This is a genomic window from Burkholderia sp. DN3021 (genome assembly GCF_049805555.1).
Taxonomy (GTDB): Bacteria; Pseudomonadota; Gammaproteobacteria; order Burkholderiales; family Burkholderiaceae; genus Burkholderia; species Burkholderia pyrrocinia_C.
Map to the genome: position 1 here is coordinate 56,308 of NZ_JBNCAB010000003.1, position 55,153 is coordinate 111,460.

General features: G+C 67.2%; 57 protein-coding genes and 2 tRNA genes (2 of these 59 running past the window's edge). 33 read left to right on the plus strand and 26 right to left on the minus strand.

Annotated elements, in window-relative coordinates:
• Positions 1 to 861 carry the 5' portion of a M48 family metallopeptidase gene (locus ACPUER_RS02525; protein ID WP_425130280.1) on the minus strand. 399 nt of this gene lie to the left of the window's left edge, so only the first 861 of its 1,260 coding nucleotides appear in the window; its start codon is at positions 859 to 861; its stop codon lies off the left edge, out of view.
• Positions 862 to 978: 117 nt separating this feature from the next.
• Between ACPUER_RS02525 and orn the strand changes: the two genes are divergently transcribed.
• Complete coding sequence (gene orn / locus ACPUER_RS02530; protein ID WP_425130281.1) at positions 979 to 1,599, plus strand: oligoribonuclease; 621 nt, start codon at positions 979 to 981, stop codon at positions 1,597 to 1,599.
• A gap of 34 nt (positions 1,600 to 1,633) precedes the next feature.
• Here orn and mog read toward each other — a convergent pair whose 3' ends face one another.
• Together mog and yjgA are read right to left on the minus strand one after the other, a co-directional pair.
• Complete coding sequence (mog, locus tag ACPUER_RS02535; RefSeq protein ID WP_425130282.1) at positions 1,634 to 2,245, minus strand: molybdopterin adenylyltransferase; 612 nt, start codon at positions 2,243 to 2,245, stop codon at positions 1,634 to 1,636.
• The gene (gene yjgA / locus ACPUER_RS02540; RefSeq protein ID WP_425130283.1) at positions 2,226 to 2,831 is read right to left on the minus strand and encodes a ribosome biogenesis factor YjgA; all 606 of its coding nucleotides are present in this window, start codon (positions 2,829 to 2,831) and stop codon (positions 2,226 to 2,228) included. The genes mog and yjgA overlap by 20 nt, the downstream gene beginning before the upstream one ends.
• A gap of 127 nt (positions 2,832 to 2,958) precedes the next feature.
• Between yjgA and pmbA the strand changes: the two genes are divergently transcribed.
• The gene (pmbA, locus tag ACPUER_RS02545; RefSeq protein ID WP_072436035.1) at positions 2,959 to 4,329 is read left to right on the plus strand and encodes a metalloprotease PmbA; all 1,371 of its coding nucleotides are present in this window, start codon (positions 2,959 to 2,961) and stop codon (positions 4,327 to 4,329) included.
• An 83-nt stretch (positions 4,330 to 4,412) separates the two neighbouring features.
• Here pmbA and ACPUER_RS02550 read toward each other — a convergent pair whose 3' ends face one another.
• Both ACPUER_RS02550 and ACPUER_RS02555 read right to left on the minus strand, forming a co-directional pair.
• Entirely contained in the window at positions 4,413 to 4,913 is a 501-nt protein-coding gene (locus ACPUER_RS02550; RefSeq protein ID WP_111017552.1) for a dihydrofolate reductase, read from the minus strand.
• A gap of 272 nt (positions 4,914 to 5,185) precedes the next feature.
• A complete protein-coding gene (locus tag ACPUER_RS02555; protein WP_310137029.1) occupies positions 5,186 to 5,512 on the minus strand; it encodes a hypothetical protein in 327 nt (108 codons plus the stop codon).
• 499 nt (positions 5,513 to 6,011) lie between these two features.
• Here ACPUER_RS02555 and ACPUER_RS02560 point away from each other — a divergent pair, with 499 nt between their 5' ends.
• Together ACPUER_RS02560 and ACPUER_RS02565 are read left to right on the plus strand one after the other, a co-directional pair.
• Entirely contained in the window at positions 6,012 to 7,409 is a 1,398-nt protein-coding gene (locus tag ACPUER_RS02560; protein ID WP_072436032.1) for a sigma-54 dependent transcriptional regulator, read from the plus strand.
• A 41-nt stretch (positions 7,410 to 7,450) separates the two neighbouring features.
• Positions 7,451 to 8,422, plus strand: a complete 972-nt coding sequence (locus ACPUER_RS02565) for a thymidylate synthase (protein WP_072436420.1) — start codon at positions 7,451 to 7,453, stop codon at positions 8,420 to 8,422.
• A 74-nt stretch (positions 8,423 to 8,496) separates the two neighbouring features.
• Here the strand turns inward: ACPUER_RS02565 and ACPUER_RS02570 are convergent, their stop codons facing one another.
• On the minus strand, positions 8,497 to 11,079 hold the full coding sequence (locus ACPUER_RS02570; RefSeq protein ID WP_425130284.1) for a DUF6600 domain-containing protein: 2,583 nt from the start codon (positions 11,077 to 11,079) through the stop codon (positions 8,497 to 8,499).
• 162 nt (positions 11,080 to 11,241) lie between these two features.
• On the minus strand, positions 11,242 to 11,949 hold the full coding sequence (locus ACPUER_RS02575) for an ArsR/SmtB family transcription factor (RefSeq protein ID WP_072436030.1): 708 nt from the start codon (positions 11,947 to 11,949) through the stop codon (positions 11,242 to 11,244).
• 199 nt (positions 11,950 to 12,148) lie between these two features.
• Here ACPUER_RS02575 and ACPUER_RS02580 point away from each other — a divergent pair, with 199 nt between their 5' ends.
• Together ACPUER_RS02580 and ACPUER_RS02585 are read left to right on the plus strand one after the other, a co-directional pair.
• Positions 12,149 to 12,289, plus strand: a complete 141-nt coding sequence (locus tag ACPUER_RS02580) for a hypothetical protein (RefSeq protein ID WP_425130285.1) — start codon at positions 12,149 to 12,151, stop codon at positions 12,287 to 12,289.
• 130 nt (positions 12,290 to 12,419) lie between these two features.
• Complete coding sequence (locus ACPUER_RS02585) at positions 12,420 to 12,932, plus strand: acyl-CoA thioesterase (RefSeq protein WP_072436029.1); 513 nt, start codon at positions 12,420 to 12,422, stop codon at positions 12,930 to 12,932.
• 46 nt (positions 12,933 to 12,978) lie between these two features.
• Here ACPUER_RS02585 and fumC read toward each other — a convergent pair whose 3' ends face one another.
• The 3 genes from fumC to ACPUER_RS02600 form a co-directional block, all read right to left on the minus strand.
• Positions 12,979 to 14,373, minus strand: a complete 1,395-nt coding sequence (gene fumC / locus ACPUER_RS02590; protein ID WP_425130286.1) for a class II fumarate hydratase — start codon at positions 14,371 to 14,373, stop codon at positions 12,979 to 12,981.
• Between the two features lie 150 nt (positions 14,374 to 14,523).
• Positions 14,524 to 15,912: a multidrug efflux MATE transporter NorM gene (gene norM, locus ACPUER_RS02595; protein WP_175963731.1), complete on the minus strand. Its 1,389-nt coding sequence runs from the start codon at positions 15,910 to 15,912 to the stop codon at positions 14,524 to 14,526.
• A gap of 132 nt (positions 15,913 to 16,044) precedes the next feature.
• Positions 16,045 to 16,263 (minus strand): RNA-binding S4 domain-containing protein, encoded by a 219-nt coding sequence (locus tag ACPUER_RS02600; protein ID WP_006486208.1) that lies wholly within the window; start codon positions 16,261 to 16,263, stop codon positions 16,045 to 16,047.
• Between the two features lie 270 nt (positions 16,264 to 16,533).
• Here ACPUER_RS02600 and ACPUER_RS02605 point away from each other — a divergent pair, with 270 nt between their 5' ends.
• A complete protein-coding gene (locus tag ACPUER_RS02605) occupies positions 16,534 to 16,935 on the plus strand; it encodes a hypothetical protein (protein ID WP_425130287.1) in 402 nt (133 codons plus the stop codon).
• 131 nt (positions 16,936 to 17,066) lie between these two features.
• On the opposite strand, the gene ACPUER_RS02610 is transcribed toward ACPUER_RS02605, so the two are convergent.
• The 8 genes from ACPUER_RS02610 to fdxA form a co-directional block, all read right to left on the minus strand.
• Positions 17,067 to 17,843 (minus strand): DUF4088 family protein, encoded by a 777-nt coding sequence (locus ACPUER_RS02610; RefSeq protein ID WP_175963733.1) that lies wholly within the window; start codon positions 17,841 to 17,843, stop codon positions 17,067 to 17,069.
• A gap of 161 nt (positions 17,844 to 18,004) precedes the next feature.
• Positions 18,005 to 18,343, minus strand: a complete 339-nt coding sequence (locus ACPUER_RS02615) for an AzlD domain-containing protein (RefSeq protein ID WP_034183072.1) — start codon at positions 18,341 to 18,343, stop codon at positions 18,005 to 18,007.
• The gene (locus tag ACPUER_RS02620; protein WP_425130288.1) at positions 18,340 to 19,107 is read right to left on the minus strand and encodes an AzlC family ABC transporter permease; all 768 of its coding nucleotides are present in this window, start codon (positions 19,105 to 19,107) and stop codon (positions 18,340 to 18,342) included. The genes ACPUER_RS02615 and ACPUER_RS02620 overlap by 4 nt, the downstream gene beginning before the upstream one ends.
• Positions 19,108 to 19,231: 124 nt before the next feature.
• A complete protein-coding gene (locus tag ACPUER_RS02625; protein WP_425130289.1) occupies positions 19,232 to 20,146 on the minus strand; it encodes an AraC family transcriptional regulator in 915 nt (304 codons plus the stop codon).
• Between the two features lie 62 nt (positions 20,147 to 20,208).
• Positions 20,209 to 20,688 (minus strand): CreA family protein, encoded by a 480-nt coding sequence (locus tag ACPUER_RS02630; RefSeq protein ID WP_425130290.1) that lies wholly within the window; start codon positions 20,686 to 20,688, stop codon positions 20,209 to 20,211.
• 120 nt (positions 20,689 to 20,808) lie between these two features.
• A tRNA-Asn gene (locus ACPUER_RS02635) sits at positions 20,809 to 20,884 on the minus strand.
• A 71-nt stretch (positions 20,885 to 20,955) separates the two neighbouring features.
• Positions 20,956 to 21,031, minus strand: a tRNA-Asn gene (locus tag ACPUER_RS02640).
• 96 nt (positions 21,032 to 21,127) lie between these two features.
• Positions 21,128 to 21,451 carry a ferredoxin FdxA gene (fdxA, locus tag ACPUER_RS02645; RefSeq protein ID WP_310137022.1) on the minus strand — a complete coding sequence of 108 codons (324 nt, stop codon included), beginning with the start codon at positions 21,449 to 21,451 and terminating at the stop codon, positions 21,128 to 21,130.
• A gap of 291 nt (positions 21,452 to 21,742) precedes the next feature.
• On the opposite strand from fdxA, the gene pncB reads away from it, so the two are divergent.
• The 5 genes from pncB (at position 21,743) to rmuC (ending at position 27,715) form a co-directional block, all read left to right on the plus strand.
• Positions 21,743 to 22,942, plus strand: a complete 1,200-nt coding sequence (pncB, locus tag ACPUER_RS02650) for a nicotinate phosphoribosyltransferase (RefSeq protein WP_425130291.1) — start codon at positions 21,743 to 21,745, stop codon at positions 22,940 to 22,942.
• Between the two features lie 87 nt (positions 22,943 to 23,029).
• On the plus strand, positions 23,030 to 23,692 hold the full coding sequence (locus tag ACPUER_RS02655) for a LutC/YkgG family protein (protein WP_111017539.1): 663 nt from the start codon (positions 23,030 to 23,032) through the stop codon (positions 23,690 to 23,692).
• Between the two features lie 43 nt (positions 23,693 to 23,735).
• Positions 23,736 to 25,166 (plus strand): sodium:proton antiporter, encoded by a 1,431-nt coding sequence (locus tag ACPUER_RS02660; protein ID WP_131947309.1) that lies wholly within the window; start codon positions 23,736 to 23,738, stop codon positions 25,164 to 25,166.
• Between the two features lie 81 nt (positions 25,167 to 25,247).
• Complete coding sequence (locus ACPUER_RS02665; protein ID WP_425130292.1) at positions 25,248 to 26,237, plus strand: 2-hydroxyacid dehydrogenase; 990 nt, start codon at positions 25,248 to 25,250, stop codon at positions 26,235 to 26,237.
• A complete protein-coding gene (gene rmuC / locus ACPUER_RS02670; protein ID WP_425130293.1) occupies positions 26,234 to 27,715 on the plus strand; it encodes a DNA recombination protein RmuC in 1,482 nt (493 codons plus the stop codon). The genes ACPUER_RS02665 and rmuC overlap by 4 nt, the downstream gene beginning before the upstream one ends.
• A gap of 108 nt (positions 27,716 to 27,823) precedes the next feature.
• Here the strand turns inward: rmuC and ACPUER_RS02675 are convergent, their stop codons facing one another.
• The 6 genes from ACPUER_RS02675 to ACPUER_RS02700 form a co-directional block, all read right to left on the minus strand.
• Complete coding sequence (locus ACPUER_RS02675) at positions 27,824 to 28,309, minus strand: GNAT family N-acetyltransferase (protein ID WP_175962291.1); 486 nt, start codon at positions 28,307 to 28,309, stop codon at positions 27,824 to 27,826.
• Positions 28,306 to 28,581 (minus strand): hypothetical protein, encoded by a 276-nt coding sequence (locus ACPUER_RS02680; protein WP_006476519.1) that lies wholly within the window; start codon positions 28,579 to 28,581, stop codon positions 28,306 to 28,308. Before ACPUER_RS02680 ends, ACPUER_RS02675 begins: the two co-directional genes overlap by 4 nt.
• Positions 28,582 to 28,620: 39 nt before the next feature.
• A complete protein-coding gene (gene glp / locus ACPUER_RS02685) occupies positions 28,621 to 29,919 on the minus strand; it encodes a gephyrin-like molybdotransferase Glp (RefSeq protein WP_175962292.1) in 1,299 nt (432 codons plus the stop codon).
• Positions 29,920 to 30,031: 112 nt separating this feature from the next.
• Positions 30,032 to 30,649, minus strand: coding sequence for a molybdenum cofactor guanylyltransferase MobA (gene mobA / locus ACPUER_RS02690; RefSeq protein WP_425130294.1), 618 nt, complete (start codon positions 30,647 to 30,649; stop codon positions 30,032 to 30,034).
• A 28-nt stretch (positions 30,650 to 30,677) separates the two neighbouring features.
• A complete protein-coding gene (gene moaA, locus ACPUER_RS02695; protein ID WP_425130295.1) occupies positions 30,678 to 31,790 on the minus strand; it encodes a GTP 3',8-cyclase MoaA in 1,113 nt (370 codons plus the stop codon).
• 131 nt (positions 31,791 to 31,921) lie between these two features.
• On the minus strand, positions 31,922 to 35,071 hold the full coding sequence (locus ACPUER_RS02700; protein WP_425130296.1) for an Rne/Rng family ribonuclease: 3,150 nt from the start codon (positions 35,069 to 35,071) through the stop codon (positions 31,922 to 31,924).
• 724 nt (positions 35,072 to 35,795) lie between these two features.
• On the opposite strand from ACPUER_RS02700, the gene ACPUER_RS02705 reads away from it, so the two are divergent.
• Genes ACPUER_RS02705 through ACPUER_RS02720 form a run of 4 tightly spaced genes read left to right on the plus strand, consistent with a single transcriptional unit; the run spans position 35,796 to position 38,868 of the window.
• Positions 35,796 to 36,800 carry an RluA family pseudouridine synthase gene (locus ACPUER_RS02705; protein WP_310137016.1) on the plus strand — a complete coding sequence of 335 codons (1,005 nt, stop codon included), beginning with the start codon at positions 35,796 to 35,798 and terminating at the stop codon, positions 36,798 to 36,800.
• A 5-nt stretch (positions 36,801 to 36,805) separates the two neighbouring features.
• Positions 36,806 to 37,465 carry an HAD-IA family hydrolase gene (locus tag ACPUER_RS02710; RefSeq protein ID WP_072436010.1) on the plus strand — a complete coding sequence of 220 codons (660 nt, stop codon included), beginning with the start codon at positions 36,806 to 36,808 and terminating at the stop codon, positions 37,463 to 37,465.
• Complete coding sequence (locus ACPUER_RS02715; RefSeq protein WP_175962298.1) at positions 37,462 to 37,863, plus strand: Rieske (2Fe-2S) protein; 402 nt, start codon at positions 37,462 to 37,464, stop codon at positions 37,861 to 37,863. Before ACPUER_RS02710 ends, ACPUER_RS02715 begins: the two co-directional genes overlap by 4 nt.
• A gap of 12 nt (positions 37,864 to 37,875) precedes the next feature.
• Positions 37,876 to 38,868, plus strand: coding sequence for a S49 family peptidase (locus tag ACPUER_RS02720; protein ID WP_175962299.1), 993 nt, complete (start codon positions 37,876 to 37,878; stop codon positions 38,866 to 38,868).
• Positions 38,869 to 38,912: 44 nt separating this feature from the next.
• On the opposite strand, the gene ACPUER_RS02725 is transcribed toward ACPUER_RS02720, so the two are convergent.
• Together ACPUER_RS02725 and ACPUER_RS02730 are read right to left on the minus strand one after the other, a co-directional pair.
• On the minus strand, positions 38,913 to 39,635 hold the full coding sequence (locus ACPUER_RS02725) for an SAM-dependent methyltransferase (RefSeq protein WP_034183089.1): 723 nt from the start codon (positions 39,633 to 39,635) through the stop codon (positions 38,913 to 38,915).
• On the minus strand, positions 39,632 to 40,264 hold the full coding sequence (locus ACPUER_RS02730) for a Maf-like protein (protein WP_425130297.1): 633 nt from the start codon (positions 40,262 to 40,264) through the stop codon (positions 39,632 to 39,634). Before ACPUER_RS02730 ends, ACPUER_RS02725 begins: the two co-directional genes overlap by 4 nt.
• Positions 40,265 to 40,475: 211 nt before the next feature.
• Here ACPUER_RS02730 and ACPUER_RS02735 point away from each other — a divergent pair, with 211 nt between their 5' ends.
• From ACPUER_RS02735 to rnc, 17 genes are all read left to right on the plus strand, one after another.
• Entirely contained in the window at positions 40,476 to 41,111 is a 636-nt protein-coding gene (locus ACPUER_RS02735) for a DUF177 domain-containing protein (protein WP_310137012.1), read from the plus strand.
• A 98-nt stretch (positions 41,112 to 41,209) separates the two neighbouring features.
• Positions 41,210 to 41,389 (plus strand): 50S ribosomal protein L32, encoded by a 180-nt coding sequence (gene rpmF, locus ACPUER_RS02740; protein ID WP_006759765.1) that lies wholly within the window; start codon positions 41,210 to 41,212, stop codon positions 41,387 to 41,389.
• 129 nt (positions 41,390 to 41,518) lie between these two features.
• Positions 41,519 to 42,625 carry a phosphate acyltransferase PlsX gene (gene plsX, locus ACPUER_RS02745; protein WP_425130298.1) on the plus strand — a complete coding sequence of 369 codons (1,107 nt, stop codon included), beginning with the start codon at positions 41,519 to 41,521 and terminating at the stop codon, positions 42,623 to 42,625.
• Positions 42,626 to 43,615, plus strand: coding sequence for a beta-ketoacyl-ACP synthase III (locus ACPUER_RS02750; RefSeq protein WP_175962302.1), 990 nt, complete (start codon positions 42,626 to 42,628; stop codon positions 43,613 to 43,615).
• Between the two features lie 83 nt (positions 43,616 to 43,698).
• Entirely contained in the window at positions 43,699 to 44,631 is a 933-nt protein-coding gene (fabD, locus tag ACPUER_RS02755) for an ACP S-malonyltransferase (protein ID WP_425130299.1), read from the plus strand.
• 36 nt (positions 44,632 to 44,667) lie between these two features.
• On the plus strand, positions 44,668 to 45,417 hold the full coding sequence (fabG, locus tag ACPUER_RS02760; RefSeq protein ID WP_072436003.1) for a 3-oxoacyl-ACP reductase FabG: 750 nt from the start codon (positions 44,668 to 44,670) through the stop codon (positions 45,415 to 45,417).
• Between the two features lie 144 nt (positions 45,418 to 45,561).
• Positions 45,562 to 45,801 carry an acyl carrier protein gene (gene acpP, locus ACPUER_RS02765; RefSeq protein ID WP_004197638.1) on the plus strand — a complete coding sequence of 80 codons (240 nt, stop codon included), beginning with the start codon at positions 45,562 to 45,564 and terminating at the stop codon, positions 45,799 to 45,801.
• Between the two features lie 164 nt (positions 45,802 to 45,965).
• A complete protein-coding gene (fabF, locus tag ACPUER_RS02770; RefSeq protein WP_425130300.1) occupies positions 45,966 to 47,198 on the plus strand; it encodes a beta-ketoacyl-ACP synthase II in 1,233 nt (410 codons plus the stop codon).
• Between the two features lie 12 nt (positions 47,199 to 47,210).
• A complete protein-coding gene (locus ACPUER_RS02775; RefSeq protein WP_425130301.1) occupies positions 47,211 to 47,675 on the plus strand; it encodes a hypothetical protein in 465 nt (154 codons plus the stop codon).
• A gap of 91 nt (positions 47,676 to 47,766) precedes the next feature.
• The gene (rpoE, locus tag ACPUER_RS02780; RefSeq protein ID WP_034183098.1) at positions 47,767 to 48,366 is read left to right on the plus strand and encodes an RNA polymerase sigma factor RpoE; all 600 of its coding nucleotides are present in this window, start codon (positions 47,767 to 47,769) and stop codon (positions 48,364 to 48,366) included.
• A gap of 86 nt (positions 48,367 to 48,452) precedes the next feature.
• Complete coding sequence (locus tag ACPUER_RS02785; RefSeq protein WP_425130302.1) at positions 48,453 to 49,070, plus strand: sigma-E factor negative regulatory protein; 618 nt, start codon at positions 48,453 to 48,455, stop codon at positions 49,068 to 49,070.
• 5 nt (positions 49,071 to 49,075) lie between these two features.
• Positions 49,076 to 50,128: a MucB/RseB C-terminal domain-containing protein gene (locus tag ACPUER_RS02790; RefSeq protein ID WP_072435999.1), complete on the plus strand. Its 1,053-nt coding sequence runs from the start codon at positions 49,076 to 49,078 to the stop codon at positions 50,126 to 50,128.
• Between the two features lie 16 nt (positions 50,129 to 50,144).
• Positions 50,145 to 51,629, plus strand: a complete 1,485-nt coding sequence (locus tag ACPUER_RS02795; RefSeq protein ID WP_425130303.1) for a DegQ family serine endoprotease — start codon at positions 50,145 to 50,147, stop codon at positions 51,627 to 51,629.
• 7 nt (positions 51,630 to 51,636) lie between these two features.
• A complete protein-coding gene (locus tag ACPUER_RS02800) occupies positions 51,637 to 51,873 on the plus strand; it encodes a glutaredoxin family protein (protein ID WP_034183102.1) in 237 nt (78 codons plus the stop codon).
• A 199-nt stretch (positions 51,874 to 52,072) separates the two neighbouring features.
• Positions 52,073 to 53,866: a translation elongation factor 4 gene (gene lepA, locus ACPUER_RS02805; protein WP_072435996.1), complete on the plus strand. Its 1,794-nt coding sequence runs from the start codon at positions 52,073 to 52,075 to the stop codon at positions 53,864 to 53,866.
• Positions 53,867 to 53,882: 16 nt separating this feature from the next.
• Positions 53,883 to 54,776 carry a signal peptidase I gene (gene lepB, locus ACPUER_RS02810; protein WP_425130304.1) on the plus strand — a complete coding sequence of 298 codons (894 nt, stop codon included), beginning with the start codon at positions 53,883 to 53,885 and terminating at the stop codon, positions 54,774 to 54,776.
• Positions 54,777 to 54,929: 153 nt separating this feature from the next.
• Positions 54,930 to 55,153: the 5' portion of a ribonuclease III gene (gene rnc / locus ACPUER_RS02815; protein WP_425130305.1), read on the plus strand. The gene runs 970 nt beyond the window's last position; 224 of the gene's 1,194 nt are visible here — the first part of the coding sequence; the start codon lies at positions 54,930 to 54,932; its stop codon lies beyond the right edge, outside the window.

Here is a 55,153-nt window from a genome sequence, read left to right on the forward strand (position 1 = left end):
GCGGCGCTTGAAATGGCCGAGTTCGTGCGCGAGCACGGCTTCGATTTCCTGGCCGGACAGGCGCGCGAGCAGCGTGTCGAAGAACACGATGCGCTTCGACGCACCGAAGCCCGTGAAATACGCATTGCCGTGCGCGGAGCGGCGGCTGCCGTCCATCACGAACAGGCCCTTCGCCGCGAAGCCGCAGCGCTTCATCAGCGATTCGATGCGCGAGCGCAGCGCGTCATCGTTCAGCGGCTCGAATTTGTTGAAGACCGGCGCGATGAAGGTCGGGAAGATCAACTGCACGAACATCAGGTAGACGACCAGCACGACCCATGCCCACAGCCACCACAGGCTGCCGGCCTGGTTCATCAGCCACAGCACGGCGAACAGCAGCGGCAGGCCGAGCGCGGCGCCGATCAGCGTGTTCTTCAGCATGTCGGTGAAGAACAGCCGCTTCGTCATCCGGTTGAAGCCGAAACGCTGCTCGATCCCGAACTGGCGGTAATACTCGAACGGGATGTCGATCACGCTCGTGATCACGAGCACCGCGGCGACGAGCGCAACCTGCTGCCCGTAACCGCGGCCGAGCCAGCCGGTCAGCAGCGTGTCGAGCGCGCCGACGCCGCCGAGCAGCGTGAGGCCGACCAGCACGGCCGCGCTGACGACGATCTCGAGCATCGTCAGCCGGGTGCGCTCGACCGTATAGTCGGCCGCGCGCTGGTGGGCGGTCAGCGGGATGGTTGCGCTGAACTGCGCCGGTACGCCGTTGCGGTGCGCGGCGACGAAGCGGATCTGCCGCGACGCGAGCCACAGCTTGGTGACGACCATCGCGAGCACGGCGAGCGCGAACAGCAGGGTGAACGAAAAGGGTGACATCGAAGGCGCCAAAGGGTTCTATGCGAGAATTATATGTTCTTGCGGACCGGGCCCGCTGATGCGTTGCCGGCCGCCCGGGCGGCGTCGCGCGCCGTCCGCCATTTTCCAGGATGACTCATGACCGATACCGCCGCTTCCGCCAGCCAGCCCACGCTCGTGCGCAACGAGTTGAACCTCGTCTGGCTCGACATGGAGATGACGGGCCTCGACCCGGATAACGACCGCATCATCGAGATCGCGGTCGTCGTGACCAATTCCACGCTCGACGTTGCCGTCGAAGGCCCCGTGTTCGCGATCCACCAGAGCGACGAAACGCTCGCGAAGATGGACGACTGGAACAAGTCGACGCACGGCCGCTCGGGCCTGATCGACCGCGTGCGCGCGTCGACCGTGACCGAGGCGGAAGCCGCCGCGCAACTGCAGGCGTTCCTCGCGCAGTACGTGTCGCCCGGCAAGTCGCCGATGTGCGGCAACTCGATCTGCCAGGACCGCCGTTTCATGGCGCGCTGGATGCCCGAATTCGAGAAATTCTTCCACTACCGCAATCTCGACGTCAGCACGCTGAAGGAGCTGTGCCGCCGCTGGCAGCCCGCGATCTACAAGGGCTTCCAGAAACGCGCGATGCACACGGCGCTCGCTGACATCCACGAGTCGATCGACGAGCTGAAGTACTACCGCGAGCATTTCCTGATTCCGGCCGCGCCGGCGTCGGCAGGAGAGTCCGCGCCGGCCGCCTGAGCGGGCCGGCACGCGCTCAGCGCTCGACAAACGCTCAGCGCCGCGCGCTTTTCGGCCGGAACGCCGCGACCACCGCGGCGTCGGTCTCGATGTACGGGCCGCCGATCAGGTCGATGCAGTAGGGCACCGCTGCGAAGATGCCGGGCACGGTCGACTTGCCGTCGGCGTCGCGCAGCCCTTCGAGCGTTTCCCGGATCGACTTCGGCTGGCCGGGCAGGTTGATGATCAGCGCCGCATGGTCGGCCGTCTCGCGAATCACCGCGACCTGCCGCGACAGGATCGCGGTCGGCACGAAATTCAGGCTGATCTGCCGCATCTGTTCGCCGAATCCCGGCATTTCCTTCGTCGCCACGGCCAGCGTGGCCTCGGGCGTCACGTCGCGGCGCGCGGGGCCCGTGCCGCCCGTCGTCAGCACGAGGTCGCAGCCGGCGACGTCGACGAGCTCGGCGAGGGTCGCGGAGATCGTCGGCGCGTCGTCCTGGATCAGCCGGGTTTCGGCGCGCCACGGCGAGACCAGCGCGCCCGCGAGCCACTCCTGTAGCGCCGGAATGCCCTTGTCTTCGTAGATACCCGTGCTGGCACGGTCGCTGATCGATACGAGACCGACGACGAGCTCGTCCGGGTGGTTACGCTTCGTCGTCGTCATGGTCGTCTCCGGTGTCGTCGGCCGCTTCGTCGTCCTCGTTGGGCGTGCCGCTCGCGGTCTTGATCCACTGGAACAGTTCGCGGAAATAGCGCGGCGGCTTGCCTTGCTGCGCTTCCTTGCGCGCGTTGCGGATCAGCGTGCGGCCTTCCTGGATGTCGGCGTCGGGGTGCCGGCGCAGGAATTCGGTCAGTGCGTCGTCGCTGGCGAGCAACTGTTCGCGCGTGCGCTCGATCCAATGCAGGCGGGCCGTCGCGGCCTTGTTCACGCCGCGCTGCGCGTCGAGCGCGGTGCGCAGCGCGGCCGTCTCGTCGTCGGCCAGCGAGCGCATCACGCGGCCGACGTACTGGAGCTGGCGGCGCTTGCCTTCGTGATCGGTGATCCGGCGCGCCTCGCGAACGGCGTCCGCGAGGGCTTCCGGCATCGGCATGCGCTTGAGCGCGTCCTTCGGCAGGTCGACGAGCGCCTGGCCGAGCACCTGCAACTCGTGCATCTCGCGCTTGAGTTGGGATTTGCTGGGGCGATCGTAGCCGTTGTCGTCGTCTTCGACGGCATGCTCGATCGGCTGAATTCGGGTTTTGCGTGTCATGGGCGGCATTGTATCGCGGCGCGGACACCCCAAGCTTGTCTGTGTCCGTCCCCGGACCTTGCTATGATCGCGGGATACGCAACATTTTGAACATGCGGGCGCCCGCCCGCCACCGGATACCAAGACGATGGCAGCCAATCTCGACGTACAAGCGCGCTATTTCCCGCACACGCAGGACCAGCTCAAAGAAATCGCGTCGGACATCCTTCGCCATGCGAAGGCACTCGGCGCGACGGACGCCGCGACCGAAATCTCCGAGGGCGACGGCCTATCGGTGTCGGTGCGCCGCGGCGAAGTCGAAACGATCGAGCACAACCGCGACAAGATGGTCGGCGTGACCGTGTTCATCGGCAAGAAGCGCGGCAACGCGAGCACGTCCGATTTTTCACCGGCCGCGATCAAGGATACCGTCGCCGCCGCCTACAACATCGCACGTTTCACGGCCGAGGACGAAGCGGCCGGCCTCGCCGAGGCCGAGCTGCTCGAAACCGACCCGCGCGACCTCGATCTCTATCATCCGTGGGCGCTGACTGCCGACGAGGCCGTCGAACTTGCCCGCCGCGCGGAAGACGCCGCATTCGCGGTCAGCCCGCAGATCCGCAATTCGGAAGGCGCGAGCGTGTCGGCGCAGCATTCGCAGTTCGTGCTCGCGACGTCGCGCGGCTTCCTGTCCGGCTATCCGTACTCGCGCCACTACATCGCCTGCGCGCCGATCGCGGGCAGCGGCCGTCAAATGCAGCGCGACGACTGGTATTCGTCGAAGCGCAGCGCGATCGATCTCGCGGCACCCGAGGCGGTGGGCCGTTATGCGGCCGAGCGTGCGCTCGCGCGGATGGGCGCGCGCCGTCTCGACACCCGCAAGGTGCCCGTGCTGTTCGAGGCGCCGCTCGCGGCCGGCCTGCTCGGCGCATTCGTACAGGCCGTGAGCGGCGGCGCGCTGTACCGCAAGACGTCGTTCCTCGTCGACAGCCTCGGCAAGCCGGTGTTTGCGCCGCACATCCAGGTCGTCGAGGATCCGCACGTGCCGCGCGCGATGGGCAGCGCGCCGTTCGACGAGGAAGGCGTACGTACGCGCGCGCGCAGCGTCGTCAAGGACGGCGTCGTCGAAGGCTACTTCCTGTCGACCTATTCGGCACGCAAGCTCGGCACGCAGACCACCGGCAACGCGGGCGGCTCGCACAACCTCGCGCTGCGCAGCTCGAACACGCAGCCGGGCGACGATTTCGACGCGATGCTGAAGAAGCTCGGTACGGGCCTGCTGCTGACCGAGCTGATGGGGCAGGGCGTGAACTATGTGACGGGCGACTATTCGCGCGGCGCGGCAGGTTTCTGGGTTGAGAACGGCGTGATCCAGTATCCGGTCGAGGAAATCACCGTCGCGAGCACGCTGCAGGAGATGTTCCGGCATATCGTCGCGATCGGCGCGGATTCGATCGTCCGCGGTACGAAGGAAACGGGCTCGGTGCTGATCGAGCAGATGACGATCGCAGGGCAGTAAGCCGCCCGCGGCGCAGGCCGCCACGAAACGAAAAAGCCCGACCGGCGCGAGCCGGTCGGGCTTTGCTCATTGTGCGTGACGCGTCAGACGCGCTTGCGTTCGTAGACGACGAACGCATAACCGAACGTGTTCGGCGCGGCGGCCTGGTGTGCATCGCGCGAAACTTCCTGCCAGTGCGCGGCGTCGGGCGCAGGGAACGATGCATCGCCGTCGAAGTCGGCATCGATCTCGGTGACGATCAGTTTATCCGCGAGCACGAGGCCTTCCGCGTAGAGTTGCGCACCGCCGATCAGGAATGCTTCGGGCACGCCGTCGCGCGCGACGAGGGCCAGCGCGTCGGCGAGCGACGTGACCGTGTCGCAGCCATCGAAGCGGCGCGTTGCGTCGCGCGTGACGACGATGTTGCGGCGGCCCGGCAGCGGCCGGCCGATCGACTCGTGGGTCTTGCGGCCCATCACGATCGGCGCGCCCATCGTCGTACGCTTGAAGAACGCGAGATCCTCGGGAAGTTTCCAGGGCAACTGGTTGTCGCGGCCGATGATGCCGTTGCGGGCACGCGCGACGATCAGGGTCAACGTCGTCATGAAGGTCGGAGAAGAGGAAAGCCGGAATGGCGCCGATTCTACCGGAACGGCGGTGCCTGCCGGATTCCTCGCACGTGCATCGGCTTTCCGGTGTTGCGCGCCGCGATGCGCGATGCAATGCGGCGCGGCGACGGACTGAGTAAAAAGAGTGCCCGCCGGGGGACGGAGCACAAAAAACGTTTCGTGTCGCGGGGCGGTGAGGGGCGCGCGATCGATGCTGTCCGGCAGATTCGAATAGATATGGAATCCTCATCGAATGGATTGGCGCATGCTCACTGGTGCGTGGTGCCTTGTGCGTTTTTTTCCATCGCGTGCTGCACGTCGCGTGGCTGCGGTACCGGGAGCGGTGTCGGCAACAGGGGCGGAGGCGGGATCTCGTCCCACAGCGTCACTGAAGCCTTGCCGGCCGGCAGCGGTTGCGGTGCCGACACGGTCACGATGCCGAACCCGTTGCCGGGCTGCATGCCTGGCGCGTTTTCGGCGAGCAGCATCGCGCGATCCAGCTTCACGTTTTCATCCGCGTGCGCCGGCGCGGGCGGGCCGGCGGCCGAGAGCGAAATCGCCATCGGCACGAAGGAAAGTAACAGATGTTTTCGCATGGTCGCTGTCTCCGATGTATTCCTATGCAGCGAAATACATGCCATCGCGCCGGGACCCTTGTCACGACTGCGATTCGCGCACACGCGTTGACAATGGCGGCGAAAAACGCCTGAAAGTGTTTCAGGCCTGAAACGAGGGGGCTTGGGAATACTGCGGATTCAATCGATACGCTACAAGGATGAAAATCGACGCGTGTGTCGATGCAAGAGCGCTGCGCTGTGCAGGTGCTATGTGCAGATGATTGACATGCGTCGACTTCCCGAGCGATTTGACCGCATCGCCCGAGGCGCTGAAATCGGATTGTCGCATTCAGTGCCTATAACTAAGCTGTGTTGATCAAAAAAAACGGACGCGAGATAAGCGCCATCATGCGAGGCTTTGTCGTTGCCGCGCATCGGCATGGCGAATCGAGCCATCTTGGGCTGACCCGATTCGATCCTTTCGCACGCGACTTGGCGTGCGCGGCAATCGTTAGATGGTTGATGAACGGGGTGGGCTATGGGAGCCGATCAGCGGCACGTGATCTATTACTCGCGCGAACCGAACGATGCGTTGCGCGGCCATTTCGACGAATGCGGTTGGCGCGTCGATCTCGCGGAGACCGTGCGCGACGTACGGCGCGTCGTGCAGCACGGCGTTGCAACGGCCGGCCTGCTCGATTTCTCGCCGGGCTTCAAGCCCTCGGACCTGCGCGAACTCGAATCCTGCCTGAGCATCCAGCACATCGGCTGGATCGCGGCGACGCGGCGCGGCCAGTTGCAGGACGCCACGCTGCGCCATCTCATTCGCGACTATTGCTTCGACTACGTGACGATGCCGTACGAGATGTCGCGGATCGTCGAGACCGTCGGTCATGCGCATGGCATGGTCGCGCTGACCGAGCCCGTTGCGCCGCTTGCCGGTGCGGGCCGCAGCGAAGGCGAGATGGTCGGCACCTGCGATGCGATGCTCGGACTCTTCAGGACAATCCGTCGCGTCGCGGCGACCGATGCGCCGGTGTTCATCTCCGGCGAATCGGGCACGGGCAAGGAATTGACGGCGGTCGCGATTCACGAGCGCTCGTCGCGTGCGCAGGCGCCGTTCATCGCGATCAATTGCGGTGCGATCCCGTCGACGCTGCTGCAGGCCGAGCTGTTCGGCTATGAGCGCGGCGCGTTCACCGGTGCGAACCAGCGCAAGATCGGCCGCGTCGAGGCCGCCAACAGCGGCACGCTGTTTCTCGACGAGATCGGCGACCTGCCGCTCGAAAGCCAGGCGAGCCTGTTGCGCTTCCTGCAGGAAGGCAAGATCGAGCGGCTCGGTGCGCACGTGTCGGTGCCGGTCGATGTGCGGGTGATCTGCGCGACGCACGTGGACATGGAAGCGGCGCTGCGCGAAGGGCGGTTCCGCGAGGACCTGTTCCATCGCCTGTGCGTGCTGAAGATCGAGGAGCCGCCGCTGCGCGCGCGGGGCAAGGACATCGAGGTGATCGCGCGCCACATGCTCGAGCGTTTCAAGGGCGATGCGCATCGCCGCCTGCGCGGCTTTTCCCCTGATGCGGTGGCCTCGCTGTACGGCTATTCGTGGCCGGGCAACGTGCGTGAGCTGATCAATCGCGTGCGCCGCGCGATCGTGATGTCGGAGGGCCGGATGATCACCGCGGCCGATCTCGAGCTGAACGACTACGCGACGCTCGCGCCCGTGTCGCTGCTGGAGGCGCGCGAGGCGGCCGAACGGCAGGCGATCGAGCAGGCGCTGCTGCGCCATCGCGGCCGTTTCGCGGATGCCGCGCGCGAACTCGGCGTGTCGCGCGTCACGCTCTACCGGCTGATGTGCGCGCACGGAATGCGCGATCGCGGCGACGCGCTGGCGGGGTTTCCTGCGTCGTTGCCGGAGTTTCCGCATCACGCTTGCTAAAATTGGCGGGTACGGCCGCCCTCGCGGCCGAAGGAACCCGCATGAAACAGTATCTCGACCTCGTTCGTACCATTCTCGATACCGGCACCTGGCAGGAGAACCGCACGGGGATCCGCACCATCAGCATGCCGGGCGCGATGCTGCGCTTCGACCTGCAGCAAGGCTTCCCGGCCGTCACGACCAAGAAGCTCGCGTTCAAGTCCGCGGTCGGCGAACTGGTCGGCTTCCTGCGCGCGTCGCGCAGCGCGGCCGATTTCCGCGCGCTCGGCTGCAAGGTGTGGGACGCGAATGCGAACGAGAACGCGCAGTGGCTCGCGAACCCGTACCGCCAGGGCGTCGACGATCTCGGCGACGTGTACGGCGTGCAATGGCGCCAGTGGCCGGGCTACAAGGTGCTCGATGCGGGCGCCGATGCGCAGATCGCCGACGCGACGCGTCGCGGCTTCCGGATCGTCACGCGTTTCGACGAAGACGGCGCACCGAAGGTGCTGCTGTACAAGGCGATCGACCAGTTGCGCCAGTGCCTGGACACGATCATGGAGAATCCGGCCGACCGTCGTATCCTGTTTCACGCGTGGAATCCGGCCGTGCTCGACCAGATCGCGCTGCCCGCATGCCATCTGCTGTACCAGTTCCTGCCGAATGCGACGAAGCGCGAGATCTCGCTGTGCCTGTACATCCGCAGCAACGACGTCGGGCTCGGCACGCCGTTCAACCTGACGGAAGGGGCCGCACTGCTGTCGCTCGTCGGCCGGCTGACGGGCTATACGCCGCGCTGGTTCACGTATTTCATCGGCGACGCGCACATCTACGAGAACCAGCTCGACATGCTGCAGCAGCAGCTCACACGCGAGCCGTACGAAAGCCCGCGGCTCGAGATCGCCGAGCGCGTGCCTGAATACGCGAAGACGGGCGTCTACGCGCCCGAGTGGCTCGAGCAGATCGAGCCGTCCGATTTCTCGCTCGTCGGCTATCGCCACCATGAGCCGCTGACCGCGCCGATGGCGGTCTGATCGCGCGGCCCCCGCAGAAAGAAGGCCTGACCGGCATCAGCCGGTCGGGCCTTTTTGCTTCACGTTTGAGGCACTTACTGGCGGTGCCGCTCTTCGTGACCGCCTTGCGGCGGCGGGTTGCTCGGGCGCGGCGCCTCGACGTGCGGTGCCGGTTGCGGCCGCGGTTCCATCCGGGGCGCAGGCATCGACGGGCGCGGTTCCACGTGCGGTGCGGGCATCGACGGGCGCGATTCCACATGCGGTGCGGGCATTGACGGCCGTGGCTCCATGCGCGGCGCCTGCGGCTGAGGGCGCGGCATTTCATGTGCGGCGGGGGCCGGCGGACGGTACTCGTTCACGCGCGGCGGCGCGACTTCGCGGCGTGGCGCCGGTTGCGGGAATTCGGGGCGCGGTTGCGGCGCGGGGGCGGCCCGTTCCGGTTGCGGCTGCCCATGCTGGGCCGGCGTCGGGAATTCGGGGCGCGGACGCGGCTGCGGGATTTGCGCCGTATTGTCGAACCTCGGCTGCGGCAGCGCGCGCGGCGCTTCGTTCCGGCCGCCGGGCTGCGCGCCCTGCGGAGCCGGCGCGCCGTCCGGATGCGGCACCGGCACCGCGCTGCGCACGGGCGGCAGCGCATTCTGTCCTGCCGCGTGCAGCGCGGCCGGCGGGGTGGGGCGCTGACGCTCCATCGGCGTGTGCGGCTGCATCCACGCCGGTGACGGCGCTTCGGCTGCGTGTGCGTTGCCGTTGCCCGACGGGAAATTGCCGGCCACCGGCGGGTGCGGGACACCGTTTCCGGGCCCGAACGCCTGGCGCGGCGCCGGGTTGCCCGGTGCCTGCGGCATGCCGCCGTTGGCGAAGCGCGGCGCATTGGGGTTCTCGCCGTTCGCCGGCCGCGCGATCGTCGGCGCGCCCGGCACCGGTGCGCCCGGCCGTCCGGCCTGCGCGGCTGGCGGCTGGCCTTCGCGCGGCGCGCGTGAAGGTTGCACGACGGGGCCGTGCGGATTCACGAGCTGCACGTTGTGCATTGCCCATGCGCCGCCGTTCGGGTTGCCCGGAACGCGAACCGGGCGAGCCGAGTAGTCGGCCGGCACGTTCGTCTTCACGACGGGGGCGCCGGCGCCCGGTACGCGTGCGCCTTGCTGTGCAAGGTGGGCGGCGGCCTGGTCGCGATACGCGGCCGGCACGGCAGGATTGCGCGTCGCGACGTACGGGTGCTGCGCGATCGCCTCCGGCGGACGGTAGCCGGCATTGCGCAGCCCGCCGGTAAAGCTCTGGCGCACCGGCGCGATACCGGGCGTACCCGGTGTCACGTGCGCATTGCGCCATTGCTGCGGATCGACATGCTGCGAGAAGTGCGCAACAGGTTGACCGTGCACGAACGCGGAGGCCGGCACGGCCGTGATCGCGTGCGGCGCGTGGAAGTTCACGTACGTCTTGTTGATGTTGGTGATATTGGTGATGTTCGTCACGTTCACGGTCTTGTTCACGTTGACGTTGTTCACCACGATGTTGCGGTTCACGCGATCGTAGTAGTGCGGGCTCCAGCCGCCCCAGCCGGGGTGCCACGGCTCACCCGGGCCGAGCGCGAACCATGCGCAGCCGGCCGCGGCGACGCCACCGACGGTGAGCGCGACGCTCCAGTCGGGACCGCCGCCGCCACCGACGAACGCGACGAGCGCCGGCGCATAGACGGGCGGCTGGCTGACGACCATCGGGCCGGGCACCCATGCCCAGCTATCGTCCACGTACGCCCAGCGGCCGTAGTGATACGGAGCGAAGCCCCACGGTGCATCGTCGACCCACGTCCAGCCCCACGGTGCCTGCCAGATCCAGTGGCCGTCGTGATACGGCGCCCAGTCGGCCGGCGTGTCGTTCGGCACCCATACCGAGCCGTAATTCGGGGTTTCGCGCCACGTGCCGTTCGCGTCGAGATCCTGGTAGCCGGGAACGTCGCGGGACACATAGCGGGCCGATACCGAGCGCTCCTCGGCCGCGTCGCGGCTGGCGGCCCACTGGTCGAGCGCATCGGGGCCCGGCGCGGGCGATTGCTGCGCAACCTGCAGGTCGGTGCCCGTGAACACGACCTGCTGTCCGGGTGACAGCGGGTATTGTCCGTTGCTGCCGTAGACGGTCGCGCTGCCGCTGCGCACCGTGACCGTCGTGCTCGCTCCGTTCGGCGCGACATCGACGCGGTAGTCGCCGGGGCCCGTGATGCCGAGCGCGAGGTTCGGCGTGTCGATTTCGTACGATCCGCCGGCCGGCAGCTGGCGCACGTGCGTCGATACGGTGCCGAGGCCGACCTTCAGTTGCGTCGTCGTGTCGTCGAGGTTCAGCACCGACAGGCTCGTCGAATTGCCGAGCCGCACTGCGGTCGAGCCGATGTGCAGTTCCGAGCGCGCGCCGGCATCGTTCCAGAGCTGGTCGCCGGTCGTCAGCGGCCGGTTCACGGCGGCATACGACCATGTATCGGTGCCGGCCGGTTCGGTCGTCACGGCGCCCGACAGGTAATTGAGCCGCGCGACGCGGCCCGGCGGATCGCCGCCCGGTTGCCGGGCCGCGGCCGCATACGGCGGGGCATCGGCCGATTGTGCGAATGCGGGGGGCAGCGTCGCAAGCGCGACGAACGCGAGCAGCGTATAGCGGGCGGATCGCTTGAGCGTGAACAGGGGGGCCATGGTGAGCGTCTTCGTCGTTATCGCGGCGCGTCGATTCGTGCCGTTGAGTTCACAATATCCGCTCGGTCTGTTTCAGTGCTCGGTGTTTTGTAAGCCGGATGGCACGCCATGTAACAAAACCTGTCCATCGCGAGCCGTTGTCGTGCAGCTGCAATGCTGGCGTCAAGCGGACGTAAGCCACCCGTCGAAAACCTGCTGTCCGGGCACGGTGACGCGCAGCACGCGCGGTCGTGCGGAGCGCTCGATCCAGCCGTGCGCACAGAAGCTCTCGAGCAGTGCGGCGCCGAGCGCGCCGCCGAGATGCGAGCGCCGCTCGCTCCAGTCGAGACAGCCGCACGCGAAGCGGCGCCGGCGCGCGCGCTGCTGGGCGACGTCGATGCCCCATTGCGCGAGCGCCCGGGTGCCGAGTTCGGTGGTCTCGATCTCATCGCCGTTGGCGAGCAGCCAGCCGCGCGCGGTGAGCCCGTCGAAGATGCGCACTGCGAGTTCGCCGGCCATGTGGTCGTAGCAGGTGCGTGCGTAGCGCAGTTCGGCCGGCACCGTGCGCGACGGCGGCGGAACCGGGCGGTGCGGCGCGGCCGCGCGGGCGACGTTCGCGAGCGCCTCGAGCGATGCCGCGATGTCGGACGATGCGATCCGGTAATAGCGGTGCCGGCCGCGCACTTCGAGCGCGAGCAGGCCGCCTTCGGTCAGCCGCGCGAGATGCGCGCTTGCCGCGGACGGCGACAGCCCCGCGATCATCGTCAGTTCGCCGGCCGGTCGGGCGCTGCCGTCCATCAGCACCCACAGCATCGCGGCGCGCCCCGGGTCGGCGATCAGCGCGCCGATGCGGCTCAGGCCCGGAAAGTGGTGGTCGTCGTGATCGGTCATCGTCGTGTCTCGTCAGGCGGGATGACTTGCAGTGTAGTGGGTGCGGGCATTCGATGTTTCGGATCCGGCTGAAATGTCGAATAGCGGTACCGGCGCGGGCACCGACCCTGCGGAAGACCGGACTGCGGCCCCGTGCGGGGCACGCGTAGAATGGCCGGACGCGGCGGCAGCGGGCCGCCGCACGTGACACGATGCAATGATGAAGACGATTTTCTGCCTGTTGGCGGCCGTGCTCGTCTGCTCGGCCTGTGCGCAGGGCGGCGCGGGCGCTGCCGGCGAGCGGGGCGGCAGCCTCGAGATGTACGGGACGATCGACCAGGGCATCACGATACGCCGCTGACGGGCGCCGATCCGCGTACGTGTCAGGCGCGTCGGCGCCGCCGCGCCACATGGGGCGCCCCGCGGCGCGTTGCCGCAGTGCAACGTATAATGGCCCGATTACAGCGCCCCTGCCGCCCGGAGCCAACAAGATGCCCCAACCGTCCCCCGTACCGGCCGCTCTCGACCGCACCGAAACCGTATTCCGCTTCCTCGCCGAGCCGTCGTCCGTGAACTTCGGCGGCAAGGTGCATGGCGGCGCGCTGATGAAGTGGATCGACGAGGTCGCGTATGCATGCGCGGCCGTTTGGTCGAGCCGCTATTGCGTGACGGTCAGTGTCGGCAACATCCGTTTCCAGCGCCCGATCCTGGTCGGCAATCTCGTCGAGCTGAAGGCGCGCGTCGTCGCGACGGGGCGCACCAGCATGCACATCCATGTATCCGTGCACGCCGGCGATCCGAAGGGCGGCGTGTTGCGCCAGACGACCGATTGCCTGGTCGTGTTCGTCGCGGTCGACGAGAACGGCAACCCGGTGCCGGTGCCGCCGTTCGTGCCCGAGACCGACGAACAGAAGGTGCTCGCGAAATATGCGGCCGACGTGCGGGCCGCGCTCGACAAGATCGTCGAGTTGAAGCCGGAAGAGGTCGCGAAGGGCACGGTCTGACCGGCACGGGCGCCGCGCCCTTCGGGCCGTGCCCGTCGTCCTGCCGTTACCGAGAGCCGATCATCTGCTCGGGTCGCACCCACGCATCGAATTCCGCCTCGGTCAGATAGCCGAGCGCGAGCGCGGCGGTCTTCAGCGTCGTGCCTTCCTTGTGCGCCTTCTTCGCGATCTGCGCGGACTTGTCGTAGCCGATATGCGGATTGAGCGCCGTCACGAGCATCAGCGATTCGTTCAGCAGCAGGTCGATGCGCGCGCGATTCGGCTCGATGCCCACCGCGCAGTGGTCGTTGAAGCTCTGCGCGCCGTCGGCGAGCAGCCGCACCGATTGCAGTACGTTGTGCGCGATCATCGGCCGGAACACGTTCAGTTCGAAATTGCCGCTCGCGCCGCCGACGTTGACCGCGACGTCGTTGCCGAACACCTGGCAGCACAGCATCGTCACGGCCTCCGACTGTGTCGGGTTCACCTTGCCAGGCATGATCGAGCTGCCCGGCTCGTTCTCCGGAATCGACAGCTCGCCGAGCCCGCAGCGCGGCCCGCTCGCGAGCCAGCGGACGTCGTTCGCGATCTTCATCAGGCCGGCCGCGACGGTCTTCAGCGCGCCGTGCGCGAACACCAGCGCGTCGGCCGCCGCCATCACCTCGAACTTGCTCGGCGCCGTCACGAACGGCAGCTTCGCCAGGCGGCCGATTTCGTCGGCGACGCGCACCGCGAACTCCGGATGCGCGTTCAGCCCCGTGCCGACCGCGGTGCCGCCGAGCGCGAGTTCGTACAGGTGCGGCAGCGCCGATTCGACGTGACGGATGCTCTGGTCGAGCTGCGCGACATAGCCGGAAAACTCCTGGCCGAGCGTAAGCGGTGTCGCGTCCTGCAGGTGCGTGCGGCCGATCTTCACGATGTCGCCGAACGCCTTCGATTTCGCGTCGAGCGTCGTGCGCAGCGCGCGCAGCGCCGGCAGCAGGTGATTGACGATCGCGTACGCGGCCGCGACGTGCATCGCGGTCGGGAACACGTCGTTCGACGACTGGCCGCGGTTCACGTCGTCGTTCGGATGAACCTTGCGCGCTTCGCCGCGCGCGCCGCCCATCAGCTCGCTCGCGCGGTTCGCGATCACCTCGTTGAGGTTCATGTTGGTCTGCGTGCCGGAGCCCGTCTGCCAGACCGCGAGCGGGAATTCGCGCGGATGCTTGCCGGCGATGATCTCGTCGGCCGCGTCGATGATTGCGCGCGCCTTGTCGTCGGCCAGCACGCCGAGCGACTGGTTCACGGCCGCCGCGGCACGCTTGACGATCGCCAGCGCGTGGATCAGCTCGGGCGACTGCTTCTCCGTCGAGATCCGGAAATTCTGCAGCGAGCGCTCGGTCTGCGCGCCCCAGAGCCGGTCGGCCGGCACGGCGATCTCGCCGAACGTGTCGCGTTCCATCCGAACTGCTTCGTTCATGATGCACTCCTCTTGGAAAGGGGAAAGGCCGCGCAATGCGCGGCGCCGGGCGTATCGTGAGGCAGTCGCGCCGCTCGCGCGGCGTCTTCGGGACTTCGGGCCTTCAGCCGACAAGCATAGCGTCGGCCGCGATTTCGTGTCGTGTCGCGCTCAATGCCGCGCCGCGATGAGCGACGCGGTCTTCAGATGAAAGCGCCATGCCATCAGCGCCGCGACGCTCGCGAGGCCGGCCGCGAGCCCCCACCACAGGCCGCGCGCGCCGAGGCCCGCATGGAACGCGAACCAGTAGCCGGTCGGGAAGCCGATGCCCCAGTAGCCGAAGGTCGCGGCGAGCATCGGGATGCGCGTGTCCTTCAAGCCGCGCAGCGCGCCCGACGCGACGGTCTGCATCCCGTCGACGATCTGGAACACCGCGGCGATGCCGAGCAGCGATGCCGCGAGCGACACCGTGGCCGCATTGGCCGGGTCGTCGAGATGAAGATACAGGCCGACGATCGTGTGCGGCGCGACGATCATCACGACGCCCGACAGCGACATGAACGCGACGCCGAGCGCGAGTGCGACGAAGCCCGCATGCCGCGCGGCGACGGGCGAGCCCGCGCCGACCCAGTAGCCGACCCGGACGTTGGCGGCCTGGCCGATCGCGAGCGGCACCATGAACGATACCGACGCGACGTTCAGCGCGATCTGGTGCGCGGCGAGCGACGTCGCGCCGAGTACGCCGACCGTGAGGCCGGTGCCGAGGAACAGCGTCGATTCGACCCCGTACGTGATCGCAACGGGCCAGCCGATGCCGATCAGCTCGCCCATCACGGGCAGCTTCGGGCGCGCCGCGGTCACGAAATGGCGGAAGCGCTGCCGGCCGTGCAGCAGCCAGATCAGCGCGAGCGCGGTGAGCCAGATCGTGATCGTCGTCGCGACCGCCGACCCGAGAAAGCCGAGGCGCGGCAGCCCGAATGCGCCGTGGATCAGCCCGTAGTTCAGCACGCCGTTGACGCCGACGCCGCCGATCGACACCCACAGCAGCCGCCGCGCGGCGCCGATCGCCGGCAGGAACGCGCGCATCAGCCCGACGCCGATCAGGCTGCCGAGCGCCGCGAAGCGCAGGATGCCCGTGTATTCGCCGACGTGATGCGCGAGCAGCGGCGGCTCGTGGAACATCAGCAGGATCGGTTCGGCCAGCGACAGCGCGACGATTGCCGGAATCGCGAGCAGCACGGACAGCGCGAACCCGGTCCAGTAGATGTGCGGCACGCGGTCCTCGGCCTGGGCGCCGCGCGCATGTGCGACGCTCACGCTGACCGACGACAGCACGCCTTGCAGAATGGTGACGATGACGAAGAAGAAGTTCGCGCCGAGACCGCCGGCCGCGAGCGAATCGGGGCCGAGCGAACCGAGCAGCACCGTGTCGGTGACGCTCATCGCCATTTGTGAAAGTTGCGCGATCGCGAGCGGTGCGGCGAGGCGCGCGGTATCGGCAGCGTGACTGGACAGCGACGGCGGCGCGGAGGCCGTCCGCGTGAGACCGGAGTGCGACATGGAATGGGCGCTCGCGCGGGTGCGGGCCCGCGCTGTCTGTATTTATTTTGAGAGACGGCTAGCTTACGGCTTTATTCGTACCGTGTCGAACGCGCGCGCCGATGGCCATGTCGCGGACAGGGGGAACAGGCCCTAAGCCTCGCGCACCGCGATGCGCGTGTCGCCGAGCAGCACGACCTGGCCCGCGCGGATCTTGCAGGTCTTGCGAAGCTCGACCGCGCCGTCGACTTTCACCGCACCGGACGCGACGATCAGCTTCGCGGTACCGCCGCTGTCCGCGAGGCCGGTGATCTTCAGAAGGTTGTGCAGCTCGACGTATTCGCCGGTCAGCGTGAAATCCAGGTTGGGCATGACGAAGAAGGTGCGCAATGCGCGGAAGGAATCGCCTCGCATCATACGGCACCGCGGGCCGGCGCGCGAGCGCGGGCGGTCGCGGCACGCAGATGTTAAGGACTGTGAGCGATTCGTCAGCAAATGAAACGGTGGGTAACAGTCTGAGAGATTCGAGAACCTGCCGTGCGGGCCGCGGGTCTTTTGTCGTACCTGCTGCGTGTTGCGGCGGGGGACGCGACGGACCGCATCGCTGCGGTTCGCGCCCACAACTTCTTGAGGAGGATTGTCATGTCCAAGATTCGTACGATGCTGATCGGTGCCGCGCTGACGGCGTTCGCCACTTCGGCCGCGTTTGCCCAGACGGGCACGGCGGCGCAGGGCGCGGCAGGTGCCGGCGTGCAGGCGCAGACCCCGGCAGCGGGTGTCGGCGCGGGCGTGCAGGGCAGCGCCGGCGCGAACGCGTCGGGCAATGCGGTCGGCGGCGCAACCGATGCGGTCGGCGCGGCAGCCGACGGCGCGAAGGATACGGCGTCGTCGGCCGTCCACTCGGCCAAGAAGCACGCGAAGCACGCCGCGAAGTCGGCCAAGAGCCATGTTGGCTCGGCCAAGGCGAAGGCCGGCGAAGCGACCGAAGGCGGTGCATCGGTCGGCGCGGAGGGCGGTGCATCGGCCCAGGGCGCCACGCAGTAAGCGGTGCCTGGCGCCGCGCGACGCTCGCCCTGGACGGCGCGTCGCGACGGCGGCCGTCCGGCGGCCCGGTTCGCTTCGCGCGAACCGGGCCGTTTTCATGTGTTTATGCTTTCAGCAGCGCGGGCGTGCGGTCACGGCCGACGCTGTCCCTGGCCTTGTCCCTGCGCGGGGCGCGCGGCAGCCGGCGTGAATACGCTGCGCAGCCACGCAGCGAGCCGCGCGAAGACGTCGTACGGCTCTTCGACGAAGATCTCCGGTTTCAGCAGCCGCAGGTATTCCATGATCTGCTGCGCTTCCTGTTTCTGGAACGAGCCATGTGCGAGCCCGAGCCGCAGCAATCCGCGCAGTTCGCCGAGCTTGTCGCGCGCGGTGCTGCCGACGCTCATCTCGCATGCGAGCTTGGCCTCGTAAATCCGTTGCCGCAGCGATTCCGCGAGCCGCCATGCGGGCGTTTGCATCAGTTCTTCGAGCGCCTGGATGTCCTGAGCCGCGCCCTTGATCTGCGACGCGAGCGGGTCGATCTGCGCCGGGTCGCCCTGCGCCTCGGCGACGATCGCCTTCGCCCAGTCGCGGCATGCCCTCGCGAGTTCGTCGGGTGTCCATTCGGAGCGCGACGCGAAGCCGAAGCCGAATTCGCCGGCCTGCCGCATCAGGATCGCGACGACGTCCGGAAATTCCTTGTCTAGCGTGCGCTTTGCCCACGCGTACTGGCCGCCCTGCAGCATGCGCTGCACCGCGTGCTCGGTCAGCGGAACCATGTTGTCGAGCAGCTTCGCGCGCAGGAAATCCTCGAACGACGGTGTCGCGAACTGCGGGTCGAGTTTCAGCGACACGCGGACGAACGCGTCGTAGTCCTTGCGCAGGGACTCGAGCGTGTCGTCCTTGAGGGAAAGGGTGATCTGGCCCATGAATCGTCTCGATGGCGGCCCGCGCAGGCCGGCGGTCGGCACGGCGCACCGGTGCGGGCGCAGCGTCGACTGACCGGTGCGCGCCGAGGCCGGTGGCGGGTTTTCATTTCCTATATCGGCGCGCCGCGCGGAAACTTGAGCGCGCGTGGTGGAGTGTCCGCTCAGGCGGGCAGCCAGTGCGGCAGCACGATCCCTTGCCAGAAAAAGAACACCGCGAGGCCCGCCGCGATCGTCACGAGCGGGCGGCGGGTCGCCGCCGACACGAGCACGGCGGCGAGCGCGCCGACGAGCTGCGGATTGCGCCAGGTCAGTTCGGCCGTGCCGCCATGCGGCGAGACGGTCATCGGCACGATGATCGCGGTCAGCACGGTGACGGGCACGAAGCCGAGCGCGGTCCGCACGAGCGGCGGGAAGGTCAGCCGCTCGCCGAACAGGAACAGCGTCGTGCGGATTGCGTAGGTGATGACGGCCATCCCGAGGATCAGCAGCGCGTAGCTCACGATGCGGCCTCCGTGCGTGACCGCGCGCGCGAGCGCTCGTGCCGCAGTGTCAGCGCGACGCCGATCGCGACGCCGGCGGCAACCGCGCCGAGCAGCCCGAGCTTGTACGGCCAGCCCTGCCAGAAGTACGCGAGCGTGCCGGCCGTCGCGGCCGCCGCGAAATAGCGCAGCGTGCCGAGCTGCGGGACGACGATCGCGATGAAGGTCGCCGCCATCGCGAAATCGAGGCCGAGCGACTGCAGGCCCGGGAATGCCGCGCCGAAGCCGATGCCCGCGAGCGTCCAGACCTGCCAGTTCAGGTACATCGCGAGCCCGGAGCCGAAAAAGTAGTGCGGGCCGATCGTACCGGGCGGGAAGTGCCGGTAGTGCGCATAGGCGACCGCGAACACCTCGTCGGTCATCAGCGCGCCGAGCGTGGCGCGCCAGCGCAGCGGCAGGTGCGCGACATAGGGCGCGAGCGTCGCGCTGTACAGCAGGTGGCGCAGGTTCACGATCAGCGTCGTCGCGAGTACGACGACGAAGCTCGCGCTGCCCGCGATCAGGCCGAGCGCGATGAACTGCGCGGAGCCCGCGAACACGGCGAGCGACATCAGCACGCCGTGCCATGCGGCAAGCGGGCCGCCGCCGACGAGCGTGCCGAAAATCACGCCGAACGGCGCCGCGCCGATCGTCATCGGGATCGTGTCGCGCGCGCCGTCGAGCCATTCGTTGAGCGGGCGGCGACGGGGCGATGCGGGTGTCGGGTTCAAAGCGTGCTCCTCCATGCGCTGGAGGATAGCGGGCCGGTGGTTTTCGGGCTTGTATGTTCTTGCGGTCGCGGGCGGGGTGGCTGCCCGGGCGTTTGTCGGCGCAGCGGCAAGCGAGCGGCCGGATGCGGGAAGCCGCGCGTCAGCTCGCCTGCCAGCGCCCGGGCGGCACGCCGAACATCCGTTTGAAATGCCGCGTGAAGTGGCTCTGGTCGACGAAGCCGCTGGCCGCCGCGACGTCGGCGACGGGCACGCCCGCCCGCAGCGGCGCCAGCGCGCGCTGCAAGCGCAGCTGGTTGCGCCAGGCATGCGGCGGCATGCCGGTCGTACGCGTGAACAGGCGCGCCGCGTGGAACGGCGACAGGCCGGCCGCCTGCGCGACTTCGTCGAGCGTCACCGTGCACGTGAGATCGGCGGCGAGCCGCTCGCGCATCGCATCGACGCGCGGCTCGTCCGCCGCGAGCGGCGCCGGTCGCGGCTGCGCGTCGGCATGGCGCACGATCAGCGTCGACAGCGCGTCGAGCATGGCCGTTTCGGCGGCGAGCGGATCATAGATGCGCGGTGCGCCGGAGGCTGGATCGCCGGCCGCCGGATCGTCGGCCGGCTGCCCGTGCGCATGGGAGGACAGCGCGCGCTCGCTGCCGGCTTCCATCATCCGGTGCGCCAGCGCGAGCCGGGCCGCGAGGTCGGCGTCGCGAATCACGTCGGGGGCAAACCACGGCGCGTCCTGCGGGCGGCCGGCGATCGCGCTCGTGAGTTCGCGGATGAATTCGACCGGCATGTAGCTGACGCGATAGCACCAGCCTTCGTCGGCCGCGCGCGAGCCCGTATGCACTTCGCCGGGATTGATCACGGGCACGGTGCCCGTTTCGGCGACATGGCCGCTGCCGCGATAGGTGAAGCGTTCCGCGCCTTCGAGAATCACGGGGATCGTGTACGCGTCGTGCCAGTGGGGCGCGAACGTGTGGTCGCGATAGGTGGCCGTGACCAGATCTGCCTCCGGCAGCAGCGGCGTGCGCCAGTAGCGTGCGGAGTCTGGAAGGCGGGTGGCGGACATGATCGGGCGCGGGGGCGGTCGAACCGACAGTGTATCGCTCGCGCGCCCGTCAGGTGCGGGCCTTACTTGACCGGAATCGTCGTGCCGGCCGGCATCGGCACCGCGGTGACGGCGTTCTTCGGGCTGCCGCTGACGATGCGGTCGCTGTAGGTCAGGTAGACGAGCGTGTTGCGCTTCTTGTCGACCACGCGCACGACGTGCAGCGTCTTGAAGATGAACGACATGCGTTCGCTGAACACGTCGGTCTGCTGCTTGAGCGGTTCCTTGAAGCTGATCGTGCCGACCTGCCGGCACGCGATCGACGCCTCGCTCGGATCCTCGGCGACGCCGAGCGTGCCCTTGATGCCGCCCGTGCGGGCGCGCGACACGTAGCAGGTCACGCCGTTCACGACCGGATCGTCGTACGCCTCGACGACGACGCGGTCGGAGCCCGTTACGCGGAAATGGGTGTTGACGCTGCCGACTTCCTCCGCGTGCGCGAGCGGCGCGGCGGCGAAAACGGAGAGCAGGAGGGCAGCGGGTGTGGCAAGGCGGTGCTTCATCGACGGAACCGGATGCGAATGCGGGACAGAGACTCTAGCATGCGCGGGACCGGGCCACGAAAACGCGAAAGGGCGGCCGGAAAAACAAAAGGCCCGTCGAATGACGGGCCTTTCGCTGTCTGGCTCCCCGACCTGGGCTCGAACCAGGGACCTACGGATTAACAGTCCGGCGCTCTACCGACTGAGCTATCGGGGAATAAATCGGTACATCTGCGTGTTCGGTTACCAGCAAAAAGCCCGTCCACTTTCAACGGGCCTTTGCGTTTTTGGCTCCCCGACCTGGGCTCGAACCAGGGACCTACGGATTAACAGTCCGGCGCTCTACCGACTGAGCTATCGGGGAACAAACAGCAGAGAAACGAGATTATATGGAGTGTCGGCTAACCCGTCAACCCCTTTGGCGTGCGCCGCACAAAAAATTTCTGCGGCCGCCGCGCGATCAGCGCTCGAGCAGGTGCAGCTTGTCTTGCACGTCCTTCCACTCGTCCGCGTCGGCCGGTGCCGGCTTGGTCTTCGTGATCGACGGCCAGCCCTTTGCCAGCTCGGCATTCAGCTGGGTGAACTGCTGCTGGTCGCCCGGAACGTCTTCTTCGGCATAGATCGCATTGGTCGGGCACTCGGCAACGCACACGGCGCAGTCGATGCACTCGTCCGGATCGATGGCGAGAAAGTTGGGACCTTCACGGAAGCAATCCACCGGGCACACATCCACGCAATCCGTGTATTTGCACTTGATGCAGCCTTCGGTCACAACGTGAGTCATTAAAACGCTCCTGCTTGGCGGTATATATGGGGTGGCGTTGGCGCCAAAAGCGGCATTGTAACTGAAGCGCAAAACCCGCATGGCGTGGTCGCCTTTCTAGCTTATATCGTTTCGTGATTAGTTTATGGGGGCCGCCGCGGGGCGCGCAACGGGGAAGCCGTATACGGCGCGACGGGGCAGCGCGGCAGGCGGTTTCGCGATGGTCGGGCCCGCATTCGAGTAACATGGCCGACAGACCGGGCGGCGCGCGGTGCGCCGGGACCCTGTCACGATATTGGCGGTGCCGCAATCATGATCATCACTTCGCTGCTCGACACGGATCTCTACAAGTTCACGATGATGCAGGTCGTCCTGCATCACTTCCCGGCCGCAAACGTCGAATACCGTTTCAAGTGCCGCACGCAAGGCGTCGATCTCGTGCCGTACATCGACGAGATCCGCGACGAGGTGCGCGGCCTGTGCTCGCTGCGTTTTTCCGATGTCGAACTCGACTACCTGCGACGGATGCGCTTCATCAAGAGCGATTTCGTCGACTTCCTCGCGCTGTTCCACCTGAACGAAAAGTACATCTCGATCACGCCTTCGCCGAAGGGCAACGGCGAGATCGACATCGTGATCGAGGGGCCGTGGCTGCATACGATCCTGTTCGAGATCCCGGTGCTCGCGATCGTCAACGAAGTCTATTTCCGCAACACGCAGCGCGAGCCCGACTATCGCGAAGGCCGCGAGCGGCTGCGCGAGAAGATCAAGCTGCTCGGCGCGAAGCCCGAGTTCGCCGACTGCAAGATCGCCGACTACGGCACGCGCCGGCGCTTCTCGAAGGTCTGGCACGAGGAAGTCGCGCTCACGCTGCGCGACGGCCTCGGCCCGCAGTTCGCGGGCACGAGCAACGTGCTGTACGCGATGAAGCACGACATCACGCCGCTCGGCACGATGGCTCACGAGTACCTGCAGGCGTGCCAGGCGCTCGGCCCGAGGCTGCGCGACTCGCAGATCTACGGCTTCGAGATGTGGGCGAAGGAATACCGCGGCGACCTCGGGATCGCGCTGTCGGACGTCTACGGGATGGATGCGTTCCTGAACGACTTCGATATGTACTTCTGCAAGCTGTTCGACGGCGCGCGCCACGATTCGGGCGATCCGTTCGACTGGGGCGAGCGGATGCTGCGCCATTACGAGGCGAGCCGGTGCGACCCGCGCACGAAGGTGCTCGTGTTCTCGGACGCGCTCGACATCCCGAAGGTCATGCAGTTGTACGAACGGTTCCGCGGCCGCTGCAAGCTCGCGTTCGGCGTCGGCACGAACCTCACCAACGACCTCGGCTACGTGCCGCTGCAGATCGTGATCAAGATGGTGCGCTGCAATGGCCAGCCGGTCGCGAAGCTGTCGGATTCGCCGGGCAAGAGCATGTGCGACGACAAAGCCTATCTCGCCTACCTGCGCCAGGTGTTCGGCATCGCGCAGCCGGTCGAGGAAGACGCGTCGAAGTGAGCGTCGGCCGTTCGGTCGAAGGTGCGTGGCGGCAGGGGCGGCCGGTATAATCCGACGTATTGCACGCCAACGTCACGAGGACCGTTCATGGACACTTCTGCTGCCCGTCGCCAGATCCTCGCGCGCATTCGCGCGGCGCAGGGGCGCGCGGCCGAGCCCGATGCAGCGGAGCGCGACGGCGTCGCCGATTATCTCGCCCGCCATCCGCAGGGCCCGCGCCCGCCGATGCCGGCCGATCTCGTTGCCGCATTCGTCGACGAAGCGGCACGCCTGTCGACGACGGTCGACGAAGTCGCGGCGCTCGCCGACGCACCGGCCGCCGCTGCCCGCTATCTTTCCGCTCACGGCCTGCCGACGCAGGCCGTCGCATGGCGCACGCTGGCCGATCTCGACTGGGCCGGCGCAGGCCTGTCGGTCGAGTGCCGCAAGCCGCGCGACGGCGATCTCGTCGGCCTCACGGGCTGCTTTTGCGCGACCGCCGAAACGGGTTCGCTGGTGCTGCTGTCCGGTCCCGATACCTATGCATCGGCCGGCCTGCTGCCGGAGACGCACATCGCGATCGTGCCCGCGTCGCGGATCGTCGCCGGTCATGAAGACGCGTTCGCGCTGATCCGTGCGGAGCGCGGCGAGTTGCCGCGCGCGGTCAATTTCGTGTCGGGCCCGTCGCGCACGGGCGACATCGAGCAGACCATCGTACTGGGCGCGCACGGCCCGTACCGCGTGCATGCGATCGTCGTCCGGGGCGCATGACGCGCCCGCCGCATCCACTGCCACTCGAACAAGGAAGTTCTGCATGAAACGACATGCCGCCTGGGCGGGCATGGCGTCGGGGGTCGCGCTTGGCGCCGTTCCCGCGCTTGCATCGGCCGCAACGCTCGACGGTGCCACACTGTCCGCGCTCTGGGGCATCCCGTTTGCCGGGATCCTGCTGTCCATCGCACTGTTCCCGCTCGTTGCCCCGGTATTCTGGCATCACCACTTCGGCAAGATTGCGGCGGGGTGGGCGGTCGTGTTCCTGATCCCGTTCGCGTTCGCGTTCGGCGCGGGCACCGCGTTCGGCACGCTCGTGCATGCGCTGCTCGAGGAATACATTCCGTTCATCGTGCTGCTCACCGCGCTCTATACGGTGGCAGGCGGCATCTGCGTGAACGGCAACCTGCACGGATCGCCGAAGCTGAACACCGCGATCCTCGCGCTCGGCACGCTGCTCGCGAGCGTGATGGGCACGACCGGCGCCGCGATGCTGCTGATCCGGCCGCTGCTGCGCGCGAACGACAACCGCAAGCATGTCGTGCACGTCGTGATTTTCTTCATCTTCCTCGTCGCGAACGCGGGCGGCTCGCTGTCGCCGCTCGGCGATCCGCCGTTGTTCCTCGGTTTCCTGAACGGCGTGAGCTTCTTCTGGACGACGACCCATCTCGCGCTGCCGATGCTGTTCATCTGCGTCGTGCTGCTGGCGCTGTTCTTCGTGCTCGACACGTATTTCTACCGGAAGGGCGGCGAGGAGCGGCCGGCCGCGCTCGACCCGACGCCCGACGGCGCGGCGCTGTCGATCGACGGCAAGATCAACTTCGTGCTGCTCGCGGCCGTGGTCGCGCTCGTGCTGATGAGCGGCATCTGGAAGCCGGACATCGCGTTCGACGTGTGGGGCACGCACGTCGCGTTGCAGAACCTCGCGCGCGACGTCGCGCTCGTGGTCGTGACGCTCGCGTCGCTCGCGCTGACGCCGCGTTCCGCACGTGAAGGAAACGCGTTCAACTGGGCGCCGATCGAGGAGGTCGCGAAGCTGTTCGCGGGAATCTTCGTGACGATCGCGCCGGTGATCGTGATTCTGCGCGCGGGCGCGGACGGCGCGTTCGCACAGATCGTCCATCTCGTCACGGGGCCGGACGGCAAGCCGATCGACGCGATGTATTTCTGGGCGACGGGCCTGCTTTCGTCGTTCCTCGACAATGCGCCGACCTATCTGGTGTTCTTCAACCTCGCGGGCGGCGATGCGCAGACGCTGATGACGACGGGCGCGTCGACGCTCGCCGCGATCTCCGCGGGCGCGGTGTTCATGGGCGCGAACAGCTATATCGGCAACGCGCCGAATTTCATGGTGAAGGCGATCGCGGAGTCGCGCGGCGTGAAGATGCCGAGCTTCTTCGCGTACCTCGGCTGGGCGCTCGTTATCCTGGTGCCCGTGTTCCTGCTGACGTCGCTGATTTTCTTCCCGGCGTAACCTGACAACTTTCAACCAAGCGCGGGCAGTCCCGGCGGCGCGACGCGCGCCGCGATCGGCCCGCGGCATACGGAGATGGCGATGCAGAAGATTCTGGTCGCGCGTCCGATCTTTCCGGACGTGATCGAACGCCTCAAGCAGTATTTCGAAGTCGACTGGAACGACGGCGACGTGCTCGCACCCGACGCGCTCACCGCGCGTCTGGCCGACAAGGACGGCGCGCTGACGGCCGGCGATCCAGTCGGCGCGGCGGCGCTCGCGGCGGCGCCGCGCCTGCGCGTCGTGTCGAACATGGCGGTCGGCTACAACAACTTCGACATGGCCGCGTTCAATGCGGCGAACGTGCTCGGCACCAACACGCCGGACGTGCTGAACGAGTCGACCGCCGATTTCGGCTGGGCGCTGATGATGGCCGCCGCGCGCCGGATCGCCGAATCCGAACACTGGCTGCGCGCCGGTCACTGGCAGAAGTGGGCGTACGACGGTTTTCTCGGCACCGACATTTACGGCTCGACGCTCGGCGTCATCGGGATGGGCCGAATCGGCCAGGCGCTCGCGCGCCGCGCGCGCGGTTTCGGGATGCAGGTGATCTATCACAACCGGTCGCGGGTCGCCCCCGAGATCGAGGCCGAGCTGAACGCCGAATACGTGTCGAAGGATGCGCTGCTCGCGCGCGCCGATCACGTCGTGCTCGTGCTGCCGTACACGAAGGAAAACCATCACACGATCGGCGCGGCCGAACTCGCGAAGATGAAGCCCACCGCGACGCTGACCAACATCGCGCGCGGGGGGATCGTCGACGACGCGGCGCTGGCCGCCGCGCTGCGCGACGGGACGATCGCCGCGGCCGGCCTCGACGTGTACGAAGGCGAACCGGCCGTGCATCCGACGCTGCTCGAGGTGCCGAACGTCGTGCTGACGCCGCATATCGCGAGCGCGACCGAAAAGACGCGCCGTGCGATGGCGAACCTTGCCGCCGACAACCTGATCGCCGCACTGGGCGAGGGGCCGCGCGCGGGGCAGCCGCCGAATCCGATCAACCCTGACGTGATCGGGAAGCCGCGCGCATGACGATGACGTTGTTGCTTGCGGCGGTCGTCGTGCTGGCCGTCGCGCTCGCGGTGGCGATCGTCGCGATCGTGCGCGGCGGCGGCCGCCACGACGATGCGGCGGTGCTCGGCGACCAGATCGAGGGTGCCGCGCATGCGCAGGCGCGCGCGGTCGAGCGGCTCGAACGCGAATTGCGCGGCGAGATCGTCGAGAACGCGCGCGGTTCGCGCACCGAGCTGGCCGGCAGTTTCTCGCAGCTTCAGCAGACGCTCGCCGCGCAATTGACGAGCGTGGCGACCGTGCAGAACAACCAGATCGAGGGTTTCGCTCAGCAGCTCGGCAAGCTCGTCGCCGGCAATGCACAGCAGTTCGACGCGATGCGCGAGAGCGTGCAGCGTCAGGCGCAGCAGGCGCGCGAGGAGCAGACGGCCGCGCTCAGGCTGTTCGGCGATACGTTGAACCGGCAGCTCACGCAACTGACCGAAGCGAACGATCGCCGGATCGGCGAAGTGCGCGCGACGCTCGAACAGCGGCTGAAGGAAATCGAGACGAACAACGCGGCGAAGCTCGAGGAGATGCGCCGCACCGTTGACGAGAAACTGCACGCGACGCTCGAACAGCGGCTCGGCGAATCGTTCAAGCTCGTGTCGGACCGGCTCGAGCAGGTCCATCGCGGGCTCGGCGAGATGCAGACGCTCGCGGCGGGCGTCGGCGATCTGAAAAAGGTGCTGACCAACGTGAAGACGCGCGGCACCTGGGGCGAGGTGCAGCTCGAGGCGCTGCTCGAACAGATGCTGACGCCCGATCAGTACGCGAAGAACGTCGCGACGGTGCCGAAAAGTACCGAGCGCGTCGAATTCGCGATCCGGCTGCCGGGCCGCGATGCGGGCACGCGCGATGCACCGCCGGTGTGGCTGCCGATCGACGCGAAATTTCCGCGCGAAGACTACGAGCGGCTGATCGACGCGCAGGAGCGCGCCGATGCGGCGGCGGTCGAGGAAGCCGCACGTGCGCTCGAAGCGCGCGTGCGGCTGGAGGCGCGCACGATCGCCGAGAAGTACGTCGCGCCGCCGCACACGACCGATTTCGCGCTGCTGTTCCTGCCGACCGAAGGGCTTTATGCGGAGATCCTGCGCCGCCCGGGGCTGACCGACCTGCTGCAGCGCGACTACCGCGTGACGGTCGCGGGGCCGACGACGCTCACCGCGTTGCTGAACAGCCTGCAGATGGGGTTCCGTACGCTCGCGATCGAGCAGCGCTCGAGCGAGGTCTGGCAGGTGCTCGGCGCGGTGAAGACGGAGTTCGGCAAGTTCGGCGACGTGCTCGCGCGCACGAAGGCGCAGCTCGAAACGGTCACGCGCTCGATCGAGTCCGCCGAGCAGCGTACGCGCGTGATGAGCCGCAAGCTGAAGCAGGTCGAGGCATTGCCGGGCGATACGGCGGCTGGCTTGCTCGGTTCGGACGGCGCGGACGGCGGCGCCGATGCCGACGACGCTTGACGGGTTCAGCCGCTCGAGTGCGGGTGGATCGCGATGAAAACGGGCGCCGTCGGCGCCCGTTTCCTTTTGTAGCAGGGTAGTTCGGCCGCGGCTCGCGCGGGCCGACGCTCAGCGGCCTGCGAGCGTATCCAGCGCGTCGCCCGTTACGCGAACGATGCGCCATTCGGGCAGCACGGTCGCGCCCATCTTTTCGTAGAAATCGATCGCGGGCTGGTTCCAGTCGAGGACCGACCATTCGAAACGCCCGCAACGACGCTCGACGGCCAGTGCCGCGAGGTGGCGCAGCATCGCGGTGCCGAGGCCGGTGCCGCGCTGCGACGGCTGCACGTACAGATCCTCGAGATAGAGGCCGCGACGACCGAGGAACGTCGAATAGTTGTGAAAGAACAGCGCATACGCGACGATCGCGCCGTTGCGCTCGGCCACGAGCGCTTCGGCGGCAGGCCGCTCGCCGAACAGCGCTTCGGCGAGATCCGCTTCGGTCGCGACGAACAGGTGCGTGAGCTTCTCGAATTCGGCCAGCTCGCGCATCAGCGCGAGGATCGCGCCGGCGTCGCGCGCTTCGGCCGCGCGGATCAGCGGCGCGTCGCTCACGCTTCCTCCGGCGGATCGGACAAAACGATCTCGATGCCGCCGAAGCGCGATGCGACCCAGTTGTATGCGTGGCATGCGATCCACAGCAGCACGAAGCCGAGGATGGCGTTCAGCAGCAGCGCGCTCAGGATCGTGCTCAACTCGACCATCCCGTAACGGATGTACGCGACGAGAATGCCGAGCAGCACGATCGGCACGCTGAACGTCAGGTAGACGAGGATCAGCGCCTTCGCGGTCTGCCCCGCGGCGATCGACGAAATTTGTTTCTTCATGTGCGGATTGCCCCCGTAGAGATATATCGATAGTGGAATTCAGATCAGGCCGTCGAGCGGCAGGATGTCGACCGGAGTGCCCGCGTCGACTGCCGCGGTATCGTGGCCCAGGACGATGAAACAGTTGGCGGCCGCGAGGCCGCTCAGCGACGCGGAACTCTGCGAACCGGCCGGCGCGACGTGCCAGCGGCCGTCGGCGGCGCGCGTCGCGATGCCGCGCAGGTATTCGGTTCGGCCTGGACGCGTCTTCAGCGCATGCATGCTGAGCGCCGTATACATCGCCGGCGGCGGCGTCTGCGCGCCGGCCAGCGTCAGCAGCGCGGGGCGCACGATCGCGTAGAACGTCACGGCGGACGCGACCGGATTGCCGGGCAGCCCGAAGAACAGCGCGTGACCGGCGCCACCGGGCGCACGTGCGAGCGTGCCGCACGCGAGCGGCCGGCCGGGCCGCAGCGCGAGGCTCGCGAACGTGACGTCGCCGAGCCGTGCCATCACGTCGCGCGTGAAGTCGGCTTCACCGACCGATACGCCGCCCGACGTGATCACCGCATCGGCCTGCGCGGCGACGGCGTCGCGCAACGCGGCTTCGAGCGCGGCCGGGTCGTCGCGGACAATCCCGAGATCGATCGCGTCGACGTGCAGCCTTTCGAGCATCGCGATCAGCATCCCGCGATTGCTGTCATACAGCGCGCCGCGACCGAGCGGTTCGCCGGGCTCGCGCAGTTCGTCGCCGGTCGAGAACACGGCGACGCGCACGCGCCGGCGCACCGTGACGTCGGTGAAGCCGAATGACGCGAGCAGGCCGAGATCGGACGGCCGCAGGATGCGGCCCGCGGCGAGCGCGCAGGCGCCGCGCGCGAGATCCTCGCCGGCCTTGCGGCAGTTCGCGCTGCGCGCGACGTCGTGCGCGGCGAAGCGGATCGTGTCGCCGTCGACACGCACGCGTTCCTGCGGAATCACCGTATCGCATCCGGCCGGCATCGGCGCGCCCGTCATGATGCGCACGCATGAACCGGCCGCCACGGCGCCGTCGAACGGATGGCCCGCGAACGCGGTGCCGGCGACCGTCAGCGCGACGTCCCCCTGCGGCGCCGCGTGCGCGCCGGCGCTGCCGTCGAACGCATAACCGTCCATCGCCGAGTTGTCGTACGCGGGAATGTCGAACGGTGCGTTCACGTCGGCCGCAAGCACGCGGTCGAGCGCGTCGCGCAGCGTCACCGTGTCGCACGCGTCGACAGGCACCGCGAAGCGGCACGCGAGCGCCTGCGCGTCGGCAAGCGACAGCGGGGCATCGGAATCGGGTGCGGTTCGGGAGGCGGGCGAGGAGTGCGTGATCATCAGTCGGACTGCGCCGCGAGGCGTATCGGGTTCGTGGCCAGTGGCGCGAGGAGGGTGCCTGGGCGCGGGTTTCGCGTGCGGTGGACGCCGGGCGGGAACGGCGCGGGCGCCGTCAGCGACGAGCCAGCGCGGCGAGTTCCTGCCAGGAGTTGGCATTGTAAAACGCACGCTCGTCGCGAAACTCGACTTCGACCGTCTTGTGGCGTGCGTACCACGCACGCACCTTGCGGTCGCCGGCTGCAAGCCGCGCGGCGAGATCGTCGGCCAGCGCCGTGCGCAGCAGCGCGAACGTCGGCTGTGGCGAGCGCGCCTGCTGCGCATCGACAGTGACCGCCATCGCGATGTCGGCCTGCTGCGCGTCGAGCGCCGCATGCAGCCGCGCGACCAGGTCGGCGGGCAGAAACGGCGTATCGCACGGCGAACACGCGACGAGCGGCGCGCGCGCGGCCCGCATGCCGGCGAGCAGGCCCGCGAGCGGGCCGGGGAAATCGGGTGTTTCGTCCGCGACGACGCGCGCGTCGAACGGCGTACCGAGCTCCGCATAACGATCGGCGTGGCGATTCGCGCTGATCAGCGTCTCGTCGACCTGCGGCGAGAGCCGGCGCAGCACGTGCAGCGCGAGCGGCGTACCGTCGAGCAGTTGCAGGCCCTTGTCGACGCCGTCCATGCGCGTGGCGCGCCCGCCTGCGAGCAGCAGGCCGGCGATCGAGGGAGAGGCGGAAACGGGCATCGTGCGAAGGCGGAAAGGGCGGCGTGCGTCAGCCGCCGATATACGACATTTCGACGCGCTTGCCGGCGCCGTCGGGCGCGGGTTCGGCCGACGCGCTGCCGCGCAGTTGCGAATAGCGGTCGGTGCGCGCCTGCCAGATGCGGGCGATCGCGGTCGCGATCTCGGCATCGCTTGCGCCGCCGCGCACGAGCGCGCGCAGGTCGTGGCCCGTCGACGCGAACAGGCACAGGTACAGCTTGCCTTCAGTCGACAGCCGCGCGCGCGTACAGTCGCCGCAGAAGGCCTGCGTGACGCTCGAGATCACGCCGATCTCGCCGCTGCCGTCCGCATAACCCCAGCGTTGCGCGGTTTCGGCCGCCGTGTGCGCGTCGAGCGGCACGAGCGGGAAATGTTCGGCGATCCGCGCAACGACGTCCGCCGACGGCAGTACCTCGGTCATGTTCCAGCCGTTCGACGTGCCGACGTCCATGTATTCGATGAAGCGCAGGATCACGCCGGTGCCGCGGAAACGCTCGGCCATCGGCAGGATCTCGCCGTCGTTGGTACCGCGCTTCACGACCATGTTGACCTTGACCGGCGCGAGGCCGACGGCCTGGGCCGCGAAAATGCCGTCGAGCACGTCGGCGCTCGCGAACTCGGCGTCGTTCATGCGCTTGAACAGCGTATCGTCGAGCGCGTCGAGGCTGACCGTCACGCGTGTGAGCCCGGCGTCCTTCAGCGCGCGCGCCTTGCGCGCGAGCAGCGAGCCGTTGGTCGTCAGCGTCAGGTCGAGCGGGCGGCCGTCATGCGTTGTCAGGCGCGCGAGGCGCTCGATCAGGAATTCGAGATTCTTGCGCAGCAGCGGCTCGCCGCCCGTGATGCGGATTTTCTCGACGCCGTGTGCGACAAAGAGTCGCGCCACGCGTTCGATTTCCTCGTGCGTGAGCAGCGCGCTGTGCGGCAGGAACGGGTAGTCCTTGTCGAAGACCGCGCGCGGCATGCAGTACACGCAGCGGAAATTGCAGCGGTCCGTCACCGAAATGCGCAGGTCGCGCAGCGGCCTGGCGAACGTGTCGGCCAGCGTGCCGTCGGGGGCATGCGCGACGCCGGAGACGTCCGGCACCCCGCTGACGTCGGCGAGAGGAATGATGCGTCGGGACATGTTGAAAGAAGTGCGAGCCAGACTTGTATTTTAGCCGCAAGCGGCCGCCCGGTCCGGTGGGCGGAAACCCGCAGCATGGACGTGAAAAAGCCCGCCGGAGGCGGGCTTTTCCTGGTCGGGCGATGCGCCGGTCAGTGGTGCGTCGTTTCGACCTGCTGCATCGGGGCCGTATCGACCGGCGGCAGCGCCTTGCGTTCGCGCGGCACGCGCGCCGGACGCGGGAGGCGCGATGCGGCTTCCTGGGCAGCGGCGAACTTGTCGGCGTCCGTGTTCACCCAGACGAGACCGGCCTGCTCCAGCACGACATCCAGGCTCGCCGAAGCGGGCGCGGCTGCCGGTTGCGCGGGGGCAGGAGTCGGTGCAGGTGCTGCAACGGCCTCGACCGGTGCCGCTTCGACATGCGCCGGCTCGACAGCCACCGGAGCGGCTTCGGTCGTCACGACCGGTGCGGCCGGCTCGACGGGCGCGGACTGCGGCGCCTCGACAGCGGCCGGCGCCGCTGCCGGTACCGCAGGCACTTCGAACGCGTCGGTCGGCGAAACCGCGACCGGAGCCGGACCGGCTTCCATGTCGACGGCCGGTGCGACCGGTGCCGGTTCTGCTGCTGCCTCGACGGCGACCGCGGGCTCGACCGGAGCGGCCGGAGCCGCTTCGACGCGTGCCGGTGCCGGCTGAGCTTCGACAGCGGCCGGCGCAGCATGCTGCTCGACCGCTGCTTCGACGACGACGGCGCCTGCCACGGCCGCGACGACTGCCGGTGCGGCCGTGTGGGCCGGTTCGGCAGCGGCCGGTGCTTCCGGCGTCACGGTTTGCGCTGAGGCTTCGCCATTCGGGCCTTGCTCGGCCTGGTCGACGACTGCGCCGTCTTCGTCGCGCTCGCGACGACCGCCGCGACGGCCGCGACGGCGGCGGCGACGTTCCTCGCCGTCACGCGCGCCGGCTTCCGCATCGGCTGCCAGCTCTGCGCCTGGCAGGGCTTCTGCAACGGCCCTGTCGGTTTCCGGTTCCGGATGGTTTTCGCCACGGGTGACGGTCTCGAGCGTGGCCGCATGCTGGGTCGGCTTGCGGCGTTCGCCGCGCTCGCGACGCTCGCCGCGTTCCTGGCGCTCGCCACGACCTGCTGCGTCGACGCCTTCCGGCTGCTCGGCACGCTCGCGCGGTTCGCGGTTCTCGCGCGGTTCACGCGGCTCACGGCTTTCACGCGGCTCGCGCGGTTCGCGACCTTCGCGCTGGCCACGGCCCTCGCGACCTTCGCGGCCCTCACGACCTTCGCGGATTTCGCGACCTTCACGCGGCTCGCGACCCTCGCGCGGCTCACGGCCTTCACGCGGTTCGCGCGCTTCCTTGCCTTCGCGCTCCAGGCGTTGCGGCTGACCACGGCCTGCTGCTGCCTGGTCGCGCCCGCCTTGCGCCTGCTGGGCGCCGCCGCGACGGTTGCGGTTGCGATCGCCGCCGCGCTGCTCGGTCTTCTCGGTACGCTCGCGAGCCGGGCGGGCCGCCGGTTCCTTCGCCGGTGCCGGAGCAACCGGTGCGGGCGCCGGAGTCGGCGACATGCCGAACAGGCCCTTCAGCCAGCCGATGAAACCGCCGCTTGCCGCGGCGACAGGTGCTGGGGCCGGAACGGGCTCGACCGGGCGCTGCGGCGCCGGGCTCGGGGCCGGGCGCTCGGGCGTGATGCCTTTGACCGCGGCTTCCTGCTTCGGCTTCACTTCTGCCGTGCGCTTGCTGTAGCCGGTTTCCGACTCGAGTTCGCGGGCAGCTTCCTCGGCCATCTTCCAGGACGCGCGCGGATCGTCGAGGCGCGCGTCGTCGTGGCGCAGGCGCTCGAGCTTGTAGTGCGGCGTATCGAGGTGCTTGTTCGGGATCAGCACGATGCCGACCTTGAAGCGCGACTCGATCTTGTTGATTTCCTGACGCTTTTCGTTGAGCAGGAAGGCGGTCACCTCGACCGGCACCTGGCAGTGGATCGCCGCGGTGTTCTCCTTCATCGCTTCTTCCTGAATGATCCGCAGGACCTGCAGCGCGGACGATTCGGTATCGCGGATGTGGCCGGTGCCGTTACAGCGCGGGCAGGTCACGTGGCTGCCTTCCGACAGGGCCGGACGCAGGCGCTGGCGCGACAGCTCCATCAGGCCGAAGCGGGAGATCTTGCCCATCTGCACGCGTGCACGGTCATGCTTGAGCGCGTCTTTCAGGCGCTGCTCGACTTCGCGCTGGCTCTTCGCCGATTCCATGTCGATGAAATCGATCACGATCAGGCCGCCGAGGTCGCGCAGGCGGAGCTGGCGGGCGACTTCGTCGGCCGCTTCGAGGTTCGTGCGGGTCGCCGTTTCCTCGATGTCCGCGCCCTTGGTCGCGCGCGCCGAGTTCACGTCGATCGCGACGAGCGCTTCGGTATGGTCGATCACGATCGCGCCGCCGGACGGCAGCGGCACCGTGCGCGAGTAGGCCGTTTCGATCTGGTGCTCGATCTGGAAGCGGGAGAACAGCGGCACGTCGTCGTGGTAGCGCTTCACCTTCGACACGTTGTCCGGCATCACGATATCCATGAACGCACGGGCCTGATCGTGGATCTCGGTCGTGTCGATCAGGATTTCGCCGATATCGGGCTGGAAATAGTCCCGGATCGCGCGGATCACGAGGCTCGATTCCAGGTAGATCAGCATCGGCTGGCCGGAGTTGCCGCTTTGCGACGCCGCTTCGATCGCGCGCCACAGTTGCAGCAGGTAGTTCAGGTCCCACTGCAGTTCCTCGGCGCTGCGGCCGATGCCCGCGGTGCGGGCGATCATGCTCATGCCGTCCGGAATCTGCAGTTGCGACATCGTTTCGCGCAGTTCCTGGCGCTCGTCGCCCTCGATCCGGCGCGATACACCGCCGCCGCGCGGATTGTTCGGCATCAGCACCAGGTAGCGGCCGGCGAGCGAGATGAAGGTCGTGAGGGCGGCGCCCTTGTTGCCACGCTCTTCCTTCTCGACCTGGACGATCAGCTCCTGGCCTTCGCGCAGGGCATCCTGGATGCGCGCGGAGCGCATGTCGATGCCTTCCTTGAAGTACTGGCGGGCGACTTCCTTGAACGGCAGGAAGCCGTGGCGATCTTCGCCGTAGTTGACGAAGCACGCTTCGAGCGACGGCTCGATGCGGGTGACGACACCTTTGTAGATATTGCCTTTGCGCTGTTCGCGCCCGGCTGTCTCGATGTCGATGTCGATGAGCTTTTGCCCATCGACGATGGCGACGCGCAGCTCCTCCTGCTGCGTCGCATTGAACAGCATGCGTTTCATGAACGACTCCAGGCGGCTCCGCAGCCGACGCCTCGCGGTTGTCAGTCGCGAGGGCGGGAACGACGGCAGGCCGCACCTTGTTGTGTTGTCACAAGCACGCTGGAGCGGGAACGATGGCGGGGAGAATTGCCTGAAGAGGCGCTTGGGCCCGAAAGACGGGGCCGGCGGCCGTAGGGCACCTGCGAATACGGCTTCAAAGCACGGCGTTCACACACCGCACGCTGCACAAAAGCGCGCTAAGCCTGAGTCCGGGCATTGCCACGGGCGCGCGCAATGCGTCGCGCGCGCCGACGGGCGGCAGATGCTGCGGCTTGGGCCGCAGCGGGGAGTATCGAATCCAGCCCGACTTTCCCGCTTGGGGTGTACTTCCCTGGTTTGACGTCGCCAAGCCCCGCACGCTTCGCGGGGCCAAATCGGGCGCAACGCCGTAATTTTCGCAACCGGCAGCCTGCGGACGCACTTCGCGCCGTCGGGCTGCCGATCAAATTCTTTTCAACCAACTTTCCGTTACCGCGGCGCCTTGCCGACCGAATCCGCCTGTGGGCGCGATCCTTGCCGACGGGCGGCGCCGTGCGTGCAACTTGCTGCATCTCTTTGATTAGGGGCGAGCAGCGGACCCCCGGCGCAAGTAAAATAATGGTTTCCGCTTGCACCTTGCCCGACTCGGTCGGGGCCGGCCGGTCAGGCCACCCTCAACGTCAGGCTGGGCAAAATTATATTCAGTATGAATGAGTTAGGCAAAATATCCCAGAATTCGGTCGCAAGCGGCCAGGTATCGATGATCGAGATCGATGAAAACTCGGCCGGTCAGCGGATCGACAACTTCCTGTTGCGCGTCTGTAAAGGCGTGCCGAAAAGCCATATTTACCGGATCCTCCGCAGCGGCGAAGTGCGCGTGAACAAGGGCCGGATCGATGCGCAGTACCGTCTCGCTCTCGGCGACGTCGTCCGCGTGCCGCCCGTGCGCGTGGCGGCGGCGGACCTCGCGCGCGCCGACACGCCCATCGTGCCGCCCGCGAATTTCGACGTGCTGTACGAGGATGACGCGATGCTCGTCATCGACAAGCCGGCCGGGGTCGCCGTGCACGGCGGCAGCGGCGTCGCGTTCGGCGTGATCGAGCAGATGCGCCAGGCGCACCCGCGCGCGAAATTCCTCGAACTCGTGCACCGGCTCGACCGCGAGACGTCCGGGATCCTGATGCTCGCGAAGAAACGCACGGCGCTCGTGGGCCTGCACGAACAGATCCGCGAGAACCGGATGGACAAACGTTACTTCGCATGCGTCCACGGCGAATGGCAGTCCGACTGGGGGCGCCGCCGCGCGGTAAAGGTGCCGCTGTTCAAGTATTCGACCCCGGAAGGGGAGCGCCGCGTGCGCGTGCAGGACGACGGGCTGCCGTCGCATACGGTATTCAACCTCGTCGACCGCTGGCCCGACTATGCGCTCGTCGAAGCGGAACTCAAAACGGGTCGGACCCATCAGATCCGCGTGCACCTCGCGCATCTCGGCCTGCCGATCGCCGGCGACGCCAAGTATGGCGATTTCACACTGAACAAGGCGCTGGCGCGCGCGAATGCGCAGCCGTCGTTGAAACGGATGTTCCTGCACGCGCACCGGCTGCGGCTCAACCATCCGCTGACCGGCGAGGCGCTGCAGTTCGATGCGCCGCTGCCGGACGAATGCCGGCGCTTCCTCGACCAACTCAGCGCACTGCGCGATACCGCCTGAACCGCATGGCTCGACAGCAATTTGACCTGATCGTCTTCGACTGGGACGGCACGCTGATGGATTCGACTGCGCACATCGCGCACAGCATCCAGGCCGCATGCCGCGATCTCGGCCTGCCCACGCCATCCGACGAGGCGTCGCGCTACGTGATCGGCCTCGGCCTGCGCGATGCGCTGCAGGTTACCGCTCCGACCCTCGATCCGTCCGACTATCCGCGGCTGGCCGAGCGCTACCGTTATCACTATCTGCTCGACGACCAGCGCATCGAGCTGTTCGCCGGCGTGCGCGAGCTGCTCGCCGAGTTGCGCGATACGGGTTACCTGCTCGCCGTGGCGACCGGCAAGGGTCGGGTCGGGCTGAACCGCGTGCTTGACCAGTCGAAGCTGACGAGCCTGTTCGACGCGACGCGCTGCGCGGACGAGACGTTCTCGAAGCCGCATCCGGCGATGCTGCACGAGTTGTCCCGGGAATTGGGGCAGGACCTCGCGCGCACCGTGATGATCGGCGACACGACGCACGACCTGCAGATGGCCGCGAGCGCCGGAGCGGCCGGCGTCGGTGTCGCATACGGCGCGCACACGGCCGACGCGCTGGCTGCGCTCGCGCCGCGCTTCGTCGCGCCGGACGTCGACGCGCTGGCTGCGTGGCTGCGGGAGCACGCATGAGCGCGGCGCCGGACGCCGTGCGCGTGTGCGCATCGGACACGCTGGCCGACGGCGGCGCCGGCGTGCGCGTCGACGCGACGCTGCGCGGCGAGCAGGCCGTCGTGTTCTTCGTGCGCTACGACGGTCGCGCATACGGTTACCTGAATCGCTGCGCACACGTACCGATGGAGCTCGACTGGTCCGAAGGGCAGTTCTTCGAGTCGTCGGGCCTGTACCTGATGTGCGCGACGCACGGCGCGATCTACGCGCCGGATACCGGCAAGTGCGTCGGCGGCCCGTGCCGCGGCGCCCGCCTGCGGCCGGTCGAGGTCGACGAACGCGACACGCCCGACGGGCGTGCGGTATTCTGGGTGCCCGACGCCGACCTGCGTCCCGCCGCTCCCGCCACGACCGACTGACGACAACACCGCATGGCCGACCAACCGAATTCCCCCGATTCCTCCTCCCGTCCCGACAGCCGTGAACCGAACTGGGAGCGCGCGGCGCTCGAGCGGATCGCGCTCGCAGCCGTGAGGGAACAGCGCGCGGCGCGGCGCTGGAAGATTTTCTTCCGCTTCGCGTTCCTGGGCGTGTTCGTGCTGCTCGCGTTCGCGCTGATCGATTTCTCGAGCGATTCGAAATTATCGTCGAGCGGGCGGCATACGGCGCTCGTGACGATCGACGGCGAGATCGCGGCCGGCGTCAATGCGAATGCCGAAGACATCAATACGGCGCTCGGCTCCGCGTTCGACGACGACGGCACGGTCGGCGTCGTGCTGCGGATCAACAGCCCGGGCGGCAGCCCCGTGCAGGCCGGCATGGTCTACGACGAGATCCGGAGGCTGCGCGCGAAGCATCCGGGCAAGCCGCTGTACGTCGTCGTGACCGACATGTGCGCATCGGGCGGCTATTACATCGCGGCCGCGGCCGACAAGATCTTCGTCGACAAGGCGAGCATCGTCGGGTCGATCGGCGTGCTGATGGACGGTTTCGGCTTCACCGGGCTGATGGGCAAGCTCGGTGTCGATCGGCGCCTGCACACGTCGGGCGAAAACAAGGGCTTCTACGATCCGTTCTCGCCGGAGACGCCGAAGATGGACGCGCATGCGCAGGCGCTGCTCGACCAGGTGCACGCGCAGTTCATCAAGGCCGTGAAGGAGGGCCGAGGCAAGCGTCTGCATGAGACGCCCGACATGTTCTCCGGCCTGTTCTGGACCGGCGAGAAGAGCGTCGAACTCGGGCTTGCCGACGGCTACGGCACGACCGACACGGTCGCGCGCGACGTGCTGAAGGCGCCCGATCTCGTCGACTATACGGTGAAGGAAAGTCTGACGAACCGCGTCGCACGCAAGTTCGGCGCCGCCGTCGGCGGCGCCGCGATGAAGGCTCTGACGGCCGGCGGCGCGTCGTTCAGCCTGCGCTGACCGGCGTCCGGCGGGCCATGATGGCCCGCTGGCCGGCCGCGGCTTCAGTTCGCGAGCAGCAGGAAGATCGCAGGACGCTTGTGCAGATTCGGCGCAGGCGCCTTTTTCCAGTCCGCCACGGTGCGGCTCGCGATCGTCTCGGTCGCGAGGGTCAGGTCGGCCGCGACGCAGATCTGCGTCGACGGCGCGCAGGTCGCAATCAGCGTGTCGAGCATCGCGTGATTCCGGTACGGCGTCTCGATGAAGATCTGCGTCTGGCGCGCCTTGCGCGACAGCTGCTCGAGTTCGCGCAGGCGTTTCGCGCGCGCGGCCGCGTCGACCGGCAGGTAGCCGTTGAACGCGAAGCTCTGGCCGTTCAGGCCCGACGCCATCAGCGCGAGCAGGATCGAACTCGGTCCGACGAGCGGCACGACCTTCACGCCGCGCTCGTGCGCGCGGCGTACCAGCAATGCGCCGGGATCGGCGACGGCCGGGCAGCCGGCCTCGGACACGAGGCCGGCGTCCGCGCCAGCCAGCACGGGCGCGAGCAGCCGGTCGATTTCGCCGGCCGGCGTATTGACGTTCAGCTCGCGGATCTCGATTTCCTGGATCGGACGCGTCGTGCCGATCTTCTTCAGAAAGACGCGCGTCGTTTTCGCGTTCTCGCCGATGTAATAGCCAAGCGTGCCGGCGCGTGCCTGCACGGCCGCGGGCAGCACGGCGGCGAGCATCGATTCGTCGCCCTCGCCAAGCGTGTTCGGGACGAGATAAAGCGTGCCGGCCGTCATGCGCGGTCTCCACGGGTGGTTGCAAACAGCGGATATTCGACGGCGCGCAGCATCCGCGTGAGCGCGATCAGCGGCAGGCCGACGAGCGCGGTCGGGTCGTCCGAGTCGATCGCGTCGAGCAGCGCGATGCCGAGCCCTTCGGATTTCGCGCTGCCGGCAACGTCGTACGGCGTTTCCGCGCGCAGGTACGCGTCGAGTTCGGCCTCGGGCAGCGAGCGGAAGCGCACGCGCGTGATGACGTCCTCGACCTGCGCCTCGCCCGTGCGGCTGTCGTACAGGCAGAGTGCGCTGTGGAATTCGACTTCGCGGCCCTGCATCGACACGAGCTGCGCGAGCGCGCGCTCGTGCGTGCCGGGCTTGCCGATCTGGAGCCCGTCGAAGGTCGCGACCTGGTCCGACCCGATCACGAGCACGCCGTCCGGCGCGTCGATCGTCGCGGCGACGGCACGCGCTTTCGCGCCGGCGAGGCGCAAGGCGGTCGCGGCCGGAGTTTCGTCGTCGAGCGGGGTTTCGTCGAGGTCGGGCGACACGACGTCGAACGGCACGCCGAGGCGCTCGAGGAGCGTGCGGCGGTAGCGGGAACTGGAGGCAAGAATCAGCCGCGGCGGGCGGCAAACGGTATCCGGCATGGTCGGTTGGATCGGTGAGTCGTCGGGTGTTGTGCGGACGCAAGCTTAAGTGATTGACCGCAAAAGGTAAAACAGGTATGCTTTCCCGCTTTTCGTCGGCAGGCTTTCCGTGGTGGCGCCTGCCGGGTCTTCGGAAGTAAAGTACGTACCCGTACGTGAGTGAGCGGCGCCAAGCCGGATCCCGCAAGTCAGCCTGTAGGCAGGAGCGCACATGAACACTTCTTCTGGCAAACCTGCGGCGCCGCTTGATCCGCACGCGGTCGACCTGTTCGAGTTCGCCCGCAGCGGGCGACAGGCAGCAGGGGCGGTGCGCCTCTCGCAACTGCCGCGCATGTTAAACGAAGTGCCGGCGGACGCGCCAGATCGCGACACGGTCTTCACGTGGCAGGCGGAAGGGTTCACGCAGAAGGAATTGCAGGACGACGGCGCCGATGGGCAGCAGCCGTATCTGCGCCTCGCGGTGCATGGCCAGGCATGGCTCACGTGCCAGCGCTGCATGACCCCGTACGACCAGACGTTCGGCGTCGACATGGTGTACCGCGTTGTCGCGACCGAAGAAGAAGCTGAAGAATTTCCGCTCGACGACGATGAAGCCGATGTGATCGTGGGCTCACGCCAGTTCGATCTCGTCGACTTGATCGAAGAGGAGTTGCTGCTTTCGTTGCCGCTCGTGCCCAAGCACGAGGTTTGCCCGGCAGTTCACGAAAGCCTCGTGTCGGGTGCGAGCGGTCCTGAGGAAGAGGCGGGCGAAGAGTCCGGCGAAGCCGCGGACGAAGGCAAACGGCCGAATCCGTTCGCAGCGCTGCAAGCGCTGAAGAAGGACGGTGACGGCACCAAGAAACACTAAGCAGTTGTGGCGCGGGAAGGCGTAAGGGCTTTGGGCCAGGGTAGTTAAGCGCCGGATCGGGCTGTGTTAGAATCCGGAAAATTATTTAGGAGTTAGTCATGGCAGTCCAGCAAAACAAGAAGTCGCCGTCGAAGCGCGGCATGCATCGTTCGCACGATTTCCTGACGGCAACGCCGCTGGCAGTCGAGCCGAGCACGGGTGAAGTGCACCTGCGTCACCACGTCAGCCCGAACGGCTACTATCGCGGCAAGAAAGTCGTCAAGACGAAGAACGACTAAGCGTCAAGTCACGCGTTGCGCGCTACGTTCGCCGTTCGCGTGACAACTGGTTCGCTTGACACTTTCCTGGCGCAACAAAAAGGCGGCATTCAACTGCCGCTTTTTTGTGCCTGAAATTCGTCGCATTCCATGACCGTAAAGCTCACAATCGATTGCATGGGAGGCGACCACGGCCCGTCCGTGACCGTTCCCGCGGCAGTCAAGTTCGTCCGCGCGCATCCCGATGCGCACCTGATGCTCGTCGGCATCGAAAGCGCGATCCGCGCTCAGCTCAAGAAGCTGAAAGCCCTCGACGATCCCGCGCTGACCATCGTGCCCGCCACCGAAGTCGTGGCGATGGACGACCCTGTCGAAGTGGCGCTGCGCAAGAAGAAGGATTCTTCGATGCGCGTCGCGCTCAACCACGTCAAGGAAGGCGCGGCGCAGGCCTGCATCTCCGCCGGCAATACCGGCGCGCTGATGGCCGTTTCCCGTTATGTACTCAAGACGCTGCCCGGCATCGAGCGGCCCGCGATCGCGTCCGCGCTGCCGAACCCGACCGGCTACACGATGATGCTGGACCTCGGCGCGAACGTCGACTGCGAGCCGCAGCACCTGCTGCAGTTCGCGGAGATGGGGCACGCACTGGTGGCCGCGCTCGAAGGCAAGGAGCGGCCGACGATCGGCCTGCTGAACATCGGCGAAGAGGTCATCAAGGGCAACGACACGATCAAGCGCGCAGGCGAGCTGCTGCGCGCCAGCACGCTGAATTTCCGCGGCAACGTGGAAGGCAACGACATCTACAAGGGCACCGTCGACGTGATCGTGTGCGACGGCTTCGTCGGCAACGTCGCGCTGAAGACGTCCGAGGGGCTCGCGCAGATGCTGTCCAACATCATCCGCGAGGAGTTCGGCCGTTCGCTGATGTCGAGGGTGATGGCGCTGCTCGCGCTGCCTGTCCTGATGCGTTTCAAGAAGCGCGTCGACCACCGCCAGTACAACGGCGCGGCGCTGCTGGGGCTGAAGAGCCTCGTGATCAAGAGCCACGGTTCGGCCGATGCCTACGCGTTTGAGTGGGCGATCAAACGCGGGTATGATGCGGTCAAAAACGGCGTGCTGGAGCGCCTCGCGCGCGCGATGGCGGACAATTCGGCGTCGCTCGGCGACGGCGAGCACGACGCGGGCGGCGCGGGCCATGCAAGCCCGGCCGCAGGCCCTCACGCCGAACCTTCCGCTGCGCAATCCTCTAAAGCATAAATGGCCCAATCGACTCTCTATTCCCGCGTGCTTGGCACGGGCAGCTATCTGCCGCCCGACCGCGTCACGAACCAGCAGTTGGCCGATCGTCTCGCGAAGGAAGGCATCGAGACGAGCGATGAATGGATCGTTGCGCGCACGGGTATCCATGCGCGCCATTTCGCCGCACCGGACGTCACGACGAGCGATCTCGCGCTCGAGGCGTCGCGTCGTGCGATCGAAATGGCCGGTATCGATCCGCAGTCGATCGACCTGATCATCGTCGCGACTTCGACCCCCGATTTCGTGTTCCCGAGCACCGCGTGCCTGCTGCAGAACAAGCTCGGCATCAAGAACGGCGGCGCGGCATTCGACGTGCAGGCCGTGTGTTCGGGCTTTGCGTACGCGATGGCGACGGCCGACAGCTTCATCCGCAGCGGCCAGCATCGCACGGCGCTCGTGGTCGGCGCCGAGACGTTCTCGCGCATCCTCGACTTCAAGGACCGCACGACCTGCGTGCTGTTCGGCGACGGCGCGGGCGCGGTGATCCTGTCCGCGTCGGAAGAGCCGGGCGTGCTCGGCAGCGCGCTGCACGCTGACGGCAGCTATTCGCATATCCTCTGCACGCCGGGCAACGTGAATCGTGGCGTGATCGAGGGCAGCGCGTTCCTGTACATGGACGGGCAGGCCGTGTTCAAGCTCGCGGTCAACGTACTCGAGAAGGTTGCGATCGAGGCGCTTGCAAAGGCGAATCTCGCGCCTGAACAAATCGACTGGCTGATTCCGCACCAGGCCAACATCCGCATCATGACCAGCACCTGCCGCAAGCTCGGCCTGCCGCAGGAACGCATGGTCGTGACGGTCGACCAGCACGGCAACACGTCGGCCGCGTCGATCCCGCTGGCGTTCGACACCGCGGTGCGCGACGGCCGCATCCAGCGTGGCCAGCACGTGCTGATCGAAGGTGTCGGCGGCGGCTTTACCTGGGGCGCGTCGGTCTTCCGCTTCTGATCCGCGGCGCGCGACTGCTGCGCGCGGATCCCATCGGCGCGCCGTTCGTGCGCGCCGTCCGAATCGATTCAATTGGGGACGATATGAAATTTGCATTCGTTTTTCCGGGGCAGGGCTCGCAGGCAGTCGGCATGCTCAACGCATTCGCCGATCTGGCCGTCGTGCGCGAGACGCTCCAGGAGGCGTCTGACGCACTCAATCAGGACCTCGGCAAGCTGATCGCCGAAGGCCCGGCCGAAGAGCTGAATCTGACCGCCAACACGCAGCCCGTGATGCTGACCGCCGCTTACGCGTGCTACCGCGCGTGGCAGCAGGCAGGCGGCCCGGCGCCGTCGATCGTCGCCGGTCACAGCCTCGGTGAATACACGGCGCTCGTCGCGGCGGGCGCGCTCGCGTTCAAGGACGCGGTGCCGCTCGTGCGCTTCCGCGCGCAGGCGATGCAGGCGGCCGTGCCGGTCGGTCAGGGCGGCATGGCCGCGATCCTGGGCCTCGACGACGACACGGTGCGCGCGGTGTGCGCCGAAGCCGCGGAAGCGGGCGTCGTCGAAGCGGTGAACTTCAATGCGCCCGCGCAGGTCGTGATCGCAGGCAACAAGGCCGCCGTCGAGAAGGCGTGCGAGATCGCGAAGGCGAAGGGCGCGAAGCGCGCGCTACCGCTGCCCGTGTCGGCACCGTTCCATTCGTCGCTGCTCAAGCCGGCATCGGACCAGTTGCGCGACTATCTCGCGAACGTCGACGTGAAGGCGCCGCAGATTCCGGTCGTCAACAATATCGACGTCGCCGTGGTCAGCGATCCGGCCGCGATCAAGGCCGCGCTGGTGCGTCAGGCGGCAGGCCCGGTGCGCTGGGTCGAGTGCGTGCGGCACATCGCCGGCACGGGCGTCACGCACGTGATCGAATGCGGTCCGGGCAAGGTGCTCGCCGGCCTGACGAAGCGCATCGACGGCAACCTGACGGGTGCGTCGGTGTTCGATCCGGCGTCGCTCGACGAAGCGCTCAAGCTGGTGACCGCCTGACGCGGCGCCTTTTCTCAAGAGACGGATATTCGATTCATGGAAAAGACTCTCGATAAACAGGTTGCGATCGTGACCGGCGCGTCGCGCGGCATCGGCCGGTCGATCGCGCTCGAACTCGCGCGCCTGGGCGCGACGGTGATCGGCACCGCAACGAGCGAATCGGGCGCAGCCGCGATCACCGCGGCGTTCGCGGAAGCGGGCGTCACGGGCCGCGGCGCGGTGCTGAACGTCAACGACGCGGCGGCCGCCGAGACGCTGATCGACGCGACCGTGAAGGAATTCGGCGCGCTGAACGTGCTCGTCAACAACGCGGGCATCACGCAGGACCAGCTCGCGATGCGGATGAAGGACGAGGACTGGGACGCGGTGATCGACACCAACCTGAAGTCGGTGTTCCGCCTGTCGCGCGCGGTGCTGCGCCCGATGATGAAGGCGCGCGGCGGCCGTATCATCAACATCACGTCGGTGGTCGGTTCGGCCGGCAACCCGGGGCAGGTCAACTATGCTGCCGCGAAGGCCGGCGTCGCGGGCATGACGCGTGCGCTCGCGCGCGAAATCGGCAGCCGCGGCATCACCGTGAACTGCGTCGCGCCGGGCTTCATCGACACCGACATGACGAAGACGCTGCCGGAAGAACAGCAGGCCGCGCTCAAGACCCAGATTCCGCTCGGCCGCCTCGGCAGCCCGGAGGACATCGCCCATGCCGTCGCGTTCCTCGCATCGCCGCAGGCCGGTTACATCACCGGCACGACGCTGCACGTGAACGGCGGCATGTACATGTCGTAACGATTTTCGTTTACTATCCGCGCCGTATCCCGTTTTTCAGGCGGATCGGCGCTTGATCGGCCATCAAGCCAACGCGCGTTTTGGCGTCAGCAAACCTGATAAAATGCGCGCACTTGTAAATCTGAACTTTCCCTCGGAGGGGTAATGGACAACATCGAACAACGTGTCAAGAAGATCGTCGCTGAACAACTGGGCGTCGCGGAAGCCGAGATCAAGAACGAAGCTTCGTTCGTGAACGATCTGGGCGCCGACTCGCTCGACACGGTCGAACTGGTGATGGCTCTCGAAGACGAGTTCGGCATGGAAATCCCGGACGAAGAAGCAGAGAAGATCACGACCGTTCAGCAAGCGATCGACTACGCTCGCGCAAACGTCAAGGCGTAAGCGCCTTTCGCGCTTGTTCGCCACGTCGCCGCGATCTTCGCGATTGACGCGCCATCCTGCCGGCTTCGCGCCGGACGGACTAACAGCCACAGGGCTCGCAGGGCTGGTTCCTGTGGCCACTGTGGCTTTTGTTTTTGTCATCCAATAATGGAAAAGAGGTTACCGTGAGCCGCCGTCGTGTTGTTGTTACAGGCCTGGGGCTGATTTCGCCTGTTGGCAATAATGTTGCCGACGGTTGGGCCAATCTCGTCGCCGGCAAGTCCGGTATCGCCACCGTCACGAAGTTCGATCCGTCGAACCTCGCCGTGCATTTCGCGGGCGAGGTGAAGGGTTTCAGCGCCGATGAGTACATCCCGGCGAAGGAAGCCCGCAGCATGGATACCTTCATCCATTACGGCATCGCTGCCGGCGTGCAGGCGCTCAAGGACAGTGGTCTGGAAGTGACCGACGCCAATGCGGAACGTATCGGCGTGCTGGTCGGTTCCGGCATCGGCGGCCTGCCGATGATCGAAGATACGCACCAGACCTACGTCGATCGCGGCCCGCGCCGGATTTCGCCGTTCTTCGTGCCGGGTTCGATCATCAACATGATCTCGGGCCACCTGAGCATCATGTTCGGCCTGAAGGGCCCGAACCTCGCAACCGTGACGGCCTGCACGACCGGCCTGCACAGCATCGGTCTCGCCGCGCGCCTGATCCAGGCCGGCGACGCGGACGTGATGGTCGCGGGCGGCGCCGAATCGACGGTGTCGCCGCTCGGCATCGGCGGCTTCGCGGCCGCGCGCGCGCTGTCGACCCGCAACGATGATCCGGCGACCGCGTCCCGTCCGTGGGACAAGGATCGTGACGGCTTCGTGCTGGGCGAGGGCGCAGGCGTGATGGTGCTGGAGGAGTACGAGTCGGCGAAGGCGCGTGGCGCGAAGATCTACGCGGAAGTCGCGGGCTTCGGCATGACGGGCGACGCGTACCACATGACCGCGCCGAACATGGACGGTCCGCGCCGCTGCATGGTCGCGGCGCTGCGCGACGCCGGCGTGAACCCGGATGAGGTCCAGTACCTGAACGCGCACGGCACGTCGACCCAGCTGGGCGACAAGAACGAGTCCGACGCGGTGAAGGCGGCCTTCGGCGAGCATGCGTACAAGCTCGTCGTGAACTCGACGAAGTCGATGACAGGCCACCTGCTGGGCGGCGCGGGCGGCCTCGAGTCGGTGTTCACGGTGCTGGCGCTGCACAACAACGTGTCGCCGCCGACCATCAACATCTTCAACCAGGACCCCGAATGCGATCTCGATTACTGCGCGAACACCGCGCGTGACATGAAGATCGACGTGGCCGTGAAGAACAATTTCGGCTTCGGCGGTACCAACGGCACGCTGGTGTTCAAGCGCGTCTGACGCTGAAATCGCTTGACGAGTCCATTCGATGCTCCGGCCGGGCGTCCGCAGCGCTTTGCGTTGCGGGCCTCGGCCGTGTCGTATGTTGTGCTGGCCGCGTTCGTTGCGTCGGCTGCCGCGTCGGCATACCTGTTCTGGACGCCGCGCGCGGGCGCTGCCGCCGGCGCATGCGTGTCGGCCGCGACGGCCGTGCTGCTGGCCGTATGCGCCGCGCGGGCCTGCGCCCGCCGGCTGCCGGCCGAGTTGCGGATCGACGCATTCGGGGAAGTTGCGGCGTTTGGCCGCACCGGGCGGCTGCTGGTCCGCGGCCGTGTGACGGGCCATGCGCACTGGAGCAGCCTGCTGCTCGTGCTGTCGGTCGGGCAGGGCGCCCGGCGGGCCCGGCCGCTGCTGATTCCGGCCGATGCGCTCGACGCCGCGTCGTTCAGCGCGCTGTCCGTGCTGGCGAGAACCGCGGGCGCGGCGGGGCGGGCATGACGGCGGCGCGGTTACCGACCGTAACCAGCGGCCGGTGCGGGAACGCTACAATAGCGCTCCACGTTGCATCCCTAGTTAATGGATTTGTCAGGTGAGTGAAAAAGAAATTGATCAGGTTCTGGTCGAGCGCGTACAGAAGGGCGACAAGGCAGCGTTCGAACTCCTGGTCTCCAAATACCACCGCAAGATCATTCGGCTGATCTCGCGCCTCGTGCGGGATCCCGCCGAGGTCGAGGATGTAGCCCAGGACGCGTTCATCAAGGCGTACCGTGCGTTGCCGCAATTTCGCGGCGAATCTGCGTTCTACACGTGGTTGTACCGGATTGCCGTCAATACGGCGAAGAACTACCTTGCGACGCAAGGTCGCCGCGCACCGACCTCGACCGAGGCCGATGCGGAGGAAGCGGAAACTTTCTCCGACGCAGACCAACTAAGGGATATCAACACGCCTGAGTCGATGTTGATGAGCAAGCAGATTGCCGAGACGGTCAACGCTGCAATGGCCGCCTTGCCCGAAGAGTTGCGCCAGGCGATTACGCTGCGCGAGATCGAGGGCCTGAGCTACGAAGAGATTGCGGAAATGATGGGCTGTCCGATCGGGACGGTCCGGTCGCGGATTTTCCGTGCTCGCGAGGCAATCGCTGCCAAATTGCGTCCGCTGCTCGATACGCCCGAAGGCAAGCGCTGGTAAGCGCGATGGGCGGAACGACGCGGGTCGGGGTCTAGTAACGGATAGAGTCGTGAAGTCACGACGGGGTGTGCAAGATGGGGAGCATCATGGGGTCGGTCAATACGCAGTCGCAGGCGTGCTCACGCGGCGAGCGCCTTTCCGCGCTGGTCGACGGCGAAATGTTCGATGGCCCGGATCACGGGCAGTTTCTGGCTGAGCTCGACCGCGCGGATCGCGCTGCGTGGGCCCATTACCACCTGATTGGCGATGCGCTGCGCTCGGACGAACTCGCGTTGTCGCCCGCGCTGAGCGTCGCGTTCACCGCGCGCATGTCGGCCGCGCTCGAGAGCGAGCCGCACCTGCTCGCGCCGGCGGCTGCGCCGGTCGCGCGCAAGCTGCTGTCGCTGCGCCGGCGCGTCGTGCCCGCGTTGGCGGGGCCCGCCGCGGCGCCCACGCTGACGTGGATCGTCGTTCCGCAACTGCAGACGGCCGGCACGTCGGGCGCCGTCCAGGTCGCGTCGGTCGGTGCGCCGCAAAGCGGCAACCTGCAGCGCGTGACGGTCGCGCAGGCGTCGGCCCAGCCGGGGCTGCAGGACGTCAACATCATTCGCGACGCCAGTCTCGACCAATACCTTGAAGCGCACCAGCAATTCGCGCAGCAGCCCGTCGTCACGGGTTCGATGCCGCTGATCCGCGCTGCCGTGACCACCACGCCAGGCCAATAAACCCGATGCGGACATTGCAGTTGAATCACGCCATCTCCGGATGGAAGCGGCTGCCGGCCCTCCTGCTTTGCGCAGCCGCCCTGTTGTCCGTTCAATCCCTTCCTGCCAGCGCCCAGCAACCGGACGATCCCGTCGCGACCCGCAAGGGTGCCGCCGACTGGCTCGACCGCGTCCAGCAGGCGGCGCAGCAGCAGAGCTACGAGGGCACGTTCGTCTACCAGCGCGGCGGGTATGTCCAGTCGTCGCGCATCGCGCACGTCGCGTCCCGCGACGGCGAGTTCGAGCGGATCGAGACGCTCGACGGCAAGCCGCGCAAGCTGCTGCGGCATAACGACGAGCTGTACACGTTCGTGCCGGAGCGCAAGCTGTGCGTGGTCGAGCGCCGTCAGACGCGCGATTCGTTCCCCGCGCTGCTCGGCGCGAGCGGCGAACACGTGATGTCCGTCTACGATGCGAAGTTGCTCGGCAAGGACCGCGTGGCCGGGATCGACGCGCAGGTCGTCGAGCTCGTACCGAAGGATGCCTACCGCTTCACGTACAAGCTTTGGGCCGATGCGCGCACGGGGCTGCTGCTGCGTTCGCAGACGCTGGATGCGAACGATCACGTGCTCGAACAGATTGCGTTCTCGCAATTGCAGACGGGCGGTGCGAGCGGCGACAAGGCCGCGATCGCGGCCGGCATGCGCAACCTGAGCGGCTGGACCGTCGTGCGCCCGCCGGTCGCGACGGTCGACATGGAAGCGCAGGGCTGGCAGCTTGCGCCGAGCGTCGCCGGTTTCAAGAAGATCCGCGAAGTGCGCCGGCCGATGGCTGCGCGCGATGCGGGCGATCCGCCGATTCCGGTCGATCAGGCCGTCTTCACCGACGGTCTGGCGACGATCTCCGTTTTCATCGAGCCGGCCGAGAAGAACACGCGCAAGGAAGGCGCGGGCAGCACCGGTGCGACGCACGTTCTCGTGAAGCGTCGCGGCGACTACTGGATCACCGTGCTCGGCGAAGTGCCGCCGGCTACGTTGCAGCAGTTCGCGTCTGCCATAGAATACAAGGCTTCCAAGTAACGCTACGGCTTCCGACATGATGAAACACACGTTGCGCAAATGGCTCGCGGCGGCGGCGTTGTCTGCCTGCCTGCCGCTCGTGCCGCATACCGCGATCGCGGTGACGGCTCCCGCTGCCAGCCTGCCCGACTTCGCCGATCTGGTCGAAAGGGTCGGGCCGGCCGTCGTGAACATCAGGACCACCGCCAACGTGCCGACGAGCAGCGGCCCGCGCGGGATGCTCCCGCCGGGCTTCGACAACGGCGACATGTCGGAATTCTTCCGGCGCTTCTTCGGCATTCCGCTGCCGCAGGCGCCCGGCAACGGCAACCCGAAGAATGCGCCGGCACCGGACAATCCGCCCGACACCGAGCAGAATCGCGGCGTCGGCTCGGGCTTCATCGTGTCGGCCGACGGTTACGTGATGACCAATGCGCACGTCGTCGACGACGCGGACACCATTTACGTGACGCTGACCGACAAGCGCGAATTCAAGGCGAAGCTGATCGGCGTCGACGATCGCACGGACGTCGCGGTCGTCAAGATCCAGGCGTCGAACCTGCCTGTCGTCGCGATCGGCGACTCGAACAAGGTGCGCGTCGGCGAGTGGGTCGTCGCGATCGGTTCGCCGTTCGGTCTCGACAACACGGTGACGGCCGGCATCGTCAGCTCGAAGAGCCGCAACACGGGCGACTATCTGCCGTTCATCCAGACCGACGTCGCCGTGAACCCCGGCAACTCGGGCGGCCCGTTGATCAACATGCAGGGTGAGGTGATCGGCATCAACTCGCAGATCTACAGCCGTACCGGCGGCTTCATGGGCATCTCGTTCGCGATTCCGATCGACGAGGCGATGCGCGTGGCCGATCAGCTGAAGGCGACGGGCAAGGTCACGCGCGGCCGGATCGCGGTGGCGATCGGCGAGGTGACGAAGGACGTGGCCGACTCGATCGGGTTGCCGAAGGCCGAAGGCGCGCTCGTCAGCAGCGTCGAGCCGGGCGGCCCGGCCGACAAGGCAGGCATCCAGCCGGGCGACATTATCCTGAAGTTCAACGGCCGTCCGGTCGACGCGGCGTCGGACCTGCCGCGCATGGTCGGCGACACGAAGCCCGGCACGAAGGCGACCGTCAGCGTGTGGCGCAAGGGTCAGGCGCGCGATTTGCCGATCACGATCGCGGAGACGCCGGTCGAGTCGACGGCCAAGGCCGAACAGCGCAAGAACGCGCCGCAGAAGCCGCGCCAGACCAATTCGCTCGGTCTGACGGTCAGCGACCTGACGGCGGATCAGTTGAAGACGCTGAAGTTGAAGAGCGGTGTGCAGATCGACGGCGTCGACGGCCCGGCTGCCCGTGCGGGCCTGCAGCGCGGCGACATCGTGCTGCGCGTCGGCGATACCGACATCACGAGCGCGAAGCAGTTCGCCGAAGTGACCGCGCAGCTCGATCCGCAAAAGGCGGTCGCGGTGCTGGTGCGGCGCGGCGACAATACGCAGTTCGTGCCGGTGCGGCCGCGCCAGAAGTAACGCGCCGATGTTCACGCTCTACGGCCGCGGCTGGTGTCACCTGTGCGACGACATGCGCGACGCACTGGCGCCGGTGGCGGCCGAATTTGGCGTCGCGGTCGACTATGTCGACATCGACACCGATGCGGCGCTCGTCGCCCGCTACGACGAGGACGTGCCGGTGCTGCTGCTGGACGGCGCGGAAGTGTGCCGCCACCGGTTCGACGACGCGAGGGTGCGCGACGCGCTCATGGCCCGGCGCTGAGCCTGGCCGGTCGCCGGCCGGCGTCGCTTCGCACGGGGCTTGGCCCGGCAGGCGCTTCCGGCCGGGCGCCGCGCGGCCCGGCGTCCGAAATACCGCCCGGCGAAGGCCTTTTCGGCTAAAATAAGCCGTTTTTTCACCGACTTACACAAGGCGTGCTCCGCAGTCGTCGAGCGCGCCTTTTTCGCTTGATCGGCACTGAATGGATCATATTCGCAATTTCTCGATCATCGCGCACATCGACCATGGCAAGTCGACGCTCGCGGATCGCATCATCCAGGTCTGCGGCGGCCTCGCCGACCGTGAAATGGAAGCGCAGGTGCTCGACTCGATGGATATCGAGCGCGAGCGCGGCATCACGATCAAGGCGCAGACGGCCGCGCTGTCCTATCGCGCGCGCGACGGCAAGGTCTACAACCTGAACCTGATCGACACGCCGGGACACGTCGACTTCTCGTACGAAGTCAGCCGTTCGCTGTCCGCGTGCGAAGGCGCGCTGCTGGTCGTCGACGCGAGCCAGGGCGTCGAGGCGCAGACGGTCGCGAACTGCTACACGGCGATCGAGCTCGGCGTCGAGGTCGTGCCGGTGCTGAACAAGATCGACCTGCCGGCCGCGAACCCCGAGAACGCAATCGAGGAGATCGAGGACGTGATCGGCATCGACGCGACCGACGCGACGCGCTGCAGCGCGAAGACGGGCCTCGGCGTCGAGGATGTGCTCGAAGCGCTGATCGCGAAGGTGCCGCCGCCGAAGGGCGATCCGGACGCGCCGCTGCAGGCGCTCATCATCGATTCGTGGTTCGACAACTACGTCGGCGTCGTGATGCTGGTGCGCATCGTCAACGGCACGCTGCGCCCGAAGGACAAGATCAAGATGATGGCGACCGGCGCGCAGTATCCGGTCGAGCACATCGGCGTGTTCACGCCGAAGTCGCGCAATCTCGATTCGCTGTCGGCGGGGCAGGTGGGCTTCATCATCGCCGGTATCAAGGAACTGACGGCCGCGAAGGTCGGCGATACCGTCACGCATGCGGCCAAGCAGGCGGCGCAAGCGCTGCCGGGCTTCAAGGAAGTGAAGCCGCAGGTGTTCGCCGGCCTCTATCCGGTGGAAGCGAACCAGTACGACGCGCTGCGCGAATCGCTCGAGAAGCTGAAGCTCAACGACGCGTCGCTGCAGTACGAGCCGGAAGTGTCGCAGGCGCTCGGCTTCGGGTTCCGGTGCGGCTTTCTGGGTCTCCTGCATATGGAGATCGTGCAGGAGCGGCTGGAGCGCGAATTCGACATGGACCTCATCACCACGGCGCCGACCGTGGTCTACGAGGTCCTGATGAGCGACGGCTCGATCGTGATGGTCGAGAATCCCGCGAAGATGCCGGAGCCGCCGAAGATCGAGGAGATCCGCGAGCCGATCGTCACGGTGAATCTCTACATGCCGCAGGACTACGTCGGCTCGGTGATCACGCTGTGCACGCAGAAGCGCGGCTCGCAGATCAACATGCAGTATCACGGCCGCCAGGTGCAGCTCACCTACGAAATCCCGATGGCCGAGATCGTGCTCGATTTCTTCGACCGCCTGAAGTCGGTGTCGCGCGGCTACGCGTCGATGGACTACGAGTTCAAGGAGTACCGGTCGGCGGACGTCGTGAAGGTCGACATGCTGATCAACGGCGACAAGGTCGACGCGCTGTCGGTGATCGTCCACCGGTCGCAATCGCAGTATCGCGGCCGCGAAGTGGCGGCGAAGATGCGCGAGATCATTCCGCGCCAGATGTACGACGTGGCGATCCAGGCCACGATCGGTGCGCACATCATCGCCCGCGAGAACATCAAGGCGCTGCGCAAGAACGTGCTGGCGAAGTGTTATGGCGGCGACATCACGCGCAAGAAGAAGCTGCTCGAAAAGCAGAAAGCAGGCAAGAAACGCATGAAGCAGGTGGGTTCGGTCGAGATCCCGCAGGAAGCGTTCCTTGCGATCTTGCGCGTCGAAGACAAATAACAGGACTGTTCCTTTTATGAATTTTGCGCTGATTCTTTTTGTGCTCGTCGCCGTGACGGGCGTAGCGTGGGTGCTGGACAAACTGGTGTTCCTGCCGCGGCGCCGCATGGCGGCCGACTCGGCGATCGAGGAGTTCGATCGCCAGCAGTCGCGCATCGACAAGCGTTTCGCGGACGAAAACGCCGTGCAGACGCGTTCGAAGCTGCGCGACGAGAAACTGCGCCAGCCGTGGTGGCTCGAGTACACCGCGAGCTTCTTCCCGGTGATCCTGGCGGTGTTCGTCGTGCGTTCGTTCATCATCGAGCCGTTCAAGATTCCGTCGGGCTCGATGGTGCCGACGCTGCTCGTCGGCGACTTCATCCTCGTCAACAAGTTCGAGTACGGGCTGCGCCTGCCGGTCACGAACACGAAGATCACGCAGGGCAGCCCGCTGTCGCGCGGCGACGTCGTCGTGTTCCGTTATCCGAAGGACGAGTCGGTCGACTACATCAAGCGCGTGATCGGCCTCCCCGGCGACACGGTCGCGTACCAGGACAAGCAGCTCACGATCAACGGCCAGCCGGTGCCCGAAACGCCGCTGCCCGATTTCTTCGACGACGAGCGCCAGAATTACGCGAAGCAGTTCGAGGAGACGATCGGCAACAAGAAGAACGCGATCCTCAACAACCCCTCGGTGCCGCCGTTCGTGATGGGCGCATACGACTATCCGTATCGCGACAATTGCACGTACAACAGCCGCGGCGTGATCTGCAAGGTGCCGCCCGGTCACTACTTCATGATGGGCGACAACCGCGACAACAGCGCGGACAGCCGCTACTGGGGTTTCGTGCCGGACCGGAACATCGTCGGCCGCGCGTTCTTCATCTGGATGAACTTCAGCGACCTGAAGCGCATCGGTTCCTTCAACTGATCGCATTCGATTCACACGGAATACGCGACGCACGGGCCGCGTCGCGTATTGCCGAACTACTTTAAGAACCGGCGGTAACACCGCCTCGTCACGCCTTTTCGTGTCCGGCCGTGCCGTTTCGGCCCGACCGGCGCCCGCGTTATACTCCTGCACATGCCCCTATCCCAGTTGGAAAGCCGGCTGCGCTACGAATTTCGCAATGCGGAATTGTTGCGCCAGGCTTTGACCCATCGCAGTCACAGTGCCACGCACAACGAACGGCTCGAGTTTCTCGGCGACTCCGTTCTGAATTGCGCGGTGGCCGCCCTTTTGTTCCAGCGTTTCAGCAAGCTGGACGAAGGTGACCTGTCGCGCGTACGCGCCAACCTCGTCAAACA

Coding starts and splice junctions, on each gene's coding strand:
- orn (WP_425130281.1), top strand. CDS start 979: ATGACCGATACCGCCGCTTCCGCCAGCCAGCCCACGCTCGTGCGCAAC.
- mog (WP_425130282.1), bottom strand. CDS start 2,245: ATGACGACGACGAAGCGTAACCACCCGGACGAGCTCGTCGTCGGTCTC.
- yjgA (WP_425130283.1), bottom strand. CDS start 2,831: ATGACACGCAAAACCCGAATTCAGCCGATCGAGCATGCCGTCGAAGAC.
- pmbA (WP_072436035.1), top strand. CDS start 2,959: ATGGCAGCCAATCTCGACGTACAAGCGCGCTATTTCCCGCACACGCAG.
- ACPUER_RS02550 (WP_111017552.1), bottom strand. CDS start 4,913: ATGACGACGTTGACCCTGATCGTCGCGCGTGCCCGCAACGGCATCATC.
- ACPUER_RS02555 (WP_310137029.1), bottom strand. CDS start 5,512: ATGCGAAAACATCTGTTACTTTCCTTCGTGCCGATGGCGATTTCGCTC.
- ACPUER_RS02560 (WP_072436032.1), top strand. CDS start 6,012: ATGGGAGCCGATCAGCGGCACGTGATCTATTACTCGCGCGAACCGAAC.
- ACPUER_RS02565 (WP_072436420.1), top strand. CDS start 7,451: ATGAAACAGTATCTCGACCTCGTTCGTACCATTCTCGATACCGGCACC.
- ACPUER_RS02570 (WP_425130284.1), bottom strand. CDS start 11,079: ATGGCCCCCCTGTTCACGCTCAAGCGATCCGCCCGCTATACGCTGCTC.
- ACPUER_RS02575 (WP_072436030.1), bottom strand. CDS start 11,949: ATGACCGATCACGACGACCACCACTTTCCGGGCCTGAGCCGCATCGGC.
- ACPUER_RS02580 (WP_425130285.1), top strand. CDS start 12,149: ATGAAGACGATTTTCTGCCTGTTGGCGGCCGTGCTCGTCTGCTCGGCC.
- ACPUER_RS02585 (WP_072436029.1), top strand. CDS start 12,420: ATGCCCCAACCGTCCCCCGTACCGGCCGCTCTCGACCGCACCGAAACC.
- fumC (WP_425130286.1), bottom strand. CDS start 14,373: ATGAACGAAGCAGTTCGGATGGAACGCGACACGTTCGGCGAGATCGCC.
- norM (WP_175963731.1), bottom strand. CDS start 15,912: ATGTCGCACTCCGGTCTCACGCGGACGGCCTCCGCGCCGCCGTCGCTG.
- ACPUER_RS02600 (WP_006486208.1), bottom strand. CDS start 16,263: ATGCCCAACCTGGATTTCACGCTGACCGGCGAATACGTCGAGCTGCAC.
- ACPUER_RS02605 (WP_425130287.1), top strand. CDS start 16,534: ATGTCCAAGATTCGTACGATGCTGATCGGTGCCGCGCTGACGGCGTTC.
- ACPUER_RS02610 (WP_175963733.1), bottom strand. CDS start 17,843: ATGGGCCAGATCACCCTTTCCCTCAAGGACGACACGCTCGAGTCCCTG.
- ACPUER_RS02620 (WP_425130288.1), bottom strand. CDS start 19,107: ATGGAGGAGCACGCTTTGAACCCGACACCCGCATCGCCCCGTCGCCGC.
- ACPUER_RS02625 (WP_425130289.1), bottom strand. CDS start 20,146: ATGTCCGCCACCCGCCTTCCAGACTCCGCACGCTACTGGCGCACGCCG.
- ACPUER_RS02630 (WP_425130290.1), bottom strand. CDS start 20,688: ATGAAGCACCGCCTTGCCACACCCGCTGCCCTCCTGCTCTCCGTTTTC.
- fdxA (WP_310137022.1), bottom strand. CDS start 21,451: ATGACTCACGTTGTGACCGAAGGCTGCATCAAGTGCAAATACACGGAT.
- pncB (WP_425130291.1), top strand. CDS start 21,743: ATGATCATCACTTCGCTGCTCGACACGGATCTCTACAAGTTCACGATG.
- ACPUER_RS02655 (WP_111017539.1), top strand. CDS start 23,030: ATGGACACTTCTGCTGCCCGTCGCCAGATCCTCGCGCGCATTCGCGCG.
- ACPUER_RS02660 (WP_131947309.1), top strand. CDS start 23,736: ATGAAACGACATGCCGCCTGGGCGGGCATGGCGTCGGGGGTCGCGCTT.
- ACPUER_RS02665 (WP_425130292.1), top strand. CDS start 25,248: ATGCAGAAGATTCTGGTCGCGCGTCCGATCTTTCCGGACGTGATCGAA.
- rmuC (WP_425130293.1), top strand. CDS start 26,234: ATGACGATGACGTTGTTGCTTGCGGCGGTCGTCGTGCTGGCCGTCGCG.
- ACPUER_RS02680 (WP_006476519.1), bottom strand. CDS start 28,581: ATGAAGAAACAAATTTCGTCGATCGCCGCGGGGCAGACCGCGAAGGCG.
- glp (WP_175962292.1), bottom strand. CDS start 29,919: ATGATCACGCACTCCTCGCCCGCCTCCCGAACCGCACCCGATTCCGAT.
- mobA (WP_425130294.1), bottom strand. CDS start 30,649: ATGCCCGTTTCCGCCTCTCCCTCGATCGCCGGCCTGCTGCTCGCAGGC.
- moaA (WP_425130295.1), bottom strand. CDS start 31,790: ATGTCCCGACGCATCATTCCTCTCGCCGACGTCAGCGGGGTGCCGGAC.
- ACPUER_RS02700 (WP_425130296.1), bottom strand. CDS start 35,071: ATGAAACGCATGCTGTTCAATGCGACGCAGCAGGAGGAGCTGCGCGTC.
- ACPUER_RS02705 (WP_310137016.1), top strand. CDS start 35,796: ATGAATGAGTTAGGCAAAATATCCCAGAATTCGGTCGCAAGCGGCCAG.
- ACPUER_RS02710 (WP_072436010.1), top strand. CDS start 36,806: ATGGCTCGACAGCAATTTGACCTGATCGTCTTCGACTGGGACGGCACG.
- ACPUER_RS02715 (WP_175962298.1), top strand. CDS start 37,462: ATGAGCGCGGCGCCGGACGCCGTGCGCGTGTGCGCATCGGACACGCTG.
- ACPUER_RS02720 (WP_175962299.1), top strand. CDS start 37,876: ATGGCCGACCAACCGAATTCCCCCGATTCCTCCTCCCGTCCCGACAGC.
- ACPUER_RS02725 (WP_034183089.1), bottom strand. CDS start 39,635: ATGACGGCCGGCACGCTTTATCTCGTCCCGAACACGCTTGGCGAGGGC.
- ACPUER_RS02730 (WP_425130297.1), bottom strand. CDS start 40,264: ATGCCGGATACCGTTTGCCGCCCGCCGCGGCTGATTCTTGCCTCCAGT.
- ACPUER_RS02735 (WP_310137012.1), top strand. CDS start 40,476: ATGAACACTTCTTCTGGCAAACCTGCGGCGCCGCTTGATCCGCACGCG.
- rpmF (WP_006759765.1), top strand. CDS start 41,210: ATGGCAGTCCAGCAAAACAAGAAGTCGCCGTCGAAGCGCGGCATGCAT.
- plsX (WP_425130298.1), top strand. CDS start 41,519: ATGACCGTAAAGCTCACAATCGATTGCATGGGAGGCGACCACGGCCCG.
- ACPUER_RS02750 (WP_175962302.1), top strand. CDS start 42,626: ATGGCCCAATCGACTCTCTATTCCCGCGTGCTTGGCACGGGCAGCTAT.
- fabD (WP_425130299.1), top strand. CDS start 43,699: ATGAAATTTGCATTCGTTTTTCCGGGGCAGGGCTCGCAGGCAGTCGGC.
- fabG (WP_072436003.1), top strand. CDS start 44,668: ATGGAAAAGACTCTCGATAAACAGGTTGCGATCGTGACCGGCGCGTCG.
- acpP (WP_004197638.1), top strand. CDS start 45,562: ATGGACAACATCGAACAACGTGTCAAGAAGATCGTCGCTGAACAACTG.
- ACPUER_RS02785 (WP_425130302.1), top strand. CDS start 48,453: ATGGGGTCGGTCAATACGCAGTCGCAGGCGTGCTCACGCGGCGAGCGC.
- ACPUER_RS02790 (WP_072435999.1), top strand. CDS start 49,076: ATGCGGACATTGCAGTTGAATCACGCCATCTCCGGATGGAAGCGGCTG.
- ACPUER_RS02795 (WP_425130303.1), top strand. CDS start 50,145: ATGATGAAACACACGTTGCGCAAATGGCTCGCGGCGGCGGCGTTGTCT.
- ACPUER_RS02800 (WP_034183102.1), top strand. CDS start 51,637: ATGTTCACGCTCTACGGCCGCGGCTGGTGTCACCTGTGCGACGACATG.
- lepA (WP_072435996.1), top strand. CDS start 52,073: ATGGATCATATTCGCAATTTCTCGATCATCGCGCACATCGACCATGGC.
- lepB (WP_425130304.1), top strand. CDS start 53,883: ATGAATTTTGCGCTGATTCTTTTTGTGCTCGTCGCCGTGACGGGCGTA.